Source organism: Paraglaciecola chathamensis S18K6, assembly GCA_000314955.1.
GTDB classification, from domain to species: domain Bacteria; phylum Pseudomonadota; class Gammaproteobacteria; order Enterobacterales; family Alteromonadaceae; genus Paraglaciecola; species Paraglaciecola chathamensis.
This window is the reverse complement of sequence record BAEM01000031.1, coordinates 1-57,671: the sequence shown is the minus strand read 5'-3', so window position 1 is coordinate 57,671 and position 57,671 is coordinate 1. Positions and strand designations below refer to the sequence as shown.

Annotated in this window: 46 protein-coding genes (1 of these 46 running past the window's edge); 23 read left to right on the top strand and 23 right to left on the bottom strand. The window is 45.2% G+C overall.

Annotated elements, in window-relative coordinates:
- Window positions 1-638 carry the 5' portion of an electron transfer flavoprotein subunit alpha/FixB family protein gene (locus GCHA_RS09580; protein ID WP_007987586.1) on the bottom strand. Its footprint begins 292 nt before the window's first position, so only the first 638 of its 930 coding nucleotides appear in the window; it begins with the start codon at window positions 636-638; the stop codon falls past the left edge of the window.
- 25 nt (window positions 639-663) lie between these two features.
- Window positions 664-1,413, bottom strand: coding sequence for an electron transfer flavoprotein subunit beta/FixA family protein (locus GCHA_RS09575; RefSeq protein ID WP_007987584.1), 750 nt, complete (start codon window positions 1,411-1,413; stop codon window positions 664-666).
- Between the two features lie 455 nt (window positions 1,414-1,868).
- Here GCHA_RS09575 and GCHA_RS09570 point away from each other — a divergent pair, with 455 nt between their 5' ends.
- From GCHA_RS09570 to galK, 7 genes are all read left to right on the top strand, one after another.
- The gene (locus tag GCHA_RS09570) at window positions 1,869-2,468 is read left to right on the top strand and encodes an anthranilate synthase component II (RefSeq protein ID WP_007987582.1); all 600 of its coding nucleotides are present in this window, start codon (window positions 1,869-1,871) and stop codon (window positions 2,466-2,468) included.
- Between the two features lie 79 nt (window positions 2,469-2,547).
- On the top strand, window positions 2,548-3,702 hold the full coding sequence (locus GCHA_RS09565) for an HDOD domain-containing protein (protein ID WP_007987580.1): 1,155 nt from the start codon (window positions 2,548-2,550) through the stop codon (window positions 3,700-3,702).
- Between the two features lie 269 nt (window positions 3,703-3,971).
- On the top strand, window positions 3,972-5,177 hold the full coding sequence (locus tag GCHA_RS09560) for an aspartate aminotransferase family protein (RefSeq protein ID WP_007987578.1): 1,206 nt from the start codon (window positions 3,972-3,974) through the stop codon (window positions 5,175-5,177).
- A gap of 21 nt (window positions 5,178-5,198) precedes the next feature.
- Complete coding sequence (astA, locus tag GCHA_RS09555; RefSeq protein WP_007987576.1) at window positions 5,199-6,257, top strand: arginine N-succinyltransferase; 1,059 nt, start codon at window positions 5,199-5,201, stop codon at window positions 6,255-6,257.
- A 3-nt stretch (window positions 6,258-6,260) separates the two neighbouring features.
- Window positions 6,261-7,733, top strand: coding sequence for a succinylglutamate-semialdehyde dehydrogenase (gene astD, locus GCHA_RS09550; RefSeq protein ID WP_007987574.1), 1,473 nt, complete (start codon window positions 6,261-6,263; stop codon window positions 7,731-7,733).
- A gap of 191 nt (window positions 7,734-7,924) precedes the next feature.
- Window positions 7,925-8,974, top strand: coding sequence for a UDP-glucose--hexose-1-phosphate uridylyltransferase (locus tag GCHA_RS09545; protein ID WP_007987572.1), 1,050 nt, complete (start codon window positions 7,925-7,927; stop codon window positions 8,972-8,974).
- Window positions 8,975-8,978: 4 nt separating this feature from the next.
- Window positions 8,979-10,148 carry a galactokinase gene (gene galK / locus GCHA_RS09540; protein ID WP_007987569.1) on the top strand — a complete coding sequence of 390 codons (1,170 nt, stop codon included), beginning with the start codon at window positions 8,979-8,981 and terminating at the stop codon, window positions 10,146-10,148.
- A gap of 106 nt (window positions 10,149-10,254) precedes the next feature.
- Here the strand turns inward: galK and GCHA_RS09535 are convergent, their stop codons facing one another.
- The 4 genes from GCHA_RS09535 to GCHA_RS09520 form a co-directional block, all read right to left on the bottom strand.
- On the bottom strand, window positions 10,255-11,121 hold the full coding sequence (locus GCHA_RS09535; RefSeq protein WP_007987567.1) for a DMT family transporter: 867 nt from the start codon (window positions 11,119-11,121) through the stop codon (window positions 10,255-10,257).
- Between the two features lie 4 nt (window positions 11,122-11,125).
- Complete coding sequence (gene mgtE, locus GCHA_RS09530; RefSeq protein WP_007987565.1) at window positions 11,126-12,484, bottom strand: magnesium transporter; 1,359 nt, start codon at window positions 12,482-12,484, stop codon at window positions 11,126-11,128.
- 258 nt (window positions 12,485-12,742) lie between these two features.
- Window positions 12,743-13,321, bottom strand: a complete 579-nt coding sequence (locus GCHA_RS09525; RefSeq protein WP_007987563.1) for a hypothetical protein — start codon at window positions 13,319-13,321, stop codon at window positions 12,743-12,745.
- A gap of 358 nt (window positions 13,322-13,679) precedes the next feature.
- Complete coding sequence (locus tag GCHA_RS09520) at window positions 13,680-16,295, bottom strand: S8 family serine peptidase (protein ID WP_193362823.1); 2,616 nt, start codon at window positions 16,293-16,295, stop codon at window positions 13,680-13,682.
- 400 nt (window positions 16,296-16,695) lie between these two features.
- On the opposite strand from GCHA_RS09520, the gene GCHA_RS09510 reads away from it, so the two are divergent.
- Window positions 16,696-17,904, top strand: coding sequence for an ammonium transporter (locus GCHA_RS09510; protein ID WP_007987557.1), 1,209 nt, complete (start codon window positions 16,696-16,698; stop codon window positions 17,902-17,904).
- Between the two features lie 77 nt (window positions 17,905-17,981).
- Here the strand turns inward: GCHA_RS09510 and GCHA_RS09505 are convergent, their stop codons facing one another.
- Window positions 17,982-18,890: a LysR family transcriptional regulator gene (locus GCHA_RS09505; RefSeq protein ID WP_007987555.1), complete on the bottom strand. Its 909-nt coding sequence runs from the start codon at window positions 18,888-18,890 to the stop codon at window positions 17,982-17,984.
- Window positions 18,891-19,020: 130 nt separating this feature from the next.
- Between GCHA_RS09505 and GCHA_RS09500 the strand changes: the two genes are divergently transcribed.
- The 10 genes from GCHA_RS09500 to GCHA_RS09455 all read left to right on the top strand — a co-directional run bounded on the left by GCHA_RS09500 (window position 19,021) and on the right by GCHA_RS09455 (window position 29,623).
- Window positions 19,021-20,241: an acyl-CoA dehydrogenase family protein gene (locus GCHA_RS09500; RefSeq protein WP_007987553.1), complete on the top strand. Its 1,221-nt coding sequence runs from the start codon at window positions 19,021-19,023 to the stop codon at window positions 20,239-20,241.
- 1 nt (window position 20,242) lies between these two features.
- Entirely contained in the window at window positions 20,243-21,340 is a 1,098-nt protein-coding gene (locus tag GCHA_RS09495) for a phosphotransferase family protein (RefSeq protein WP_007987552.1), read from the top strand.
- A 1-nt stretch (window position 21,341) separates the two neighbouring features.
- Window positions 21,342-22,046 (top strand): histidine phosphatase family protein, encoded by a 705-nt coding sequence (locus tag GCHA_RS09490; protein WP_007987550.1) that lies wholly within the window; start codon window positions 21,342-21,344, stop codon window positions 22,044-22,046.
- A 52-nt stretch (window positions 22,047-22,098) separates the two neighbouring features.
- Entirely contained in the window at window positions 22,099-22,848 is a 750-nt protein-coding gene (locus GCHA_RS09485) for an SDR family oxidoreductase (protein ID WP_007987548.1), read from the top strand.
- A gap of 113 nt (window positions 22,849-22,961) precedes the next feature.
- Entirely contained in the window at window positions 22,962-23,732 is a 771-nt protein-coding gene (locus GCHA_RS09480) for a transporter substrate-binding domain-containing protein (RefSeq protein WP_007987546.1), read from the top strand.
- 118 nt (window positions 23,733-23,850) lie between these two features.
- Complete coding sequence (locus GCHA_RS09475; protein WP_007987543.1) at window positions 23,851-24,726, top strand: bile acid:sodium symporter family protein; 876 nt, start codon at window positions 23,851-23,853, stop codon at window positions 24,724-24,726.
- A gap of 181 nt (window positions 24,727-24,907) precedes the next feature.
- Complete coding sequence (locus GCHA_RS09470; RefSeq protein ID WP_193362822.1) at window positions 24,908-26,101, top strand: benzoate/H(+) symporter BenE family transporter; 1,194 nt, start codon at window positions 24,908-24,910, stop codon at window positions 26,099-26,101.
- Between the two features lie 23 nt (window positions 26,102-26,124).
- Complete coding sequence (locus GCHA_RS09465) at window positions 26,125-26,766, top strand: GntR family transcriptional regulator (RefSeq protein ID WP_007987539.1); 642 nt, start codon at window positions 26,125-26,127, stop codon at window positions 26,764-26,766.
- 134 nt (window positions 26,767-26,900) lie between these two features.
- Window positions 26,901-28,943: a putative bifunctional diguanylate cyclase/phosphodiesterase gene (locus GCHA_RS09460; RefSeq protein WP_007987537.1), complete on the top strand. Its 2,043-nt coding sequence runs from the start codon at window positions 26,901-26,903 to the stop codon at window positions 28,941-28,943.
- Window positions 28,944-29,038: 95 nt separating this feature from the next.
- Window positions 29,039-29,623 (top strand): thymidine kinase, encoded by a 585-nt coding sequence (locus tag GCHA_RS09455; protein ID WP_007987535.1) that lies wholly within the window; start codon window positions 29,039-29,041, stop codon window positions 29,621-29,623.
- A 74-nt stretch (window positions 29,624-29,697) separates the two neighbouring features.
- On the opposite strand, the gene ilvN is transcribed toward GCHA_RS09455, so the two are convergent.
- The 10 genes from ilvN to GCHA_RS09405 all read right to left on the bottom strand — a co-directional run bounded on the left by ilvN (window position 29,698) and on the right by GCHA_RS09405 (window position 43,002).
- Window positions 29,698-30,195 (bottom strand): acetolactate synthase small subunit, encoded by a 498-nt coding sequence (ilvN, locus tag GCHA_RS09450; protein WP_007987533.1) that lies wholly within the window; start codon window positions 30,193-30,195, stop codon window positions 29,698-29,700.
- The gene (locus GCHA_RS09445; protein ID WP_007987531.1) at window positions 30,195-31,913 is read right to left on the bottom strand and encodes an acetolactate synthase 3 large subunit; all 1,719 of its coding nucleotides are present in this window, start codon (window positions 31,911-31,913) and stop codon (window positions 30,195-30,197) included. Before GCHA_RS09445 ends, ilvN begins: the two co-directional genes overlap by 1 nt.
- Window positions 31,914-32,133: 220 nt before the next feature.
- A complete protein-coding gene (locus GCHA_RS09440) occupies window positions 32,134-32,502 on the bottom strand; it encodes a MaoP family protein (RefSeq protein ID WP_008303298.1) in 369 nt (122 codons plus the stop codon).
- Between the two features lie 200 nt (window positions 32,503-32,702).
- Entirely contained in the window at window positions 32,703-33,194 is a 492-nt protein-coding gene (locus tag GCHA_RS09435) for a DUF4442 domain-containing protein (protein WP_007987527.1), read from the bottom strand.
- A gap of 222 nt (window positions 33,195-33,416) precedes the next feature.
- Window positions 33,417-33,716, bottom strand: a complete 300-nt coding sequence (locus GCHA_RS09430) for a DUF1244 domain-containing protein (protein WP_007987522.1) — start codon at window positions 33,714-33,716, stop codon at window positions 33,417-33,419.
- 34 nt (window positions 33,717-33,750) lie between these two features.
- Window positions 33,751-34,338, bottom strand: a complete 588-nt coding sequence (locus tag GCHA_RS09425; RefSeq protein ID WP_007987520.1) for a glutathione S-transferase family protein — start codon at window positions 34,336-34,338, stop codon at window positions 33,751-33,753.
- Between the two features lie 128 nt (window positions 34,339-34,466).
- Complete coding sequence (locus GCHA_RS09420; RefSeq protein ID WP_007987518.1) at window positions 34,467-37,604, bottom strand: efflux RND transporter permease subunit; 3,138 nt, start codon at window positions 37,602-37,604, stop codon at window positions 34,467-34,469.
- Window positions 37,604-38,716 (bottom strand): efflux RND transporter periplasmic adaptor subunit, encoded by a 1,113-nt coding sequence (locus GCHA_RS09415; protein ID WP_007987516.1) that lies wholly within the window; start codon window positions 38,714-38,716, stop codon window positions 37,604-37,606. Before GCHA_RS09415 ends, GCHA_RS09420 begins: the two co-directional genes overlap by 1 nt.
- Window positions 38,717-38,979: 263 nt before the next feature.
- A complete protein-coding gene (locus GCHA_RS09410; RefSeq protein ID WP_007987514.1) occupies window positions 38,980-41,001 on the bottom strand; it encodes a RecQ family ATP-dependent DNA helicase in 2,022 nt (673 codons plus the stop codon).
- Window positions 41,002-41,214: 213 nt separating this feature from the next.
- Complete coding sequence (locus tag GCHA_RS09405) at window positions 41,215-43,002, bottom strand: trans-sulfuration enzyme family protein (RefSeq protein ID WP_007987512.1); 1,788 nt, start codon at window positions 43,000-43,002, stop codon at window positions 41,215-41,217.
- A 271-nt stretch (window positions 43,003-43,273) separates the two neighbouring features.
- Between GCHA_RS09405 and GCHA_RS09400 the strand changes: the two genes are divergently transcribed.
- Entirely contained in the window at window positions 43,274-44,251 is a 978-nt protein-coding gene (locus GCHA_RS09400) for a GGDEF domain-containing protein (RefSeq protein ID WP_007987509.1), read from the top strand.
- Window positions 44,252-44,355: 104 nt separating this feature from the next.
- Window positions 44,356-44,736 (top strand): DUF2750 domain-containing protein, encoded by a 381-nt coding sequence (locus GCHA_RS09395; RefSeq protein WP_007987507.1) that lies wholly within the window; start codon window positions 44,356-44,358, stop codon window positions 44,734-44,736.
- A gap of 2 nt (window positions 44,737-44,738) precedes the next feature.
- On the opposite strand, the gene GCHA_RS09390 is transcribed toward GCHA_RS09395, so the two are convergent.
- The 3 genes from GCHA_RS09390 to GCHA_RS09380 all read right to left on the bottom strand — a co-directional run bounded on the left by GCHA_RS09390 (window position 44,739) and on the right by GCHA_RS09380 (window position 48,406).
- A complete protein-coding gene (locus GCHA_RS09390) occupies window positions 44,739-45,404 on the bottom strand; it encodes a UPF0149 family protein (RefSeq protein WP_007987504.1) in 666 nt (221 codons plus the stop codon).
- A 272-nt stretch (window positions 45,405-45,676) separates the two neighbouring features.
- Window positions 45,677-46,711, bottom strand: a complete 1,035-nt coding sequence (locus tag GCHA_RS09385; protein WP_007987500.1) for an alpha/beta fold hydrolase — start codon at window positions 46,709-46,711, stop codon at window positions 45,677-45,679.
- Between the two features lie 105 nt (window positions 46,712-46,816).
- The gene (locus GCHA_RS09380; RefSeq protein ID WP_013752866.1) at window positions 46,817-48,406 is read right to left on the bottom strand and encodes a cation:proton antiporter family protein; all 1,590 of its coding nucleotides are present in this window, start codon (window positions 48,404-48,406) and stop codon (window positions 46,817-46,819) included.
- 383 nt (window positions 48,407-48,789) lie between these two features.
- Between GCHA_RS09380 and GCHA_RS22580 the strand changes: the two genes are divergently transcribed.
- On the top strand, window positions 48,790-48,960 hold the full coding sequence (locus tag GCHA_RS22580; protein WP_007987496.1) for a DUF3545 family protein: 171 nt from the start codon (window positions 48,790-48,792) through the stop codon (window positions 48,958-48,960).
- A 72-nt stretch (window positions 48,961-49,032) separates the two neighbouring features.
- Here the strand turns inward: GCHA_RS22580 and GCHA_RS09375 are convergent, their stop codons facing one another.
- Both GCHA_RS09375 and bamJ read right to left on the bottom strand, forming a co-directional pair.
- Window positions 49,033-50,598: a SulP family inorganic anion transporter gene (locus tag GCHA_RS09375; protein WP_007987491.1), complete on the bottom strand. Its 1,566-nt coding sequence runs from the start codon at window positions 50,596-50,598 to the stop codon at window positions 49,033-49,035.
- A gap of 178 nt (window positions 50,599-50,776) precedes the next feature.
- Window positions 50,777-51,397, bottom strand: a complete 621-nt coding sequence (gene bamJ, locus GCHA_RS09370; RefSeq protein ID WP_007987490.1) for a BamJ family beta-barrel-assembly machinery protein — start codon at window positions 51,395-51,397, stop codon at window positions 50,777-50,779.
- A gap of 304 nt (window positions 51,398-51,701) precedes the next feature.
- On the opposite strand from bamJ, the gene ppc reads away from it, so the two are divergent.
- Together ppc and GCHA_RS09360 are read left to right on the top strand one after the other, a co-directional pair.
- Window positions 51,702-54,320, top strand: a complete 2,619-nt coding sequence (gene ppc / locus GCHA_RS09365) for a phosphoenolpyruvate carboxylase (protein WP_007987488.1) — start codon at window positions 51,702-51,704, stop codon at window positions 54,318-54,320.
- A 170-nt stretch (window positions 54,321-54,490) separates the two neighbouring features.
- Complete coding sequence (locus tag GCHA_RS09360) at window positions 54,491-55,120, top strand: YigZ family protein (protein WP_007987487.1); 630 nt, start codon at window positions 54,491-54,493, stop codon at window positions 55,118-55,120.
- A 26-nt stretch (window positions 55,121-55,146) separates the two neighbouring features.
- Here GCHA_RS09360 and GCHA_RS09355 read toward each other — a convergent pair whose 3' ends face one another.
- Entirely contained in the window at window positions 55,147-57,072 is a 1,926-nt protein-coding gene (locus GCHA_RS09355; protein WP_039992310.1) for a methyl-accepting chemotaxis protein, read from the bottom strand.
- Between the last annotated feature and the right edge of the window lie 599 nt (window positions 57,073-57,671).

The following is a 57,671-nucleotide window of genomic DNA, read 5'->3' as shown; positions in this document are numbered from 1 at the left end:
AGAATGTCGAAGTTCTCGCCATTGCCCATACCGCGACCACCGGATACCACAACAGAGGCAGCCGTTAGCTCAGGCCTATCAGATTTCGCCAACTCCTCGTTAATAAAACGTGAGGTTGCGCCATTATATTCATCACCCAAGGCTTCTACACTCGCCGAACCACCTTCAGGGCTAACTGCATCAAACCCAGTGCCACGAATAGTTAATAATTTGATGGTGTCATTAGAAGTAACAGTAGCAATAGCATTACCCGCATAAATAGGGCGTAAGAATGTCTGCTCAGAGACCACGCCTGTCACATCAGAAATTTGGTTCACGTCAAGCAAAGCAGCCACACGCGGCAAATAGTTTTTACCATTCGTTGTTGCTGGGGCAAGTACGTGGCTGTAACCAGTCGCAAGTCCTGTCACTAGCTTGGCGATATTCTCTGCCAGCTGATGTTCATAAGCCGCATTATCAGCGTGAAGTACTTTATCGACACCTGATATAACCGACGCAGCATCCACTGCGCTTTGGCAGTTATGCCCTGCCACCAGTAATACTATGTCACCACCGATTTGCTGCGCTGCAGCTAGGGTATTTAAGGTAACAGGCTTAAGTTCTTGGTTATCATGTTCAGCAACGACCAAAATTGTCATATTCATTTCTCCTATTACGTACTACTTAAAGTACCTTCGCTTCGTTTTTTAATTTTTCCACTAGCTCAGCCACCGACTCAACCTTGATCCCTGCTTGGCGTTGTGCCGGAGCACTTACGCTATCTAGGGTGATGTTATTTCTCACTTCGACGCCTAGGTCAGCGGGCGTTTTCACCTCTAGCGGCTTGCGCTTAGCTTTCATAATATTGGGTAACGATGCATAGCGAGGCTCGTTAAGACGCAAATCTGTGGTGATGATCGCAGGCATATTTAGCTCTAACGTTTGTAAACCACCGTCTATTTCGCGTGTGACCTGTACTTTGTCGCCGTCCACTTTAACCTCAGATGCGAACGTTGCTTGAGGTTGGTCAAGTAACGCCGCTAACATTTGACCCGTTTGGTTATTGTCAGAATCAATAGACTGCTTGCCTAGAATCACAAGCCCTGGCTGTTCTTCATCTACCACGGCTTTTAAAAGTTTGCTGATGCTAAGTGCGTCAGCTGCCGTATCAAGTTCAATCTGAATACCGCGATCAGCACCCAAAGCAAGCGCAGTTCTTATCTGCTCTTGACATGCTTTAGCGCCTATAGACACCACAACCACTTCGCTAGCGACACCCGACTCTTTCAGGCGTACCGCTTCTTCAACAGCAATTTCACAAAACGGATTCATGGCCATTTTGACGTTCGTTAAATCCACATCACTGTTATCCGCTTTAACGCGCACTTTAACGTTGTAATCAATGACTCGTTTTACCGCTACTAGTATCTTCATATTCGTCTCACTCTGTTTGTGACCAGTCAGGCTATGACTGGCGTGCATCACTCAGCACAATCTGAAATTAATATAGGGACCTTATGCACTAAGTGTGGCGTGCATTAGCTTATTCAACAAGATCGAAAAAAGTCTAACAATTAGCATAAAAGGACAAAACAATGCCGTCATTGATCAAGGTCTACTAGAGATGAGAGAGCAAAAACCGCCTTACAAGACAAGTTAAATAGGCCGTTACCAGATAAATCAGTTCGTCTTGGCTAAACTATCGTTTAACTTTAAAGGTCTCTGCCAAACTGTGCATCAGCGTTCTTGGTGTATAGCTAGCGGTACAGACTTAAATAATCTCAGAGCACATAAAGCCACAGCAAAACACAATAAAATGTTTTACAATCCGCCAAATTTTCAACCTGAGCCTTTGATACATCGGCTCACGCTATGGGCTATCAATTGCTTTGCTGCTGATCATCGATAACTACGACTCATTTACCCATAACCTTGCCCGCTATTTTGTAACACTCGGCCAAGCGGTGAAGGTGGTGCGCAATGATCAAGTAACCTGTGCACAAATTGCCGAGTTGGCACCAGATTACTTGGTTTTTTCCCCGGGGCCCTGTACCCCAAATGAGTCGGGCGTGACACTTGACGCTATTAAGCAATTTGCCGGTGTTATCCCTATGCTTGGCGTTTGCTTAGGCCATCAAGCGATTGCACAAGTATTTGGCGCAAGCATTGTGCGCGCTCGCAATATAAAACACGGTAAAACCTCTCACGTAACGCATAATCACAGTGATTTATTTCACCGTATTTCGACCCCCTTTATAGCCACGCGCTATCATTCCCTACTTGTTGATGAACAAAGCTTGCCTGACACGTTACAGGTAACCGCATGGTGTGAAGAATACCCTTCAGAGCGTGAAATAATGGCTATTGAGCATCGCTCGTTAGCAATATACGGCGTGCAATTTCATCCTGAGTCTTTGCTCAGTACTAGCGGTTTGCAAATATTGGCTAACTTTCTAACCGTTTCAGCAGATAAAATAATATTGGCCTAGAAAATTGGCGTAAAAGTAGGGCACAATCCACACTTAACCCTACATATAGATAATAAAATCAAGGTTTTCGAAACTGTTAATGACTTCACCAGCTACCAACACGCCCATCGTTGAGGCGCGCTTTAAGCAATTGTTTATCGATTTAAAAGCCGCTAAACAACAATTGGCTGATGAAAATTCGACCCGCGTCGCAAAAGAAGTGGTACCCACCCGTGAGTTGCTCGCTGTTGAAAAGCAGGCCAGAGAAGACAAAAAGTTATCTCAAGAAAAAGAAGATAACCGAGTCGAAAGTGTAGCGGCGAAATTGCATCAAGAGATTGAGTTAAAACTCAGCGAAGCACTGAGCGATCCAGAGTTTCTCATCACCAAAGTGCTGGCCATTGACATGGCGATCCCTAAAATTCTTGATTTACTGGCGGTAAAAGCGTGTACGGTCTCGCGCCTTGAAGTATTAGCCACCGAGGTTCCGTGGTTATATAAAGACCTGTTAAAGATGATAAATTCCGCCAAATACCGGCGGCGTGACAGCAAAGGGAAAATCATCAGCGCAGACACACTGCGTGTTGCGTTAACCTTTTTCGGTATCGACAATTTAAAAATGGTGGTGCCATTTTTGCTGATCCGTCGCCATTTACCACAAATTACTGACCCGTATCCGCATATAAAAAGACGAATATGGGAGCAATCAATTGCAACCGCCATGTCTAGTAAACGACTAGCACCTTTTTATCAACTAGACGAAAACCAAGCTTTTACCGCAGGCATGCTACAGAATTTAGGGCCGATCGCGGTGATTAAATTGTATTTTCGGTTGTTTGACCAAATTCAATTAAGTGCCCTTAAAGAGGCAGAAGATACGCTGAAGCATCAACGCCATAGTGCGTTAACAAAAGTTGAACCCTCCGGCGAGTTACTCCTTTCACTGCTTGATAAATACGCTACGAAAGCGACCGCGGACATTATTGACGGCCTAGGGTTCACTCGTTTGCCATTAAGTGGCGCCTTTGCGGAATTAGCACAAGCCGAGCCCCCAGCCACCCCTCTTCCCTTAGTGAAAGTACTTAAGCAAAGTAACGCCTATGGGAAGTACCGTATATTGAAATTTCATGAGCTCGTGAGCAATGATGAAGCGAAGGATTATTTACGCCAATTCGCCTTTCCTGTGGGCTCATTAGAATCGTTAAAAACTACAGATATGCGCTCAATTGGCTTAGAAACCGATAATTCAGAATAAAAGACCAAAAAAAATCTATAGATATTCATGCAAACCAACTTAGCCCCTAAGTTGGTTTAAAGGTCAATGTGTGTGGCGCAAAGTACATACACAAATAATAAAATTAGCCATCGGCTAGATTAAATACTTATTCACTATTCCTGCAAGTTCACTCAATCCCTTTAAAAATAAGGGGTTAGCTCAGTTGTCCATGCAGACAAGCTGCATTTAATCTGAAATAATAGTTGTCTATTTTATGCCCTAGGCGATTAAGTTTGGAGACAATCTACATGCAAGTGACCCGCGAATTATTTAACGAAGTAATGGTTCCTAATTACAATCCTGCCGAGATCATTCCGGTACGCGGTTTAGGTGCGCGAGTGTGGGATCAAGCAGGTAATGAATATATTGATTTCGCTGGCGGCATCGCAGTAAACGTTTTAGGACATTGTCATCCTGACTTAGTGGCCGTATTAAAAGAACAAGGCGAAAAGCTTTGGCATTTAAGTAACGTACTGACGAACGAACCGGTATTACGTTTAGCCAAAAAACTGACTGACGCCACCTTTGCTGAAAAAGTGTACTTTGCTAACTCAGGGGCTGAAGCAAATGAAGCCGCCTTGAAGCTAGCGCGTCGCTTCGCCCTTGATAATTACGGCCCAGAAAAAGACCAGATTATCTCGTTCAAGCAAGGCTTTCACGGACGTACATTCTTTACGGTTACCGTAGGCGGTCAAGCAGCTTACTCTGATGGTTTCGGCCCTAAACCAGGTGCCATTGAGCACGTTGATTACAACGATTTAAGTGCCCTTGAAGCGGTCATGTCTGAGCGTACGTGCGCTGTTATGATGGAGCCACTTCAAGGCGAAGGCGGTATCATCAGCCCGACGCAATCATTTGTGCAGGGTGTTCGTGACTTGTGCGATAAGCACAACGCTTTGCTTATTTTTGACGAAGTGCAATCAGGTGTTGGTCGTACCGGTGAACTATATGCCTATATGGGCTTAGGTGTTACACCTGACATTCTTACCTCTGCAAAAGCGCTAGGCGGTGGTTTCCCTATTGGCGCTATGCTTACTACAACGGCAATCGCAGCCCACTTGAAAGTAGGTACGCATGGCAGCACATACGGCGGTAACCCACTGGCGTGCGCCGTAGCTGAAAAAGTATTAGATATCGTCAATACCCCAGAAGTATTGAACGGTGTAAAACAAAAAGAGCAACAATTCCGCGAAGGCTTGAATGCCATTAACGCCAAATACAATGTGTTTGATGAAATTCGTGGCCAAGGTTTATTGTTGGGCTGTGCTTTGAATGAAAAATTCCAAGGCCGAGCGCGTGATTTCCTTGTGGCCAGTGCGAATGAAAAGCTCATGTGTTTGGTAGCCGGTGCAAACGTTGTGCGTTTCGCTCCTTCATTGATCCTGACCGATACCGATATTCAGGAAGGATTAGCCCGTTTCGAGCGTGCCGTGGCCGCTGTTGTAAACGCCTAACCCTATATTGAGATAGCGAACATGAATATTATTCGCCCTATTAAGCACAGCGATTATGCTGTGCTGCATGATATTGCCGTTGAATCTGGCATTGGTTTTACCTCATTGCCAGTGAATGAAACCTTATTGAAAAGTAAGATCTTAGATTCAGAAACGGCGTTTCAAGCAGACATCAGCCAACCTGGTAACGAAAGCTACTTGTTCGTAATGGAAGACACCAACACAGGACAAGTGGTAGGCACCAGTGGTATCGCTTCAAGCGTCGGTCTTGATGATGCATTTTATCATTACCATTTAAGCAAAGTGGTTCATGCTTCTCGCGAGCTCGATATCTACAACACAGCTGAGATACTGACCTTGTGTAACGACTACACTGGCGTCTCGGAGATTTGCACCCTATTTTTGCGTGAATCAGCAAGGCAAGGCAATAACGGACGATTCCTGTCCAAGGTGCGCTTCTTGTTTATGATGGAACACAAAGAACGATTTGCTGAAACCGTGATTGCTGAAATGCGTGGCATTAGTGATGAATCGGGAAAATCCCCGTTCTGGCAGTGGCTAGAAGAGCATTTCTTCTCGATGGACTTCCCTACAGCCGACTATTTAACCGGTATTGGACAGAAGCAATTTATTGCCGAATTGATGCCTAAGTACCCTATTTATGTCAGCTTACTCAGCAAAGAGGCTCAAGCTGTCATAGGTAAAGTGCACGATAAAACCAAGCCTGCATTAAGATTGCTAGAAAGCGAAGGTTTCAGCTGCCGAGGGTATGTTGATATTTTCGATGCAGGCCCCACTGTAGAAGCGAATCTAACACATATTCGAACGGCTCAAGCAAGTCGAAAACTAGCGGTTAAAATTGATGACTCGCTAGCAGGCAAATATAACGAGCACGGTTCACACTCAGAAACTGAATATTTTGTGATTAATACCAAAATTACTGATTTTAGAGCGATTGCAGCATCAATACATATCGATGAAGCAAACGAGCGGGCCATTATTTCACAGGCCGATGCAGATCATCTTGGCATTCAAGATGGTGAGTTTATTCGCTTCGCTCCGACAACATTTAAGGTGTAACGTATGACACAACAAACCCATTTTATTGCCGGCCAATGGCATGCAGGCCAAGGCCACGCTATTGAATCTATCGACCCTGCGAAGAAAAACCAAATTTGGCAAGCCAAATCAGCGTCAACTGAGCAGGTAAATCAAGCCGTTGCCAGCGCACGTGAAGCAACGGTTGCTTGGGCAGCGTTATCGTTCGAAGAGCGTCTCGCTTATGTTAAGCGTTTCGGCGAGCTATTAGCTGAAAACAAAGATATGTTAGCCCTAACCATCGCGCAAGAAACGGGTAAACCGTTATGGGAAACCGCTACCGAAGTGGGTGCCATGATGGGAAAAATAGGCATTTCAGAGCGAGCTTATCAAGAGCGTACCGGTTTAGTTGAAAACCCTATGCCAGTAGGTAAAGCATTTATACGCCATAAACCACACGGCGTTGTGGCAGTGTTCGGCCCGTACAACTTCCCGGGCCATTTACCGAATGGTCATATTGTACCTGCGTTATTAGCGGGTAACTGCATTGTATTTAAACCTAGTGACCTAACACCATTAGTCGCTGAAAAAACAGTTCAGCTTTGGGAAAAGGCCGGCTTGCCAACAGGTGTATTAAACCTAGTGCAAGGTGAAGTCGAAACAGGCAAAGCACTAGCTGCTCACCCAGATCTAGATGGTTTGTTTTTCACCGGCAGTTCACGTACCGGTAAAATTCTGCATGAACAGTATGCTGGGCATCCTGGCAAGATTTTAGCCCTAGAAATGGGTGGCAATAACCCGCTAATCGTCAAAGACGTGAGCGATATTGATGCCGCCGTACACGATATTATTCAATCCGCTTTCGTAACCTCTGGCCAGCGCTGTACTTGCGCACGTAAACTCTTTTTAGAGAACAATAGCCAAGGCGATGCTATTTTAGCTCGCTTGATTGAAGTGACTAAAAACATCAAAGTGGGCGATTACGATGCCGACGAGCAACCGTTCATGGGGGCGATGATTTCTAAAAATGCCGCCAATTCGATGGTCAACGCTCAACGCCAGTTATTGGATTTAGGCGCAACCTCTTTGGTTGAACTTAAGCATCTTGATACTGAATCAGGCTTTGTAAGTCCTGGTATTATTGATGTCACGGCCATGGTGGAAAAAATGCCTGACGAAGAGCATTTTGGCCCCTTGTTAAAAGTAGTACGCTTTGACGATTTCGATCGCGCAATCGCTCTAGGTAACAATACCAAATTCGGCCTATCTGCAGGTTTACTAAGCGATAGCGAAGACTTGTATCAACATTTTTACCAACGTATTCGTGCTGGAATAGTCAATTGGAACCGCCCTATCACTGGCGCCAGTGGCGCAGCCCCATTTGGTGGTGTAGGTGAAAGCGGTAACCACAGAGCAAGCGCGTATTATGCTGCTGATTACTGCGCTTACCCTGTTGCGTCAGTTGAGCTTGAAAAAGTCGCTTTACCGGGCACGTTGAACCCAGGATTGAAATTTTAATAGGTATTTAAGCCCGCTTATCCGTTTGTTTTATATATAAAATAGACATTTAAAAAGCCTGCATTGCAGGCTTTTTTGCATTCTAGGCTAACAAAATACCGATTTAGGGGTGACAGGACTCTGATTAGCACTTAAAATCCATTAGTAATATAATAGTATTAATTAACCGCTTATTAACATGGTGTGTCTAAATGTCTAAATTCGATCCCGTAGATCACTCTCATCGTCGCCGCAATCCACTGACTAACAATTGGGTGCTTGTGTCTCCGCACAGAGCTAAACGCCCTTGGCAAGGTCAGGTAGAAAAGCCACAACAAAATGACAGCGCAGCTCACGATCCTAGCTGTTATTTATGTGCTGGAAATACCCGCATAAACGGTGAAGTGAATCCACAGTACCAAGATACCTTTGTATTCACTAACGATTTCGCAGCACTAATGAATGACACACCCGCTTCTGAGCAAGAAAACGATGACTTGTTCACAGTAGAAGCTGCACGAGGCACCAGCCGCGTGATTTGTTTCTCACCGGCGCACAATAAATCACTACCAGAATTGTCGCTTCCTGCACTTGAGAATGTAGTACAAACTTGGCGAGACCAAGTCGCTGAGCTTTCCAAAGATTATGCTTGGGTTCAAGTGTTTGAAAACAAAGGCGCAGCCATGGGCTGTTCAAATCCACACCCTCACGGGCAAGTGTGGGCCAACGACTTTATTCCCAATGAAGTACGCAAGGCAGACGTAAACCAGCGTGCCTATTTCGATAAGCACGGCAGTTCATTGCTGCTCGACTACGCGCAAAAAGAAGCGGCCAGCGGCGAGCGAACCGTTGTCGAAACCGACCACTGGATTGCGGTAGTCCCTTATTGGGCGGCGTGGCCATTTGAAACCTTACTTATGCCTAAATTCAACTGCGCTCGTTTTGATGAAATGAATGACGCACAACAAGCCGATTTAGCCGTTGCCCTTAAAAAATTAACCAGTCGCTACGATAACTTGTTCCAGTGTTCTTTCCCCTACTCTATGGGTTGGCATGGTGCACCGCATAATACAGACGAAACAGCGCATTGGCAGTTGCATGCTCATTTCTACCCGCCACTATTACGTTCAGCGACGGTACGTAAATTTATGGTGGGATATGAAATGATGGCTGAACCGCAACGGGATTTAACGCCTGAGCAAGCTGCGCAAAAATTACAAGCGCTGAGCGACGTACATTACAACGAATCGAATGGAGCCTAGAGCAATGAAAATCATCTCTCAACAAGCCATTGACGATCTAAATGCCACCTATCAACAGGTTTTTAAAGCGGCTCCTGAACGCCACTTTCAAGCCCCTGGACGGGTAAATTTGATCGGTGAACACACAGACTACAACGATGGTTTCGTTTTGCCTTGTGCTATCAACTACCAAACCTTGGTTGCCGTTACCCCACGAGAAGACGACCTCGTGCGCGTTGTGGCCGCTGATTACAACAACGAGCAGGATGAGTTTTCACTAAGCGATACCATTGAGCCACACCCGACTCAGCTATGGAGTAACTATATTCGTGGCGTGATTAAACACCTACAAATGCGCGGTCTGCAGTTCAAAGGTGTTGATATGGTGGTAACGGGTAACGTACCTCAAGGCGCAGGCCTTAGTTCTTCTGCGTCACTTGAAGTCGCTATTGGTGAAACGTTCCGCCAATTGTTCGACCTACCACTAACATCAGCCGACGTGGCCCTAAACGGTCAAGAAGCCGAGAATCAATTCGTCGGCTGTAACTGCGGTATTATGGATCAAATGGTCAGTGCATGTGGTGCACAAAATAACGCACTACTGCTTGACTGTCGCTCTTTAGAAACCCAACTTATTTCTATGCCTACAGAGCTAGATGTGGTGATAATCAACTCTAACGTTAAGCGTGGGTTAGTTGACAGTGAGTACAACACGCGTCGTGAGCAATGCGAGGAAGCAGCAAGTATTTTAGGAATAAAAGCGCTACGCGATATTAGCCTAACAGACCTGCAAGCACAGAAAGACAAGTTACCGGAAGTGGTTTATCGCCGCGCTCATCATGTGGTGTCTGACAGCGAACGTACGCTGCAAGCCGCCGATGCGTTACGTACCGGTGATGCAAAAACCCTATCAGCCTTAATGGCTGAATCTCATGCGTCTATGCGTGACGATTTTGAAATTACCGTTAAACCCATCGATTTTATCGTCGAAACCCTCGCTGACTATCTAGGCGAGCATGGTGGAGTACGCATGACTGGTGGCGGTTTCGGTGGCTGTATTGTGGCGCTTATGCCGCGTGAAATGGTCGCCGGTGCTCAGCAACTGATTGCCGATCGCTATCAATCAGAAACAGGTTATCAAGAAACGTTTTATGTGTGCTGCGCAAGTGACGGCGCGGGCGAAGTGCGCTTTTAAACATTAGGCGATTGGCGCTTTAGTCATTTGCCTACTGGTGAGTATTGAAAGGTAGCGGTTATTTTGCATAGCTGACTACCTTTTTTATGCCTAATATTATAGCGCATTAGATTTTGCGCTTTTTTCCCACAATGACTAACAACATGCCGCCTAAAATCGCGAACGAAGAAAACATCAGATGTGAGGTGATGGGCTCTGCGACTATGATCACCCCACCAAACGCAGCGATAATCGGTACGCTAAGCTGACATACCGCCGCTACGCTACTATCTAACTTGGGCAACACTTGATACCAAATCGCGTATCCCACCCCCGACGCCAACACGCCAGAGGCCAACGCATAAGCCACCCCTTCAAAGGTCAGATTTGCACTAGGCACAAACGCCAGCATTAAGAGTAGCCCGAAGGGCAAGCAGCGAATAAAGTTTGCCCCTGTCGTTTCAAGTGCATTACTGCTCTTGGCTCCGGCCAAGCTGTACATGCCCCAGGCAACCCCAGCTAACGCCATGACCAATAAACCAACCACACTGGGTGAGGACAATTCGGGTAACACAAAATAGCCAAAACCAAACAGAGATATCACGACTCCAGCACTCGCTACTGAATTCATACGATGACCAGATAGTCTGGCCACCAGCAGCATAGTAAATTGTACTGCGGCAAATAAAATCAGCGCTCCCGTGGCCGTAGGCAAAGTCACATAGGCATAAGAAAACCCTGCCGCGTAAGCAAATAAATAGCCTGCTTGTCGCCAACTTCCATAACTATTTAAGGTTTTGATACTGGTTACACTAGCCGGTGATTTGACCAGCATAATCAGGCCGAGTACCAGAGCTGCCGATGCTAATCGAATTCCTGTGAAACTCATGGGATCCATATTCTGCTCGTCCAATGCGAGACGGCAAAACACAGAGTTAGCCGCAAAAGCCACCAAAGTGATAAACGTTAAAGACACGATAGTAAACACAGACATATTTTTATAATAACAACCAGGTTGCGGTACCTAAAAAGGCAAAAATTCCTACCACGTCGGTAATAGTGGTCAGAATCACACTACCAGCAAGTGCAGGGTCGATATTCATTTTTTTCATCAGTACCGGCAGCATAGCGCCAGCTAACCCCGCGGCTACCATGTTGACCATCATGGCAAAAGCAATCACTCCGCCGAGCATGACATCTTGTTTCCACATGGCAATCACGGATGCAATCAAAACGGCCCAAATCACCCCGTTGAAAAAGCCGATGGCCAATTCCTTGCCAATTAACCAGCGAGCATTACTGCCGCTCACATGACCTAGTGCCATACCGCGTATCACCAAGGTCAAGGTTTGGTTCCCTGCCGCGCCGCCCATACTAGGCACAATGGTATTTAAAATCGCTAACACAGCAAGCTGACTCAGCGTTGCTTCGAACATATCGCTCACTGCAGCTGCCATTAGTGCGGTAAGTAAATTCACACCCAACCATACAGACCGCTTCTTGGTACTTTTAATGACAGGCGCAAAGGTATCCTCTTCATCGTCTAGACCGGCCATGCTCATCATTGAGTGCTCAGCCCCTTCGCGAATAATATCTACCACGTCATCTATGGTAATACGTCCTACCAGGCGATTTCCCTTATCGACCACTGGGGCTGACAACCAATCATAACGCTCGAATAAGCTTGCTACTTCGTTCTCGTGCATATCTACAGGCACTGCGACTGAGTCTTGGGTCATCAACTTTTCGACTTTCACCGCCGGGCGAGCGGTCAGTAGCTCAGTTACCGGCACACTACCGATAAGCTCATCACTGCGATTTACCACATAAAAGGTATCTGTACCCTTCGGAATATTACCTTTTAGACGCAAGTACCGCAGGATCACGTCAACGGTCACTTCTGGGCGCAGGGTGATGGTGTCGGTGTTCATAATGAAACCGGCAGTATCTTCACCATAGGAAAGGGCTTGCTCTGCACGCTGCCTATCCTGCTCATCCATAGAGCTAAGCGCATCTTGTGAAACGGCTTCAGGCAGGCCAGATAAGGTTTCCACCAAATCATCTGTGTCCATGTCTTCTAGGGCGTCTGCTAGAATTTCCGGGACCATTTGGCGGATAATACCGTTGCGTACATCTTCAGACAGATCTTCGAGAACATCACTGTACTGATCAGGTTCGATCAACTGCCATATTTCAGAGCGCGTGCGACTGCGACTAGACTCCAACAGTAATGCCACATCACAAGGAGGCATAGTGCTGAGCCTCTCTCGCACTTGCACAATCATGCCGTCGTTTAAAGCCTCGTTAATTTCTTCGAACTGATTGCTAAGTTTTTTTGCTTCTTGAGAATCAGGCATACAATTATTTACCTAGATAACGTGGGCTTAACATCTTGATTTAAGGCTTATATTCTAAAGGATGCGTAGCCTGATAGCAGTATTAAAATTGTCCTTTTTTGATTTAACTGCAAGACGCTTCAGTCACTAATCTTCCACACACCATCAACAGTCTCTGTCGCGGTGCTGCAAAGTTACCGAAAGATCATCTATTCACAACTGAAATGTAAATTGGGGTTAGGGCTAAGATTAGGGCAAGGGGTAAGAACAGTAAGCTCCTTACAAGTGATAAATATTTAGAGGCGTGGTTACCTGCCACTGCCCTTTTCCTGCGCTGAACTTCACGACAACCGCTAGGCCATGATTTGGCTCATCAAGATGCTGATATGCCACTGCGGCTTTTGCTCGACAGCGCTGATATGCATATGAAAATGCGCGAAGCTCTAGTGAATGCACCAGAGCAAGGTAATTGGGTATTAGCCAAGCAAAAGCACCAATAAGCCAAGCGTCTTGGTTGAGTTTTTTATCAAGCCCCAGAGGATACTGGCCAGCAAGTTCACACTTACCATTGGATACCGTTAAGCTAAATTGTGCCGGCTGAGTATGACTAGCCATGCCCTCTATGCCCTCTATGAGCATTTCAAGATGCGTTTCAATGCGCGCCAGTAAGCGCTCTGTTTCTTCACGCATATAGTAATCTAAACCAGTAATCGCTTGGTATCGCTCGCTTGGCGCATTAACCGTTAGCTGCGGCAGTAGCTGTGCTAAGACTGCAGCCGTACCCACCTTGGGTTTTGCCGAATGCGTAACGCGCTGGCGATGCGTTTCAGTCAGTTGTATATGAGTAAAACCTATCATGTAGACACCTTGTACTTAATCGAACCGGGTTGGAATGAGATAAGAAAGCTTCCACCTCTTACTCATCCACACCTCAGCAGACACTGTGCCAACAGTTTAAATAACTTAATAATCAATAAGTTAAAAGGACATTAGGCTGAAAAAAGTACAGTAAATATAAAGCGTCATTTTTCTGACTGACGCGCGGCAGTGCATTGCATTGCAATTAAGTTTGCTCACTACTTGAACTGAGAGGACAAACGCTGCGTCATTTACACGCTACGGCATTTTCACCCTAGGCAATAAAAAGCCGAGCTAGATAGAATCTAAACTCGGCTTTACAAGCCCCATCATGGTTGAGGCATTCGTGCTTAGCTACCTATGGACGCTCTATTACTAGTCTGAAATAGACCAAGTTGTCTAGGTCGTTGTCCCCCGACCAAATCCAGTTAGCACCGTTGGCGCCATTTAAACGATTCACTCGCCAGCGCCATGGCTGCGCACCGTACGCGCCATAAGCAGTAGCGTTGCCCCACGTACTGTCGTCGAAATCTTGGTTATTCCACCCCTCACTCGTTTGGGTTGAAATTTTCCAATTGCTGTCACTGACGATAATCCCCTGCTCAGTTTCAATCTTGGCAATGAGCGCTGCTACGCCGTCTACATCTTGCGCTTTTACCGCCAGCACATTGCGACCAGAAACCAACTCCACTGTATAAGATTTTGCGTACTGCCAATTGGTGGAAGAGCCTAAAAACACGCCGTTAAAGTAGGTATCTTCAAAATTATCAACCGAAATAGTAATAGTCGCTATTTCTGAAGTAACCGCAGCCGGCTCGATAGATAGCGTCAATACTTGTTGAGCGTGTGCTCCCGCGGAATCCTTGGCTTCAACAGTAAAGGAAAACTCCCCTGCTGTACTTGGCGTACCAGCTAATTGGCCGCTTTGCGCGTTAAGTTCAAGACCACTAGGTAAACTACCGCTTACAACTGTCCAAGTAAAAGACTCACTACCACCACTGGCGAATAGTGTTGCTGAATAAGCTTCATTTACCTGCCCCTGGGCAAGGTTCGCGGTATTAATAACGACAGGTTCAGAAGCAGGCGCATCAGCTGCTTTTATGTGATAGCGGAAGTAAACCGTATTGTCGTCATAGCGTTCATCTGACCAAAGCCATTGTGCTTGGCTGGTGCTTGGCCACCATTTTACGTTTTTATACCATGGCCATACTCCGTAATAACCATAGGTACTGGCTGCTTGCCACTGACTGTCATCGAATTCAGTTTGTTGCCAGCCATCGACAAATTCAGTAGAGACTTTCCAATTTTCATCGCTATAAAATGCTTGTCCTTCTAGTTCAAGCTCGGCGATTAGCGCCGCTAACCCGTCAACGTCCATCGCTTTGACCGCCAAAACATTGTTTTTCTGGGTCACGTTGACGTTATATAATTTGCTACTCTTCCAATTATCAGAACCACCCAAAAGTACGCCGTTAAAATACATCTCCTCTGCGTTATCAACGCTTATACGGATGCTCAGTTGTTGGTCTATTTCAGGCTCTGGCATTAAGTTTTCAGCAGCCGCCCCGAGGGCGATCCGGCCAAAAGTTAGCGAGCCAGAATCAATCGCTTTCGCTGTGTTTAATAGCGCGCTGAGGATTTGTGTTTTGTCAGGTGTATTTTCAAGAGAAGCCAGCGCAGCAAATGCACCCGCCACATGAGGGGCAGCCATAGATGTGCCCTGAGCTGATGAGTAGGTCCCGCCAGGAACAGAAGATTGAATACTGGTGCCAGGGGCAAGCAAGGTCAGAAAGTCCGCTTTATTGGTAAACCAAGCAACGCCATCATTGTCAGTTGTAGCTCCAACGCTAATGGCATGACTTACGCAACCAGGGGCACTGATTTTATTGCTGTAGCCATTGTTACCAGAGGCGATGACCACCGCAATACCAGCGTCATTTAACTTACTCACAGCGCTGGCATAACTGCTATTAGCTGAATCACAAGCCTCATGGCTAAGGTATCCGCCGGAACCTAGGCTTAAATTGACTGAGGGAATAGAATAGGTGTTGCGTAAAGCGTAAACTCGCTCTAATCCTTGAATGACGTCCGAGTCATAGGCCCCTAAACAAGGTGGGCTGCCGCTACAGTAGTTGCTGTCTAAAATTTTTGAGAACACTTGAATAGCGATAATGTCGGCATCTTTAGCCACGCCATGCAGATTTTCGTTTTGGCCCGCAGCGATTCCCGCGACATGAGTTCCATGATAGCAACCACTGAAATCACAAGCCTTTGCTGCGCCCTCACCAATTTCATCATTGCTACCACTAGGACAAACGGATGCAGAAAACCCAGAGCTACGATTAGTTGAGAAGCACGCCTCGGACACCACCTTACCCGCTAAAAACGGATGATCTGACTCAACCCCTGAATCAAGCACAGCTAATGTTTGCCCAGCACCTGTCGCCCCTATGGCATAGGCCTCTTCAGTCCCGATAATATCTGTACTTTGCAGTAAAGATGGCTGACGAATTTCGTCAACCTGAATGCTTTTAACCAGCGACGATTTCTCCAGCACTGATAACGCACCTAAATCAATTTCATACACCACCATAGGCAAGTGGGTAAAGTTATGCTTAAGCACAGCACCTGATTGTTGCAAGCTTGAGTGTAAGTCCGCTTGCGCGTTCGCAATTGCTTGAAGCGTGCTTTGCGACGCGGTTGCTGCTCCATCGGCCGCCGCACCATCATCAGACTGCGCCACCGAAGCAAGGCTATTAATATTCGTTTTTAATTCAACAATGACACGCAACGAGTTATTTTTTTGTAGTTGCTCTACCAACAACTGTCGTTGCTTGCTACTGAGCACTGTGTTCTGTGGGGCTACCTCGGTTAGCTCAATCGCTGCACTAACCACTGCACTATTGGCAGCGATGAGCATACATAAGCAACCCACAAGGTAACCTGTGAATCGATTCAAAAGATCATTTTTCATGATTTGTCTCGCAAAGCAGTAAACACTTATCTTACGCTATAGGTGTTGTTAAGATCGGGGATGTAAGGTATCGATATTCAGACTATCGAATAACATCCTATTGGGGCTGTCCATGGCACAATTCATGTCTGACTTAAGTAATACACAGAGCAACGAATTCACAACTAGTCTTTAGTTTTAAACACAATGTTAAATATGCATGAGCTATGTGCTTTAGTTCTATATGTGGCATGCACACTTTTCATTACGCAGGGTATGATTCTGACACAGCAAGGCATAGAGGGATATAATAGGCTGACTTTAACGAGCAAAAACACACTTAAAATAGCCGTTAAGGATAAAGAAACGCGTTTAAAATTTACCTTTATGTAACATTAACCGACACACAGAGATATAACACATGCAAGATGTCACAAGCGCCACCGAGCTATTGGTGCAAAGTTCAAATACGTATTTTTTACTCATTGGTGCAATCATGGTTTTTGCCATGCACGCAGGCTTTGCTTTTTTGGAAGTGGGTACGGTACGCCACAAAAATCAGGTTAACGCATTAGTTAAAATTATCACCGATTTCGGTGTTTCTTGTGTCGCTTACTTTTTTATTGGCTATTGGGTGGCTTACGATACGACTTTTTACAGTAGCGCCAGCGAACTGACCGCAAATAATGGCTATGACTTGGTTAAGTTCTTTTTCTTAATGACGTTTGCTGCCGCAATTCCTGCCATTATTTCAGGCGGTATTGCTGAACGCGCCAAGTTCAATCCTTTCTTGTTGGCTTCAGCGATCATCGTTGCCTTGGTATATCCCTTCTTCGAAGGCATAGTATGGAACGGCAATTACGGTATACAAGACTGGATAGAGCAAACCACTGGCGCGCCATTTCACGACTTTGCCGGCTCAGTGGTTGTGCACGGTGTTGGCGGCTGGCTGGCATTAGTAGCAGTCTTCTTCTTGGGCTTGCGTAATGGCAGAGTTAAAGACAAAAAGCTGATCGCATTTGCCCCGTCTAACATTCCCTTTTTAGCCTTGGGTACGTGGATCCTGTGCATAGGCTGGTTTGGTTTCAATGTTATGTCTGCCCAAACCCTAGACGGCATCAGTGGCTTGGTTGCTATGAATTCTTTAATGGCGATGGCAGGGGGAATTATTTCCTCTTGGTTGTTCGGCAAGAATGACCCGGGTTTTGTTCACAATGGCCCTTTAGCTGGGCTTGTGGCTATTTGCGCAGGCTCAGACGTGGTGCATCCCATAGGTGCGCTAGTGATAGGTGTTGTCGCAGGCTGGTTGTTTGTTACTTTATTCACCTTTATTCAGCGCAGCAAAAAGCTCGATGATGTATTGGGCGTATGGCCATTACATGGCCTGTGCGGCGCATGGGGCGGTATTGCTGCTGGTATTTGCGGTAGCGAAAGCATGGGCGGCCTAGGTGGCGTCAATTTAGTCGCTCAGATCATTGGTACACTAGGCGGTATTTTAGTGGCTATTATCGGCGGCGTTATTGTTTATGGCGCGATTCAAATGGTGGTGGGGTTACGCTTAACCGAAGAAGAAGAATACAACGGCGCTGACTTAACCATTCATCGTATCGGCTCAACTAACGACGATTAACCAGTACACAAAAGCAGCCTCGCCCTTATACCAATTCAATAAATAATTAAAAAGGGCGAGGTATTTATTTTTACTGCCTATCCCACAAATATCCCGTCAAATAAAGCTCTTAACCAAGTTAATGCTGAGTCTTGTTCGGTGTTTTTATGCCAATACATGTGAGTAGAAATGGGCGCGATACTAATGGGTAAATCAAAAAGTGCCACATCATCCTGACGTAAATGCTCTGCCAACCTGCGCGGAACCGTTAGTAGGTTATCGGAATTAGCCGCCATACTTTTTGCCGAATAGTAGTTTTGACAGCGGATCACCACCTTACGAGACAACCCTTGCTGCTGAAACAATAGGTCTTCTACCGATGCCCCACTCGAGCGGTTTGATACTCCAATGTGCCCAGCGGCAAAATAGGCTTCTTTACTCATGTTCTCAGTAAGTGGATGTTCGCTACGCATCAATACACAGAAGTCATCATCAATTAACTTTTGATGCAGCACAGGTGACTTTATCGGTAATGCCACATCTAACGCTAAATCCATGTGCCCGGCGCTTAAGTCTCGCGTCAAGGTCACTCGGTCTACTTTTACGCTGGAAAACGTCACGTTCGGTGCAAGCGATGCTAATCGAGTCGTTAACGCGGGCAAAATGCTCGGCTCTAGCGCGTAATGCATACCAATTCTGAAATGATGTTCACTGGTTAAGGGTTGAAACTCCCCCCAGTGCTGCATGATTTGCCGTAAGCGCGTGAGATTATCAATGATCAGAGGGGCCATTCTCTGGCAAGCGGGTGTGGGTAACATGCGATTGTTACTGCGCTGAAATAAAGGGTCGCCAAGGCACTCTCGCAGGCGCTTAATTGAGTGACTGACCGCTGATGGCGTGATGTGCAGGGCATCCGCTGTGCGTGTCATATTCTGCTCTACATATAAACTTTCAAACACTTTAAGCAAGTTTAAATCGAGTTTTTTAAGGGCGTGCATGTCTGCCATAGTGAGCCTCAACTACAATGAATATTATTCATAGTATACCTGTAGTATTTTTCATTTCATTCAATTTAAAAAAGGCGCTATGCTGGCTCTACATTAACGTAAAAATACTAACGTATAGCAGGGGAAAATCATGGATTTTGCACATAGCGAGAAAACACAAGATTACATCGCACGCGTCAAAGCATTTATGGATGAACACGTGTACCCAGTGGAAGAGCAAATCTATCGTGAAACCGAGGAGCTAAACCCAACTGGCGACTGGACCAAGTGGCAAATGCATCCCATGATTGAACCGCTAAAGAAGAAAGCTCAAGAAGCAGGATTGTGGAACCTGTTCCTACCGGACGACAAATTGGGCAAAGGCTTAACGACACTAGAATACGCCCCCCTTGCCGAGGAAATGGGTCGTGTTTTATTTGCATCTGAGATATTTAACTGTAATGCCCCAGATACCGGCAACATGGAAGTGCTTTATCATTTCGGTAACCAGCAACAGCAAGACAAATGGCTAAAACCTTTACTGGCTGGCGAAATACGCTCTGTATTCGGTATGACCGAGCCCGACGTGGCCTCATCGGATGCCACTAACATGCAGGCTACCGTTGAAGTCGACGGCGATGAGCTAGTACTTAATGGCAAAAAGTGGTGGTCAACCGGATTAGGTCACCCAAATGCCAAAGTCACGATTTTCATGGCGTTATCAAATCCTGAAAATGACAAGCATAGCCAACACAGCATGGTCATTGTGCCCCTTGATACCCCAGGCATTGAGATCAAGCGCATGCTTAGTGCTTACGGTGATTTCGACGCGCCATCAGGCCATGGTGAAATGCATTTTACTAACGTACGTGTTCCCAAAGAAAACCTACTGGTAGGTTTGGGTAAGGGCTTTGCTATCGCTCAGGGCCGCTTAGGGCCAGGACGTATTCATCACTGCATGCGCTCAATTGGCGGTGCAGAAAAAGCATTAGAACTCGCTATGAAACGCAGCTTAAGCCGCACCGCATTTGGTAAACCGTTAATCAAACTTGGTGGCAATGGCGAGCGTATAGCCCAGGCGCGTATCGCAATTCATCAGGCCCGCTTAATGACGTTACACGCAGCATGGAAAATTGACGAAGTTGGGGTGAAGAATGCCATGACTGAAATTTCTGCTATTAAAGTCGCTGTTCCCAAAATGCTGCAAGACGTAGTGGATATGGCAGTGCAACTTCATGGTGGTGCGGGCATGAGCAGTGACTTCCCATTAGCACGCTTTGCTGCAGGCGCCAGAGCCCTGCGCTTGGCTGATGGCCCAGATGAAGTGCATATGGGAATGGTGACCCGCTTAGAACTGAAGAAATACAGTTAATATGAGCACAACTGCAAGCGCACAGGGCGCAATCGATCAGGCCGGCTCAGTGCGCCAAGGGGAGGAGCTCAATCTTGAGACGCTCAATCCTTGGCTTACCAAGCACATCAGCGGGTTGACTGGCCAGCCGAAGGTCACCCAGTATGCTGGAGGTGCGTCTAATTGGACGTACTGCTTGGCTTACAGTAACCCTAGTGGAATCGATACCGAAGTTATCTTACGCAGAGGGCCTGCAGGAACAAAAGCCAAAGGTGCTCACGATATGGGGCGAGAATATCGCCTGCAAGCAGCCCTGAAGCCGGTCTACCATTACGTTCCTGAAATGCTCGCTCATTGTGAGGATGAATCGGTTATTGGTGCTGAATTTTACGTCATGCAGAAATTCAATGGCATCATACCGCGCAAGAATCTGCCGCGAAATTTTTCGTTAAATGTGGCTGATACCCGCCAATTGTGTGAAAACGCCCTTGATAGCCTTATTGAGTTGCACAAAGTCGATTATCAAGCAGCGCAACTCTCACATATTGCCAAAGGTAGCGGTTACACCAAGCGGCAAATAGATGGCTGGATAGGCCGCTATCAAAAAGCCCGTACCTGGAATGTCCCTAAAGCAAATTATGTGAGTGACTGGCTTAGAGATAACATGCCGGCGGCTGAACATATTTGTTTGACCCACAACGATTTTCGTTTTGATAATCTGGTGTTAGATGCCCAGTCTCCTACCGAGATTATTGGTGTACTGGACTGGGAACTTGCTACGTTAGGCGACCCACTCATGGATCTGGGAAATAGTTTAGCCTACTGGGTACAAGCAGATGATGACAAACTCGCTAAGTCGACTCGTCGCCAACCGACCCATTTACCGGGCATGTTTACCCGCCGTGAAGTGATCGATTATTACCTCGATAAAACCGGCTTTAACGTCGATAACTTTGCGTTTTATGAAGTGTATGGCTTGTATAGGCTCGCCGCGATCGCTCAGCAAATTTATTATCGCTATCATCACAAGCAAACGAATAACCCTGCGTTTAAAAATATTTGGTTCTTTGTGCATTACCTCATGTGGCAATGCCGCAAAGCGATAAAAGGAAAGCGCTAGCATGACCTGTATTTATCTTATTCGCCACGGGCAAGCGTCATTTGGCAAAGACGATTACGATTGTTTATCTTCCTTAGGTGAGCAGCAAGCCACTCACTTGGGTGCCGATTTAAAGCGCAGAGGCGTCAGATTCGACAAAGTATTTCGTGGCAGTATGTTACGCCACCAGCAAACCGCTAAAGGCTGTTTGCACGCTATGGGTGCTGATGAGTCGATTATCGAAAACACAATCGTTGACGCCAACTGGAACGAGTATGACCACCAAGATATTTTAGCCCAGCTCAACCCCGGCTTTGCAACGCCTGCGGGTGTAAAGCAGCATTTGATGCAGCATAAAAATCCTAACATGGCACTGCAAAATGTGATTGAAGAAGCCTTTTCTCGCTGGATGAGCAACGACTTTGCCCAGCAATACACAGAATCGTGGATGGCGTACCAAAATCGTATTGAGCTGGCGATTCAAAATGTTATTGATCACAATGAAGATGCTAAACATATAGCCGTATTTAGCTCAGGAGGACCGATTGCAGTACTGAGTCAGACGCTGTTAAACATACCTGCGAGCAATTTAATGAAGGTTAACTGGACTTTGGTAAACGCCGGCGTCACAAAAATTATTCACTCAAAAAAAGGCCTAGTGTTATCTAGCCTTAATGATCATTCTGCATTTGAAGGTAATCACCGCCATCTCATTACATACAAATAATGAGCCCAAGCAGAAAGCTAAAACAAACCAGTACATAAAGAGAGACGCCACCATGACAAGAAAAAACATCGTAATCACTGGCGCAAGCTCAGGCTTAGGAAAAGGCATGGCTATTGAGTTTGCCAAGATGGGCCGTAACTTGGGGTTATGCGCCAGACGGGTCGAGCGCTTAGAAGAATTAAAAGCTGAATTACTCGCTATCAATCCGAATATTGAGGTATTTATTCGCCCGTTAGACGTGGACGACCACCCACAGGTGTTTGAGGTAATCAAAGCCTTTGCCGCAGATATGGGCGGGCTTGACCGCGTTATCGTTAATGCCGGCATGGGTAAAGGCGCGTCGGTAGGCACGGGGTATTTTCACGCCAACAAACAAACCGCCGTGACCAATTTTGTGTCAGCTCTGGCGCAGTGTGAAGCCAGTATGGAAATTTTCCGCGAACAAAATGCTGGGCATCTGGTGACCATCTCTTCAGTTAGTGCGGTGCGCGGCGCGCGACGGGCAATGACCGTATATGCGGCCACCAAAGCAGCGCTGACTTCGATGACAGAAGGCATCCGTATTGATGTGATGAAGACCCCTATTAAGGTGACCACCATTCACCCAGGCTTCATTCAAAGCGAAATCAACGAAAAGGTAAAAACAGTGCCGTTTATTGTTGATACCGAAACAGGATGCAAGGCTATGGTTAAGGCCATTGAAAAAGAGGTAGATAGTAGCTTTGTACCCACATGGCCTTGGGCTTTATTCCGCTATATTGCGCGAATTGCCCCCCTTAGTTTACTGGCTAAAATGAGCTAGCTTGGCGTGCCACCTAGTGCTGGTGTGAATAGCATTGGTGGCAATTTCCACGAAATGGCTATTTTCAACTATGCTAAAACACATCATGAATTTGCAGTAGAGTGATATTAAGCATGCACAATACCCGCTGGTGGTTGATTTGGTTATCTGTTTTAGGAATAAGTTGGGCGAATGCCAGCCCGCAAAAAACCTTTGTTGTAGGCTGCCAAGACATTGATTATTTCCCCCATTACAATTTCAGTCTAAAAGAAGACAAAGGTTATGCGTGGGCTGTACTAGAGGCGTTTTCACAGGCTAGTGGGCATCAGTTCGAGTATCGCTCTTATCCTATCAAACGTTTACAGCGAGCACTGGCTCAGGATTCTATCGATTTTGCTTACCCCGATAACGCAGATTGGCGTTCCATTCACGACAAAATTGATTCTCGTAAAACCCTAAGTAAGCCGTTAATCAGCGCCATTAGCGCGACCATGGTTTTGACAGAGCGCGAATATTACAGCATGAAGCAGTTCCGGTCTTTAGGCGTGCCCCACGGGTTTACCCCTGTTCATTGGCTTGAGCGCATCGCCAAGAATCGCTTAAATGTGCTTGAGGTGAACTCTCCGAATGCTGCCATCAATTTAGTGCTTAAAAACAGAGTTGACGGTGCAGACGTTGAATATAACGTTGCACAATACCTATTAGCGACACCTGAGAAAAAACAAAAAGTGACGATAGCTAAAAATATACCTCACGGGCCAGTGACCTTTCATTTGTCCACCATAGAGCAGAAAGACATTATTCATCAATTGAACGAATTCATCGTAGCGAACCAAGCGCTGCTTACTCGGCTGCGTCACTATTATCAATTATTAGAACCACAAGACTTACGAGACCTCCCATGACAAATACACTGTAATCTACCTACCACTGCAAGCCTGAAGGCAGAGGATATGCCTTCCACCTTATGTTATATCCCTAACTGGCAATTAATGCCTATTAACCTAGTGAACAATAATAATAATGACCGAATCATTCTTAACCCAGTACATAGCACCATTTGTTCTAGCCCTCATCATGTTTGGTATGGGACTGAGCTTAACCAAAAATGACTTTCAGCAGCTATGGCGTGCGCCCTTACCTATTTTGGTTGGGCTGTTTGGGCAACTTCTATTACTGCCAATATTGGCTTATTGCTTGGCCATTGCGTTCGATTTAGCCCCAAATCTAGCCATAGGGATCATGATACTCGCGGCTTGTCCTGGTGGCACAAGCTCTAACATTATCAGCCAGATCGCGAAAGCAAACTTGGCGCTTTCGGTTAGCCTAACGGCCATTAGTTCGCTGATCTGCGTGATTACGACACCGTTGATTATCCAATTTGCCATTAGTCAGTTTGGTCAACACGAAGCTCAGTCATTCTCTTTGCTTAGCACCACACTCGGGCTAATTTTTATTACCTTAATTCCTGTGCTCATCGGTATTATTATTCGGCATTATTTTGCTGAGAAAGCTATTCGTTGCGAACCCTTTTTCCGCCATCTAGCGACGGCATTTCTGGTGCTGATGATCGTGGCTATTACGATCCAGGAAAAAGACACACTTGCTTCATCTTTCTCTGCTGTATTCTCAAGTGCATTAACCTTAAACCTGTTAGCCATTATGCTAGGCATCGGCCTCGGTGCGTTATTCAGGTTTTCAGCCAGAGATAACATCACCTTGGGAATAGAAGTAGGCGTGCAAAATTCAGCTATGGCTATACTAATTGCAGTCACCTTTTTACAACGAGCCGACTTTGCTGTAGCGCCTGGGGTGTATGGGGTCACTATGTATATTGGGGCCTTCATGCTTGTACTGTTAGCGAAAAAGTTTCGCTCATCAGCCAGCGCTAACGCTTAACATGCGTTCTGGCGCTGATGCTGTGCGCTGCGTCGGCGCTACTTATGCACTATTTGTCATAAATCATCCGCGATAAACCTGACCTTACATTCGCCTTTGTTTGCATTAATCCCGCGCTAATGGTTTACATCTCTCGATGGTGAGTGTTAAATTTGTATACAAATTCTATAAAGTATACAAAATGAAAAAGCTTATTCAGGATATGAGTCTTTCCGCCATCAGTGCCGGATTTATCGCCGTATTGGTCGGGTTCGCCAGCGCCGTGGCTATTGTATTCCAAGCGGCTCAAGCTGCTGGAGCAAGCCATGAGATGATTGTCAGCTGGGTTTGGGCGTTGGGGATTGGTATGGGCGCAGGGTGCTTAGGGTTGTCTTGGTATTACCGGCGTCCCATTATCATTGTTTGGTCGACACCAGGCGCTGCCTTACTGGCCACCAGCTTAGCCGGTGTTAGCATTGAACAGGCCATCGGTATATTTTTATTTGTCGCTGTTTTAACCTTGATCACGGGTATTTCAGGCTGGTTCGATACTTTAACAAAACGTATTCCATTGCCATTAGCCAGTGCGATGCTAGCGGGAATTTTACTGCAATTCGGACTCTCTATTTTCGAATCGTTTGCTATTGCGCCTATGCTCGTCGGTGTTATGTTGCTGAGTTATTTTATCAGCAAACGACTCATTCCTCGTTTCTGTATATTATTGGTATTAATCACCGGCACAACTTACGCGTGGCTTACAGGTATGTTTGACTTAACCGCCATTGAAATAACCACCGCGACGCCTGTTTGGGTATCTCCAACGTTTGATTTATCGTTACTTATTGGCGTAGGTTTACCCTTATTTATCGTCACAATGACATCGCAAAACTTACCGGGTATGGCAGTGCTTAAATCCAGTGGTTATGCGCAACAACCTATATCACCGATTATTACCACCAGCGGTGCATTAAATTTAATACTTGCCCCTTTTGGTGGGTTTAGCTTTAATTTAGCCGCAATCACCGCAGCCATATGCACCAGTGACGAGGCCCATAGCGATCCTGCTAAGCGCTATATCGCTGGCGTATCTGCAGGGGTATTCAATATTATTGCCGGACTTGGTGCGACCGTGGTGGTCAGTTTATTTGCGGCGTTCCCTGCAGCATTAATTGCCACACTTGCTGGTCTGGCGCTGCTAGGTACCATAGGGGCTAGCCTATTTAGTTCAGTGCACGACCCACAATATCGAGACGCTGCCATTGTTACATTTTTAGTGACTGCATCGGGTGTATCCTTGTTTGATGTTTCTTCAGCGTTTTGGGGGTTAATTATAGGTATGCTGACACTGCTGTTTAGCGCCAAACGCCAACCCATGCCTAACGCTAATCAACAATAACGGACTGTACAAAGCGAGCGCCCATGCATAACCAAAAAACTCACACGCTTTATCAACAGCTTAAACAGGACATAGTGCAAGGTAAGTTGCCGGAAAAGCAGGCTCTGAAACAAGCTCAGCTCGCAGAGCGCTATGGCGTGAGCCGTATCCCCATACGGGATGCCCTACAACGGCTCAAGAATGAAGGCTGGCTGGTAGCGCATGGAAAATCCAGCGTGATGTTGCGCCCGTTAAACGCAGATGACGCTCAAGATTTATATTTAATGCGCATGCATCTTGAACCTATGTTGTTAGCTCACGCGGCACCGAATATCAATTTTGAAACACTGGGCAAAGCCCGTGACATACTGCTTCAGCTGAAAGCTATTTCCCCTGACGATATACTGTTAAACGGTGAACTCAATTGGCAATTTCATCGCTGTTTGTACGTACCAGCGAACCGTGCAGCTCTGTTTGACACCGTCGCTCACTTGCATTTGTTATGTGCCAGATATATCGGTTTTCATGAAACGGAACTCGCTTACTTTGACCGCAGCCAAGATGAGCATGATGCTTTGCTCAACGCATTATCTGCGGACCAACACGAAAAAGCTGGGGCCATACTAAGTCAGCATATTCAAGTCGCGGGTGAACAGTTGGTCAAATATCTTATACAAAGGTATTAAACCAGCTGTTACTTTTTTCATCAATTTACGGTAAATTGTTCGTCTAATAGCAATAAATTTACGTTGAGGTTTGCTTCTTACGGTGCGTTAGGCAGACTAAAAACAAAAAATTAATTCACCGTTCTAGGATGAGAGTGACGAATACTTCGGCCGATTTACGTGCACTAAATAGTCAGGATGCTGCTAAATTACTTTACAGTAATATAGGTGCCGCCTGTTTGATAACTCTCGCTTCAAGTAGTGTGTTAGCGTTTGGCTTTGCTAATCCCGAGATTCATTTGATTAAGCAAGCATGGTGGTTGTGCATGCTAGTGGTGTCAACGCTGCGCTTTGTAGACGGACTTTATTGGCGAAGAGTAATAAAACCCCAGCAAGATTTTGACGGTGATGCAGCACAAGTACGCTTCGGTATCGGCTGTATTGCCACTGCAATTTTATGGACCACCCTACCTATACTCACTTTTTCCTATGTTAACTTGCTTGAGTTCTCTGTCATGATCATCGTTTTATCTTCGATGGCCGCTGGAGGACAATCTGTTTTAGCGGCCAATGCGCGGATCTCAATCTCGTATGCACTGATACTCCTAGTGCCTATTTCTATCTTGGGCGTTATATCTGAAGAAGACTATCGAGTTATGCTCGGGGGCTTAGGTTTAGTCTTCAGTATTGGGTTGGTGTTTACCTATTCTAAAGCCGTCCAGTTCACTCATGACTCCATCAATACAAGAAATATGAACATGGCGATGAGTGAGCAACTTCGTCAGGAAAAACAACAATTAGACAAGGTCAATCAAGAGCTCAGTGATGCTTACGACAAGCTTAATGTTGTAAATAATACCCTTGAAGAACAAGTCAGCAAGCGAACTGAAAAAATAGCGCAACTGTCTTATCTAGACCCTCTAACCCAGTTAATGAACCGCAAAGCGTTTACCCAATCCTTAAGTAAATTAGCCGCAAGAGCAGAACAAAGTAACAGCGAATTAGCCTTGCTGTTTATCGATCTCGATGGCTTTAAAAAAATCAATGACACCATGGGCCACCAAGTCGGTGACAGTGTTTTACAAGAAGTAACGCGCCGGATCAGCGCGTTCTCTGACGACAACAAAATCGGACGCTGGACGGGAGATGAATTTTTAGTCGCCCTGCCCTACAGTGACGCACCAACCGCTAAAGCGATTGCTAGTGCCATCATAACCAGTATTTCGCAAGCAATTTCAGTGAACAACAATAGCGTGCATTTAGGGGCAACCGTGGGCATTGCGATGTGCCCAGAGCACAGCACAGAAGCTACCGAGTTAATTCAGTTTGCCGACTTGGTTATGAGTGAGCAAAAGGTCACGCCAGATCGCACGCCTGTGATATTCAGCAATGAATTACAACAAAGAGTAATTGACACGCAAACCATACTAGAAGGGTTGCAACAAGCCACCGTGCGGCGTCAACTTTACTTATGTTACCAACCCATCGTTTCAGCGAAAGACACTTCATCTTGCGCGTTTGAGGCGCTGTTACGCTGGGATTTCGATGGTCGTTTTATCGGCCCCGACCAATTTATCCCGTTGGCTGAAAAATCAGGCTTAATTAAAGAAATGGGGGCTTGGGTGCTCAACAGAGCCTGCATGGACGCCAGTCAGTGGCAATATGCCCATGACGCAGCAGTATCAGTGAATGTATCTATTATTCAGCTAATGGATGACAGCTTTATTCGAGCGCTAGACAATGCGCTGCGCAGTAGCGGGCTAGCCCCAGAGCGACTGCATCTTGAGATCACTGAATCTATTTTTGTCGATAACAAAATTAAAATCAAACAACAGCTCGAAGCAATTCAGGCCCGCAAAGTTCATGTGTCTATTGATGACTTTGGTACGGGTTATTCATCTCTTTCTCAATTACAGACATTGTCTGTTAATCAGGTCAAAATCGATAAATCTTTCATCGACAATATGCACAACAACGGCGAAGCCATTATCCGCGCAACCTTGTTCATTGCCAGTGAGCTTAACTGTAAAACCGTCGCCGAAGGAGTTGAAACCCTCGAGCAAGCCCTGGCCCTAAAAGCCATGGGAGTGGATTACCTGCAAGGTTTTTATTTTGCAAAACCAATGCGCAATGAACAGCTAATCGAATGGCAAAACCCAATAACCGATACCACAGCGTCATCTGCACAAGCAAAATAGCTTTTCAGTAGCTTACATTAACCTTGATATCCGCTAACATAGCCTGACAATAATAACGTACAGCAAGCACACTGCTTATCAGGATCCCTCGTTTCATGGCCCAGCTCTACTTTTACTACTCTGCAATGAATGCAGGTAAATCCACATCTTTGCTTCAATCGGCTTATAACTACAAAGAGCGTGGCATGCGCGCTGCAATTTTTACCGCCGCCTTAGACGACCGCTTCGGTATTGGCAAAGTGGCTTCGCGCATTGGTTTAGAAGCCAGTGCCCACCTTTTTAACGGCACCAGCGACTTGCATGAGCAAATATCGACTTTACACAGGGACAAGAAATTAGATTGTGTTTTTATCGACGAAGCCCAATTTTTAAATAAACAGCAAGTACAGCAACTCGTATCTGTGGTCGATGATTTGGATATTCCCGTATTGGCTTATGGTCTGAGAACTGACTTTGTAGGAGAAACCTTTGAAGGCAGCCGCTATTTAATGGCTTGGGCCGACAAACTCATTGAGCTAAAAACGATTTGTCATTGCGGGCGCAAGGCGACCTTTGTGGTGCGCTTGGATGAGCACGGCAATGCAGCGAAAGAAGGCGCACAGGTAGAGGTAGGCGGGAACGACAGATATGAATCTATGTGTCGCAAGCACTTCAAAGAACTGGTGTGGGATCAAGCATAAGTCTGTTAAACAACCCTAGGTACAAAAACAAAAAAAGGCTCATATTTGAGCCTTTTTGCATTCTATCATTCCACTTATGGGCGCAGTGCTTTATCACCGCGAGCTAAACCACATATACCCGTGCGAGACGCCTCGATGATTTCAGTACTCTGTGCAAGTACATTAGCAAAGGCATCTAGCTTGTCACTCGTACCTGTAACTTGAATGGTATAGTTGTTTAAGTCGACATCAATGATCTGCGCGCGGAAAATATCCACATTGCGGTTTACTTCTGCACGCACGAGTTCACTGCGGGTAGCGACCTTTATCAACATAAGTTCCCGCTCAACATGACTACCATTTGTGAGGTCAGTTACTTTAAGCACATCAATCAGCTTATTCACCTGCTTAGTGATCTGCTCAATCACTTTGTCATCTGCTTGCGTCGTGATGGTCAGTCGAGACAAACTTTTGTCATCGGTTGCTGCAACGCACAAGGAGTCAACATTATAACCACGCTGAGAAAACACACCCACAATACGTGATAAAGCACCTGGGGCGTTTTCCATTAAAACTGAAATAATACGTTTCATTATGTACGCTCCGTTTTGCTTAATCTCATATCATCCATAGCGCCAAATTTAATCTGCATTGGATATACATGTTCGTTTTGATCAATGGCGATATCCATAAAGACCAAACGATCTTTCTCTGCAAAACAACGCTCCATAGCGGCATCTAATTCATCAGGGTGCTCAACACGAATACCGATATGACCGTATGCTTCGGCAAGTTTAACGAAGTCAGGCATTGAATCCATGTAAGAGCTTGAGTAGCGGCTCTTATAGTTCATGTCTTGCCATTGGCGAACCATGCCGAGTGCGCGGTTATTCAATGAAATAATTTTAATCGGTAACTTATATTGCAAGCACGTCGACAACTCTTGGATATTCATCTGAATACTGCCGTCTCCAGTAATAACCACTGAAGTCGCATCACGGTGAGCCATTTGTACACCCATAGCAGCAGGCAAGCCAAAGCCCATGGTGCCCAAGCCGCCTGAGTTGATCCAGCGACGAGGTTTGGCAAACGGATAATACAAGGCAGCAAACATCTGGTGTTGACCTACATCTGAGCTCACGTAAGCGTCACCATTGGTGTGCTTGTAAACCGATTGGATCACTTCTTGTGGCTTGATGAGTTTGTCGTCTTTCTTGAAATCTAAACAGCTGCGTCCACGCCACTGTTCAATTTGCTCCCACCAATCAGCCAGTTTCTCTTTTTGCTTAGCGGTATCAATATCGCCCATTTGCGCAAGTAATTGCTTGGCGACTTGATCGACACTGCCCACAACAGGCACATGAACTGCGACTGTTTTAGAGATAGAAGCAGGGTCAATATCCACATGAATAATGGTCGCGTGAGGACAAAACTTCTCAACATTATTGGTAACACGGTCATCGAAACGTGCTCCTAACGCCAAAATACAATCCGCGTTATGCATCGCTTTATTTGATTCTAATGTACCGTGCATACCCAACATGCCTAGGCTTTGCTCATGCACACCAGAAAACGCGCCTAGCCCCATCAAAGTAGAGGTAACAGGTAGGTTTAGTTTCTCAGCTATTTCAGTGACCAACTCACTCGCTTGTGCAGCAATGGCACCGCCGCCTACATATAAAATAGGACGCTTAGCTTCGAGCAATACTTTAGACGCTTTTTTAATTTGTTTACTGTGCCCTTTCAACGTTGGATTGTAAGAGCGCATAGTCACATCTTCAGGGAACTGATAAGGGTGCTCTTCAAGCACATTGACTATGTCTTTTGGTAAGTCCACCACCACAGGGCCAGGACGTCCTGTGTTAGCAATGTAATAGGCTTTAGCAATAGCTTCAGGAATATCAACAGCGCGCTTAACGAGGAAACTGTGTTTGACCACAGGGCGCGAACAACCGACCATATCGGTTTCTTGGAAAGCGTCTTCGCCAATGTGCATTGAAGGCACCTGACCAGACAAAATAACCATTGGAATAGAATCCATATACGCAGTGGCAATACCCGTTAGCGTATTGGTAGCACCAGGGCCAGACGTGACCAGCACAGTGCCTGTAATACCTGTAGAACGAGCATAACCATCCGCCATGTGCGCAGCACCCTGCTCGTGGCGAACCAATACGTGTTCTACATCTTCTTGCGCGTACAATGCATCATATATATCTAAAACGGCTCCACCGGGATAACCGAATACGTGCTTAACCCCAAGGTCTTTTAGGGTTCGCACAACCATTGCGGCGCCTGACATCATTTCCATCGGCTACTCTCCTAAAAAGTTGTTAAAAAAAAGGTTTCGGCACAATATCGCTACCAAACGAACGAAAACTATACTTGAGCGAAGAGGAAGATTAAACAGGAAATGCAATAAAAGTGAGATATATATCCCAATATAGCAATATATTAGGATATATCTTTCGATTTACAGGGTATGTCTCATAGAAATAGGATGATTTTACGAATTTCAGACTGAAATAAGGTTAATCATCCAGTTCAATTTCTAAGTCACTATCTTCAGACATGTCATCGTCATTGCTCTGAGATGACGGCCTACTACCGTAAATATTACCAAGTTTAGGCCGATGTATGCGCTTATCATACTTAGACCATGCTTTTTCAGCGGTCGTACTGGGGTCTTTCTCACCCTTAGCCACGGCTAAAAATGAGATATCTTCTTCACATTCAGGTTCAATTCGGCCATCAAGCAAGGCAGTAATTAAACAACCATATTGGCTCAGTGCTTTACTTTCAGAAATTGAAAAGTCACCTGAACGTGAAAAACCATAAGGATAGTTTTTAGGATCGCTAAAAACACGTTGAAACATCGATGCTCTTGAAAGTTGTGCCATGATGGCATCCCCAATTTAAATTAAGTGAAAGACTAAATTGTTTGGCTAGTGCCAACCTGCTTTATAATTTAAATCCGAAATCTGTCAATATTTTTCCCAAGTTTTTATATACGATTTTTTTCCGAAAAATAACCTTTCAAATACTATTGTTTCTATGGAATTTTTATGACAATAAATTAAGCATAACCGTCGGGGTAAATTTACGCCCTTTTCGGTACCCATGCCCAGATCATTTCACACACAACAGGTTCAATGCCGGTTTCATCTGTCACCTTAACTTGCACATTGATTTCCCCTTTCTCTTGTTCGCAAAGTAACTTAATTTGCTCGTCTGTTAGCACAGCGACGGCCTTCATGTCTCCCGTGGCACGCTTGACGTAATTTAGGTTCATACACTTAATCAGCGGGAGTTTATCCCCAGGCAAATTAATCCCCACAATAAAGCCAGTGGCTGACTCTGCTAATAAGGCCATCGCCGCCGCATGCACACTGCCGATGTGGTTTTGGACTTTCTTGCGATTCTTCATTCGGTATTCGACCTGTTGGCCATTCGTTGCCACAACATCGATACTGGTGGTGCCAGCAAGTTTCACCTTGTGACGAAAGACTTTTGTCATTAAGAATGCGCTGATCGGCGCGGGGTACTGATTTACTTTTTCAACGAACTTTTTAAGGGGATTAGAAGCTGACATGTTGTCACCTATTATCTGGTTAGACCAGATGACAGTGTGCCAACAAGATTTACAAGTTACAAACAATTAATAAATGTAGTGGCTAACGTTAATGCGTGCGCTGATGACGACTTAATGAGTACTTTAATAGGCGCTTTAACAAAGATAAGCAAAAATAGTTGGGGCGAGACAGCAACACGCTGCCTAAGCAATGCTTAGGCAGCGGTCGCGCTAGTCGGCTATTTAGCCGCAGGGATTCTGACGTTTTTCAAATGCCTCTAGCTGTTCAGGTGTGGCGGGCGTTTGATACTTTGCTTTCCATTCAGCGAACGGCATGCCGTAAATGGCTTCTCTTGCTTGGTCGTAATCTATCTCAACGCCTTGCTCTTTTGCACCGGCCATATACCATTTCGACAGACAATTACGGCAAAAATCAGCCAAGATCATCAAGTCGATATTTTGTACGTCTTTGTTCTCATCCAAATGCTTTACAAGTTGACGAAATGCGGCGGCTTGCGCTTGTGTTTGCTGTTCTGGTGTCATGGTTTACCTTTATTATTCATCGCATAATTTAAGACTACATTCTGGGGTCAGTTGCCGTGACTTCAATGCGTTGGATGTTTTCTTGATGAAAATTAAGCAACGCGCTTAAGCCTTTTAAATTGTGCAGATTTCTAAACTCTATCCAATCGATCAAGCTGAATAAGCAGATAGCCGGGTAGTGCCAACTATCAAACAACCCCTCCTGTACTTGTGCATCCAATTCAGCAAGAACGTTATTCACACGCTCTTTTTGTAGTTTAAAAAATAATTTATCGGTGTCGGCAACCACATCTGACTGAGACAACTGGAACATTTGCACTAAGCTGTCGTTCACCGCATCAATAAGTGTAAGTTGGTTTTCCTGAGGCCAACTTAGCGTAGGAAAGTCATGCTGTTGACAAAGATAACGGTATATCACGCGTGAATCATAGATAAAGGCACTTTTACCTTGGTCTATATACTCTAACGCCGGTACTTTCATCGCCGGGTTTTTGCTAATTAAGATTTCACGACCAGCCTGCTCATATATGTTCATATTCACAAATTCATGCTCAATGTTTGCCAGCCAGATACGTAAACGGCGCACATAAGGAGAAGTAGTGGAGCCATATAGCTTGTACATATAAATACCCTTACAGAATAAATTGATGACTAAATAATAGCGGAAAAGAAGATTGAACTTTAGTCTAATGCGAAAGTAAAAAGTTCCTAGCTGGCCACGCTTCGAAATTAAAGCATGGCCTTTAGCAATTAATTGTATTTAACGCCAGTCAATGTATCAACTGTCTGCTTAGACGGCGCTTTGCGCAGCTCTCTACCGGCTTTCAACGCTAATAAACTCGGTGTTAATACCAAGGTTAACAAGGTAGCAAATGCCAAGCCCCCCGCAACGGCGGTGGCCAATTGTGACCACCATTGGGTTGATGGCCCGCCGATATCCACATTGCGGCCAATAAAATCGATATTGATCTCAGCAACCATCGGCAGTAACCCTAATATTGTGGTTACCGTGGTCATCAGTACAGGACGTAGACGTTGGGCGCCGGTACGTAAAATAGCATCGCTTGCGCTATACCCCTCTTTGCGTAAAATGTTGTAGGTGTCAATTAACACGATATTGTTGTTAACCACTATCCCCGCTAACGCGATAACCCCAATGCCTGACATAACAACCCCAAACGGCTTTTGGAAAATTGCCAAACCTAAAAATACCCCTACGGTAGAAAACAGCACGGCACTTAAAATTAGAAATGCCTGATAGAAGCTATTAAATTGCGTGACGAGAATAATTGCCATCACAAATAACGCCACCATAAATGCGTTCATCAAAAAACCTTGGGATTCTGCTTGTTCTTCATTTTGACCTTTTACCGACAGAGTCACTCTGGGATCTAGATTTAACTCAGGTAACTGCGCTTGTAGTTTGGGTAACTCGATGCTTAACAACTCACCCGGTGCCATATTGGCTTCAACGGTTATCACCCGCTCGCTATCAACATGACGAATTAAGTCAGTTTTGGGCTGGGCTTTTCGTTCTACAAAATTGCCAATCGGCACCATGCCGGTTGCGGTTTTCATGCGCAGCTCATCAAGTTTACCGATAAAGCGAGAATCAATGGGATAACGTACTCGAATATCAAGCTCATCGTCCACATCATCAGGACGGTATTCACCAATCTTTAAACCGTTCGTCACGAATTGTACTGTACTACCAACTAATGTGGCATCTGCTCCAAAACGAGCGGCATCACTACGATCAACGCGCAATTGCCATTCGATACCAGGCTGGGACGCCGTATCACTGATAGAAGTAAATTTCTCATTTTCATCTAGGGCGTGGCGTACTGTTAGTGCAGCTTCATTAAGTAATTCTGGATAACGAGACGATAACTGAATCTGTAAGTCTTTACCTGATTGTGGCCCATTTTGATCAGGGGTTATTTCAATGTCTAAGCCCGGCATATCAGCTAAACGTTCTTGGGTTTCTTTGAGCACCTCATCTGAATGAGGGCGTAAGTGCCAATCGACTAAATTTAAACGTAAGTAACCGATTTGATCTTGCCCACCCGTGCGCGCATAAAGCGTTTCGATGGCGTCCATATCAATAAGCTTTTCTTCCACTTCTTGAACAATGGCGTCTTTTTCGTAAATCGACATCTCACCCGATGAGCGTACCGTCACGTTAACGCCACTGCTGTCGACTTTAGGGAAAAACTCCAATCCCAGCCCAGAGGAAAAGTACGCAAAAAATGACAGCCCAGCGACCACAAAAGCAATCATTAGTACCTTCCAAGGATTGCTGATCGCTTTGGCTAAAACGCGTACATAACGTCCTGTAAATCCACTTAATTTGGTTAAATCACCATTTTCAGCGATCAGCATTTGCTCTTTTGCCTTTGCTGAAATGGTTTGTGGTTTACCAAATACAGCTCCAAGGGTTGGCACAAATACTAAGGCCATTAATAATGATGCTGACAGCACAGCAATAAGGGTGAAAGGTAAATACTTCATGAACTCGCCCATCATGCCAGGCCAGAACATCAAAGGGGCAAACGCTGCAAGAGTGGTAGCCGTTGATGCGATAATGGGCCAAGCCATGCGCTGCGCTGCTTTTAAATAAGCCTGTTGCTTGGTTGCGCCCTCGCCCATACACCTGTCAGCGTATTCAGTGACCACAATGGCTCCGTCTACCAACATACCCACGGCCATGATTAAGGAGAACAAGACAACCGTATTCAGGGTATAGCCAAACATGGCGATAATAAGAATACCTGTCAGAAAAGAGCCTGGGATCGACACCCCAACTAAAATGGCGGTACGCAGGCCTAAAATCGCCACAATCACCACGGCGACTAAAATAACCGCACTCGACACGTTATTTTGCAAATCGCCTAGCATCATATTGACATCAACACTTTGATCGCCTGTGTAACTTACATACACGCTACTGGGCCACATCGCGGTTTGCTGAGCGCCTTCAATCAGCTCTTTTACATGAGCAACGGTTTCAAGCAGGTTTTCACCTGGGCGTTTTTTCACTTCCAATGAAACAGAATTATCACCATTTAAGCGGGCAAAACTTGATGGGTCTTTATAAGAACGACGAACCTGCGCCACATCCTGAAAGGTAATAACGCGCTCACCTTCTACTTTTACCGGTTGTTCCATTACGTCTTTAACTGATTCAAATACCGAAGGTACCTTAACCGCAAAACTCCCCTTGCCGTTGTCCATGGTGCCTGCTGGTACAAGGCGGTTATTGCGCGATAGCAAGTTAAGAATATCGTTTTGGTCAAGCCCGTAGGATTCCATTAATAAGGGGTCGACAACAATTTCAACTATGTCTTCACGATCGCCACCAATATCCACTTCCAGCACTTCGCTTAGACTCTCTAACCGATTTTGCAATTCTCTGGCGACGGTCACTAACGCACGCACAGCCACAGGACCAGACAACACCACGGTGATCGCCGCTTGCTGCCCAGCCATGGTCACTTCATGAATAGTCGGTTCTTCAGTTTCTGAGGGTAACTTTGCCCGCGCTACCGTTACTTTATCCCGCACGTCGGCTAACGCATCTTTCGAATTAAGGCCGGCTATAAACTCAAGCGTGATGCTCGCAAAGCCTTCTCCGGCGGTGGCTTTCATTTCTTTTAAGCCATCAATAGAGCGAAGCTCTCGCTCCATCGGCTTAACCAACATGCGCTCAGCATCTTCTGGAGAAATCCCATCGTGCACTATCGATACGTAAATAAAGGGGATCGGTACGTCAGGATTGGCTTCTTTAGGAATAGTGGCATAGGTTACTGCGCCTGCAACAATGAGCAACACAAACATCATCAGTACGGTGCGGCTATGGGTCAGCGCCGCAGCAATAATATTATTCATTATTTTGCCTGCTCAATGAGGTCGTTTTCGATGTAGGTTACTTTGACTTTGTCACCGTCACGCACAAAACCGTGGCCTAGGGTGATCACATCGGTGACTTCCCCCATGCCACCAAGCCACACTCCTTGACTGTCGCTTTTTACAATATCAATAGGGACAAATTTAACATGTTCATTGACAACGGTTTTTACCCCCAAGTTACCCGCTTCATCAAGCGCCATCACTGAAGGTGTAATACGCACAGCCAAAGTGGTTTTAAGGGGAATAGACAGCTCAGTGCTCATACCCGCAAGAAAAACATTCTGTGGATTTTCAAGAGCAACCTCTACATTGAAGGTATTTGTGCCCATGTCGGATACACTGGAAATGTAACGTATGGTACCTGTGACTGTATCTCCAGAGACCATACGAGCTGATGCTTGCTGACCTAAAGTGAGTGCACGCACATCGCTTTCGGTAACATCCGCGCTAATGATAAGTGGGTTTAGATCCACCAGCATAGCCACTTCATCGCCGTCTTTTAGCAAATCCCCCAGCTCAACAAAGCGCTCATTGACTATGCCATCAAAAGGCGCTCTCAAAGTCGATTTTGACAAAGCCAATTCCAACGTACTGACCTCAGATGCAGCAGTTTCTAAATTAGCTTGGGCTTGAGCCAGATTGACTTTTGACTGATAGCCTTTTTGCCCAAGAGACTTAGCACCTTCTAACTCGATTTTACGCTGAGATAAGGTCGACTTCGCAGATTTCAGTCGATTGAGCAGATCACTGGTTTCGATATCGACTAGAGGCTCACCTTGTTTGATGGACTGACCTTCTTGCACATAGATTTTTTCGACTAAGCCGTTCACTTCACTGCGCAACGTTACTTCTCGGTTCGGTTCGGTGCGGCCGTACAAGTTAATTTCTCTGGCGACCGACTGAGCGTTTACTCGCTCAGCTCGCACACTGACTAAACTTGGCGCCCTGTGCTTCGCTTCTTTACGCGCTTGAGCATTGTCTGTTTGTTCTGCGAACAGCATGCCGGATGCAACCCAAAGCGTGAGTAATATAAGAATAACAAGCGCTATCCAATAAGGTTGTAAACGAAGGGTTTGCATCAACTTTGACATGAAATTTCCTATACGACGAACGCTTGAGCTGTGTGTTTTTGCATTAGCATACAACTACGGGGTTATTAGTGAAGCAGATAAATGTTACCAAAATGTAAATATATAGTTTTTATGGCCAATTCAGTAACAAGTTATGTCTTTTTTATGATTTTACACTCATATTATCGACAAATCGTACATTTACGCCACACAAAAGGTAAAAAATAGCACTGCGCTGAATCGCCACAGACAAAGACATGGTTTAACAACATAATGCGAGTGAATTACTTTGCTAAGATTTTTCTTACTATGGTTTTAACTGCCAAGTAACGGTTTTTTTCGCACAGCGCGTAGCCCCTTACCTGTCGTATTTTTAAGCGTGTGAATAAAGGCATTGTCATGCCCGTTAGAAAACGGCAGTAGGTGTCTTCACCAAGTTGATACTCAACTTTTTCCGCGATGTGCGCGGCTAACGCTTGCATCGCTTCGGCCACCGCAAGTTCATCTATATCAGTAACCTCTTTGGTGACCTGAAAATGCGCTACTTGCCCACGGCATACGCTACAGTGCCCACATTGTATTGGTGCATTTTGATCATCGAAATAGCGCGACAAACTGTGACTCAGGCATTTATCTAGCTGAAAAAAGCGCACTAACATCGCGATACGCTGCAACTCTTTTTGTTCCTTTTCGCTGAAATAACCATGTAGTGTTTCGGCTAAATCAGATTGATCTATCGCCGTACTATTGACTTGATATACCTCGGTCATTTGCTTGGTTTGTAGCTCAATAAGTTGATGCTGTTCAAGGTATTCTAATGCCGCAACCACGCGAGAGCGCTCAGCTCCTGTTTGCTCAAATAAGGTGTCGAAGTTCAAACTGCCCCACACCTTCTTAAAGTCGGTGTGCTCGAATACGCTGTTTAAAAAAGCTTGACGCTTTTCATCAAAGCGCCCCAATACATCGGCTTTATCTTGTAAGAACTTGAAGCGTACGTCAGCAAAGTAAGTATATTGCGGGCGAACAATCCCCATAAGTTCTAGCTGAACTAAAAGCGTTTTTAGCGGTAATTGTCGAATATTACTTTGGGTTGAAAGGCCGTGAATTTGTACTTCCCATTGGCCGTCAAAGCTAATATCAGCAGCGGTCTTACTCAAAGGTTGTGTGTTACGGCTTTGAATACCTTGGCGAATGTCGTCTAATACAATTTGGATCCCTTGTAATTCAGGCGTGTCGCCATAAACAAAATTCTCTACTGTGTTCAGGCCATCCAAATTGCCCAGTGTGATGCAACGCGAAGGTTGACCATCTCGACCTGCTCGACCAATTTCTTGGCTGTAATTCTCGATTGATTTAGGTAAATCATAATGCACCACAAAACGAATATCTGACTTGTCGATCCCCATACCAAATGCAATCGTAGCCACCACCACTTGGGTGCGACCGAGCATAAAATCTTGCTGCACCTGCTGACGAACCTCATCGCCTAACCCGGCATGATACGCTTTGGCCGACACACCAGAGGCCGCCAAGCCCACGGCGACTTGCTCTGCAGTATGTTGCAAGGTGACATAAACAATACCGCAACCTTGTTGCTGTTCAATGAGCTGTAAAAGGGTTGAGGCTTTTTGCTGTTCTTGAGTAGGGATAACGTTGAGATCTAAGTTTTCACGATAAAAGCCTGTTTGCACTATGTGCTCGGGTGCGATGGCAAAGCGCTTGGCCATATCAAGTTTGACTTTTTTCGTCGCCGTGGCTGTTAACAGCAAGACCAAAGGGATATTCAGTTGCGCTTTATAATCCGGTAGTTTTAAGTAATCGGGTCGAAAATTATGCCCCCATTCAGAAATACAGTGCGCTTCATCAATGACCAGCATCGATACTGAGACGCTGTCGATAAACTGGCGGAAACGCTCATTCTTAAAGCGCTCCACCGATACCATTAAAATCTTGATTTCACCGCTTTTTACCCGCTCCATGGTATTGCGCTGCTCATCTGGACTTAATGTTGAGTCAATACTACCGGCTGGGATCCCTTTGGTTTGCAAAAACGCTAACTGGTCTTTCATAAGGGCCAATAATGGCGATACCACTAACGTCAAATGAGGTAAGTGTACCGCGCAAAATTGGTAACATAAGGATTTACCTGAGCCGGTGGGAAATATTGCAAGAGATGAATGGCCACTCAGTAGCTGCGAAACAACCTGTTGCTGGCCTGTGCGAAACTGATTAAAGCCAAATATACTGGCAAGGCTATCGTGCTGTGCTTGCGTATTATCCGCGATATGCTGAGGGCTATTTGACATGGCGTATTCCTTTTGCCTTCGAAAACTCCAATGCAGTATGAACGTGAGTCTGATTTCTTTGACCTAGTTGGAAAAGAAACCCATGACGTCTACAAACCATAAAAAGGAAACGAGCGACAGTATAATTGTGATAACAGCCGCTCAGTATAGGTAAAGATTGGGTAGATTTCAGCTCAGTTTCTGCAAAGCCTCGTTCGTCTACCCCTAGGGGGATCAGTCAATCCACTGCTGCATGTTTCCTAATGAGGCCAGTTGTTGCTTCATCACCCGTGTCGCCACATCTTGATACAAGTAATCTACCTGATCAGGAGACATAAACTGCTCACTAAACCCAGGAAATACGGGGTCGATGTGCAATCGCGCGCTGTTAATCAAATGACCGATTAATGCTTTCACGTTATCTGTCCCCATAGCAACTCGCATGGTGGTCAGATAAATTCCGCCTTTTTCTTGCGTATCCGTATCTAGCTCTGAATGAGACGTCAGCGCAGGGCATAAAATTATCGTGTTGCTTTGACCAATACTGACTTGATGGCTAAATGCAGGCTCAAGGGCGTCGAAAAAACGTACGAAGGTATCTCGGTCAATATCCGCTCGCTGCATATCCATAGTAAACAGCGGGCAACACCAACCGTTGCGCATTTGACTAGCACGTAGCTCACTATTGGCGTGCCCCTCAACCGCATGACAATTTACGTTCAAAGCTGGGTGTGAAGCCATAAAATGACTGAAAACAGAGGTGTTGATCACTTTGTGCAGCATGCGCATTTCTAAGGTTTTCATACCATTTAATACATCAAACGCTTTTTCAGAATCTAAAAATGCGCCCTTTATGTAGTACACGTCCCAAAACATGGTTTTTGACCAGTGATAACCATTCACGTTATCGCCCTTTGCTTGAAACATGCGATATCCCTGCCCTATTACCACCCCAGCCGTGGTTGCCCCACTGCCGCAAATATCCTTGGTATAGCTGTGAACAACATAGTCCGGGCGCTCTTGTTCATCTTCTCTTTGCAATGGTTGGTGTAAAACAGGGGTGGCAAGGGTCGAGTCAAGCATCACTAAGTGCCCCTCACGGTGACTGACTTTACTAATACCGGCGATATCAAGTACATAGCCATGAGGGTTACACGGAGATTCGAGATAAACATGCAACGATTGACTCGCTAAACGTTCGGCATGCTTGCTTTTCACCTGTGCTAGAAATGCAGTAAATTCTGCCGTTGAGTAACCATCGAACCATTCCAATTGAATATCGAGTCTATTTTCACGGGCAAAATAATCATGCAGTAATTGGTAAACGCCGCCATACACATTACGCGATACAATCAGCACATCTTGATGGCTCAATACATTTGATAGCAAAGCATCAATGGCGGCCATGCCTGAATTAAAGTTCCAGGCTAAGTAATCTTGAGCGTAAGGGCCAGCCTCTAGATCAACTATGGCATTCGCCAGGGAAATATTAGTCGGGTTAAGTAAACGCGAATAGATTTGATGGGTAGACTCTTTTCCTTGAAAGGCATCATCAACCCATTCTGTGCAGGCGTATACATAAGTTGCTGTGCGCACCACCACAGGCGTAGCAGAAAACAGTGCGGTGACATTATCAAATAAGGGGTAATGATGTTTCGATAACCCAGCGCCCACTTGATTGCTCATGCTCTGATAGGTCGCTCTGAATGGATTTTGCAGCGTATCGAGGATTTTGGCTATTTGGAAAGAGAGGAATTTTTTAGCATTGAAATATGCCACTTTATCCTGGTGTTTTAGCCCTGCTAATGTGTCGTTTGTGACCTTCCAAAGCTGATTAACATCAGCTTGAGCATGATACAAATGACGCGTCACCTGAAATAGCGCTTTTCCATATTCACTTTGTATATCGATACCAAAATGGCTTAGCTGCTCTTGGCTTAGTTCATCGATACTGCTCGCAGTGGTGCTATTACGTTTCGGTGAAAGGAATTTCGCATCGTCGATCATTTGGTTGTTTTGCATGGCTAAGTCGTATCCTTATTTAGTGATATAAAACAAAGATAAACCAAATATAAAAAGATAATAACAACCATAAACCAAATTATATTTTGAATTATCATTAATTTTGGAACGAAAACGTTACTAATTGGTGAGTCGCCCGAATTAGTTTGTTTTTCCACCAGTAAAAAAATGCCGCATTACGTCGTCTAGCACTAGCATTACCATCGAAGCTCATTAGTATAGGGATATGGCGATAAAACAGTTTAATCGTTTAAAAGGAAGTTAGAGCGCGATGAAATACCAGAAACGCTCCTCAGAAGAACAGATAGTGATGTCAATCAGTGCCGCCGGTGCACTGTGTATCCTGCCCTTCTTGATTATTCGGATTTATAATCAAGATTGGTATATAGCCTTATTAAATTTTACCACCATTGCGATTACCAGCGGATTATTCGCCTATGTCTATCTGACTAAACGTACTCTGTTGGCTCGTTGGCTGTTGTCGATAACTTGCATGTTCATTGCTTCAGGTACCATTTGGTTAAAAGGCCCAGATCAAATCGTTTGGACCTACCCAGCGATTATCTGCCTGTTTTTTATTCTCCCTCCGAATATTGCTGCATTGTTGAGCGCTTTTACCGTTACCTTAATTGGTTTTCTGTTGTTTTCAGAGATAAGCCTGTTAGATAACGTACGCTTTTATTTCTCTAGCTTAATTACCTTTATATTTAGCTATGCGTTTTCAGATCGCATGCTGTACCAGCAGGCACAGCTATTGATTCTATCCTACAAAGATCCATTAACGGGTGCGGGAAACCGCAGAGCAATGGAAGAGCAATTAATTTCAACCGTACAATTGCAACGTCAGCAACCCCCGCAAAGTAAAGCCTGCCTATTGCTGATCGATTTAGATGAGTTCAAGAAGATTAACACCCAACAAGGCCATGCCTGCGGCGATAACATTTTGGTTCAAACCGCAGCCTTGATAGAGCACCTATTGTCATCTGAGCAGCACCTTTTTCGCTTTGGCGGGGAAGAATTTGTGGTGTTAGCGAATAATGATTTGGAACAGACAATTAACCTTGCAGAAAATATTCGCGAAACCATAAACGATTTTCAATTCGAGAAGGGCATTCACCTTACCGTATCGATAGGTTTAGCCGAATATCAATTTGATGAAACCAGTTTTGAATGGTTAGGCCGAGCAGACACCGCTATGCACCAAGCAAAGGCGGCAGGGCGAGACTTATGCTGTTTGGCGGCTTCATAAGCAATTGCCAGCATTACTGGTTTTAAGGCGCCCGTTGAAAGCCATTGGTATAGTACCCACCTTCAGTTAAGATCAGCCATTATTATGTATAAAAGGTATCTCTTATGAGTCTTAGTCAAGATAACATCGACAAAATTGAACGTTACACCCCAGAAGAGCGCCTGCGCTATTTAGTAAAAGAAGTCGTTAGTCACCAACAAATCTGGATCCTCACCGATGAAGACGGCTGCGTCATGCTTAACAGCGAAGATGAAGACTGCGCTCCAGTTTGGCCAAATCAAGAATTTGCTCAATCTTGGGCAACGGGCGAGTGGCAAGACTGTGAGCCTAAAGCGATCTCTCTTGAAAAGTGGTACGCAAGCTGGACACAAGGGCTGGAAGAGGATGATGTCTTTATTGCGGTATTTCCAAATCAAGATGAAGAAGGTTTAATCATTTCCCCACAGGAACTCGATTACGAGCTAAAGCAGCAAGCTAAAAAATAAGCCTATTTGCGGGGCTGGCTGAAGGTTTCAAACTGATTTGGCAAGTACTCCACCAACTTACCCGACAGTCCGACATAGGTTTTCAAAGCTGGCTGTAAAGACAAAAACACAGTGGGGAGTAACAATACAAATTGCTCTTCATTTTGACGCTTTTTGGCTTGCTCATAGGCTAAAGGCAAATCCGCAAACGTACTTAGCATGGTTAAACAGTGGGTCAAATCTTTAGCCGCTGCTTGCATAGCATCCGGGCTCTTTTTCTGCATTTTGTGCCAAGCGTTATTCCACACGCTTTCAAGCTGGCTATGTCCTGCTAGTACACCACTGCACCATCTCGATAGCGCCAAGTCACTGCTTTGCACACATTGTGCATTTTCCGGCAATACATATGCGCTATCTAACGTCACCTGCTCGTCGCGCATTAAACGTAACTGATGTTGTAGCAAGCTCATAAGCAAATCCGTAAGCTTATCCGCGGTCTGGGTATCCGGCACCTGCCCGTGCTGGCGAAAAATCCATGGCAACCACACTTCAGGCATGGGTATTTCAGGGGCCGATGCCACGGCAAAAACTAATCCTTTTAAATAATCCACCGAAAACAAAGCATGAGATAACGCTTCGCTTTGGCAAAGTGATTTTAGTTCTTGTTCTCTGATAAAAGGAATGGTCATAGATGCATTGCCACTTGATTCGTTAACTAGATTATCCGGATTTAGCCAGCACGGCGCAACGCCGTTATTTGCGCCCGAAAACGAGCAAGAAAGCTTGTCACAGGAAAATACAAAGTATCTGTACTTGTACCCGCCTGCCTCAACGCTTATTCGTAGTAGCGTTAATAGGCCATAAACGCAAAGCCCCACGCTAAGCAGGGCTAAATAGTATGAGAGCGCCTTTAATTGACAAGCATTCCCGCTGTTTTAATGTAGAGTTGCCGAATAAAGCTTTATTGTAGTGCTTGTGTTAACACCGCTTTAAAACGATCGAAGTCTTCAACTTGCGGTAAATGTCCTAGGCCAGATAATTGGTATAGCTTGCCGTCCTGTAAGGTGTGCACCACGCGTTCGCCGAGCTTATCATAACGGCCCAATTCATACGTATTTCCCGCTTTTTGCCAATTGCGCCCTGGGGCGGTTCGATCACGAGTGCCCAGAATCAACCGTGTGGGCACTTTTATATGACTAAACTCATCAATGACAGGCTGAGTAAATATCATGTCATAGGTTAGCGCGTTTACTTGAGCAATGGTGTCTTTGTCAGGTCCTTGTACTTGCCCAATCATAAAGTACGTTAGCTCTGCATACCTTTGATTCCATTGACCGGCATAGTAGTTTTTCTGCTGATACGCTTGAATTGATTTGGCGGTTTTCTTTAATTCTTGCTGATAAAAGAAATCAACATCCTTATATTGGCTGTATAGTAAATAGTTCTCTAAACCAATGGGATTAACCAACAACAGCTTTGAGGTACTTTCTGGATAAAGTAATGCGAAGCGACTGGCTAACATGCCGCCCATTGAATGCCCTAATATGATGCTCTTTTTAATATCCAGCGAGGACATCAATGCTTTTGTATGACTGGCCAGTGCCGCAAACGAGTATTGATACTCGGTGGGCTTGGCTGATTTACCAAAACCTATCTGGTCAGGTATCAACACACCATAACCTTGCTGATGCAAATAGCTTGCGGTTTGTTGCCAATAGGCGCCATTAAAGTTTTTACCATGGAGCAATACCACTACGGGTTTAGCATCTGTGCTGGGTAAATACATATAGGCCATATCGAGTGACTGACCTTGAGATTCAACGGTGAAATATTCAACGCCAAAGGGATAGCTAAAGTCACTTAACGTGGCGTCGTATTTCAAAGAGGCAGTATCCGCCCCATTCACAACGCTTGATTCTGCTACCTGACTGTCATTGGGTGCAGCTGACACTGATATACTCATGACTAGCGCAGTTAAAAGTCCTAGCAATCTCATTCTACCTCCTTAAATAAAGTATGTTTAACGGGGCTAAAACATAAATGCTAGCACAGGCAAGTCCCAGGGCAGCTGATGAATAGGTAAAAGAGTGTGTATCAGGCGTTATGCGGTCACTTGATATTTCCCCTCTGCACTTAGCATACGCAGGCTTTCTTCTGCCAAGCCAGCGCCTGCTTCGGTGAACATGTTAAACACATAATCGGTTCCCGTTGACATCAGCTTTTCTACTTCATCGTCATAACGGGCGATAGCAGCTATTTTACCTTGATATTGGGCAACACGAAGCTGTTGCGTGATATGAGCTGTGTCATCAACAGACGGCAATGCCAGCAAAATCAGTTTGATATCTGTAGTATCAACATTCTCCCACATGTCGGCATCTTCCCCGTCACCCACAATCACCTTTAAACCATCTTCTTGTAGCTTGCGTACACGTTGTGGGTCTGCATCTACACCGCACAGCTCATCACCTAGAGAGGGTAGTAAAGCACCAAAGGCACCTCTTCCAACCCGCCCCATACCGATTAGCAGAACGCTTGCACCGTCGGGTTGCTGATATATGTCTTCTTTCAAACGCACATTACTTTCATACTGACGTAACGATTCTTTAAGTTTCAAATATTGGCTATGTGCAGTCTTGTAACGCAAGCTGGTGAATACAAAAGAAAACGATACCGCAAGCGCAACAATCACTAACCATTGCGCACTCAGCCAACCAGAGCCTACTGCCAAGGCTGCCACAATTAGCCCAAACTCACTGAAGTTACTTAGCACCAAACCGGACAAATAAGCGGTTCGGGCGCGCAATTTGAATTGCACAAAGGTGGCAAAAAACAGCAGGAACTTTAATGGCACTAACACACATAGCAGTAACGCTATCATCACCATTTCCATATCTGGCAATGCGATTAGTCCAATAGATAAGAAAAAGCCCACTAAGAATAAGTCTTTAAAACTCAAAAGTGATTTATTCAATTCAGCGGCTTTTGCATGAGGTGCGATAAGCATGCCTAAAATAAGCGCGCCTAAATCCCCCTTAACACCAACAAGATCAAAGACATAATAGCCCCCTAACGCGAACAGAAACCCAGTTAGCGGTAGCAATTCGCCGTGGCCGGCGCTGTTGATGATTCGATAGAGTATGGGCCGGGCGAACCACAAGGCAAATAAGGCAAGCGCCCACAGGGTTGGCGTTTTTCCTGCGGCGATGACCAAAAACAATACCGCGAAGATATCCTGCATAACCAGCACACCTATGGCTATTTTGCCATGGCGGGTTTTCATTTCTCCGCTTTCTTCGAGGATTTTTACCACGCATACCGTGCTGGAAAAGCTCAAAGCAAACGCCAGCAACGCTGCCTGCTGTAATGTCATGTCAGCAAAATACGATAATCCGAGATACGTTAAACCATAAATTACGCCTGTAACCAGTAATACCCAAATCAGCATATGTTGGGCACTAGCGACCCACACCTCAGGCTTAAGTAAATCCCGTACATTGAGCTTTAGACCTATGGTAAACAACATCAAGGTGATACCAAGATCAGCAAGTGCTTGCAGGTTGTCAGAATTTTCAAAACCGAAATAGTTTAGCGAAAAGCCTGCGCCAAGAAAGCCAATCAGCGGCGGTAGCCCCAACTGCTTCATACTTAAGCCGCCGACAAAGGCGAATAAAAGCCACATTATTTCCATATACGATACTACGATTGCTGTATTTTGCCCGTAGCATGGCAACTTTGAATGATTAATCAAGAGGCAAATTAAACGCGCGAAACAGAAATTGCATTTGAGAAAAGCAAAATGAACCTTATGTGTACAAAAAACAATCAACCACTAAAATGAGATCTATTCTTTTTATGATGAAATAATATACAAAACTAAGCTGCAACCCTCTTGATTGCTCACTTTAGCGCCTTTCACTGTCAAAAAAACTTCACCAAACGTTAATATAAAGTTAAGAAATGTATTCTATTTTACTCCTGCCTATGGTAAATATTATTTGAGTTTTTCACTTAACCAATAATGGAAAGCTCAACGATTTCAATGCTATACAATAAGTAATAATGGAGATCTCAATGGATACATCTGAATTATTAACTGTAATTGATACCGAATCCCGCCCAACTAAAACGAAAACAACAAAAAGAAAGTGGAGAGAGATTGAAGCCATTCACGATCGCTATAAGTTGCGACAAGAATTGCGTGAGCTAGGAATGACCCAAGCCGATGAATTAGAGATGTTTTAAACGCTTATAAAAAAACCGCTGAAGCCATCTTCAGCGGTTTTTTCGTTGTACGCTAGAAATCTACTGTCTGGGTTAACCCAGTTTGTCTGTAGCAATTTTATAGCGCGGATCTTCATTCAGATTCATTTCAACATAACCCTGAGCTTTGTTCATCAATGCTCGGCATTCTGCTGATATATGCCTGATATGTAACTTCTTACCCTGTTGCTGGTATTTGTCTGCTAAAGAATCAATAGCATCTACGCCTGATGAGTCCCATACACGCGATTCATTAAAATCAATCACCACATCTTGAGGGTCATTTTGTGGGTCGAACAAGTCTTTGAAGTAAGAAACAGAACCAAAAAACAGCGGCCCCTGCAGCTCGTATACTTTCCAGCCATCATCATCAGTATGGGTTTTAGCCGAAATATGCTTAGCGTGTTTCCAAGCGAATACTAATGCTGACACTATAACCCCGACGACGACTGCAATGGCCAAATCAGCGATAACGGTTACCGCAGTTACGAGAAACAGTACGAATGCATCCTCTTTATTGACACCGCGAATAATGCGGAACGAAGCCCACTCAAAGGTACCAATAACAACGATAAACATCACACCAACCAACGCTGCCAATGGGATCATTTCAATTAATGGAGCGGCAAACAGGATAAAGCCAAGCAATACCAATGCCGCTGTTATACCAGACAAACGCCCACGACCACCTGAGTTAATGTTGATCATGCTTTGTCCAATCATGGCGCAACCGCCCATACCACCAAATACACCGTTCACGGTATTGGCAACGCCTTGACCTACGCATTCACGATTACCACTACCACGGGTATCGGTCATTTCATCAATAAGTGACAAGGTTAATAGTGATTCAATTAGACCAACTAAAGCCAGAATGACTGAGGTAGGTAAAATGATATATAGGGTTTGAAGATTAAATGGCACCATTGGAATAGCAAAGGACGGTAGTTCACCTGCAAGGGTCGCACTGGCTTTTTGCTCTTCAGGTAACATGTCACGTACGAAATCGATAACCGTGCGTGCTTCTAAATCTAAGCCATGTACTAAAAGCGTCACGGTGACTATAGCCACTAATGAGGCAGGCACTGCTTTGGTCAATTTAGGCAATAAGAAGATAATAGCCATAGTCAGTCCTACAAGGCCCAACATGTAATACAGTGCACTACCCTGCATCCATTCTAGTTCACCTAGGCTGTTGGTTATTTTGAACTGTCCGAGCTGAGCAAGGAAAATAACGATCGCTAACCCGTTTACAAAACCGAGCATAACGGGATACGGTACCAAACGAATGAATTTTCCTAGCTTAAATACCCCTGCTAGAATTTGCAGTAAACCTGCTAACAACACAGCAGCAAATAAATATTGCACACCATGTTGTGCTACCAATGCCACCATGACAACAGCCATAGCGCCAGTGGCACCTGAAATCATACCGGGACGCCCGCCTATTGCAGACGTTATCAAGCCCATCATAAAGGCCGCATACAAGCCAACCATCGGCTCTACACCCGCGACGAATGCAAACGCGACCGCTTCAGGCACAAGTGCTAACGCAACCGTGATACCAGATAGCACATCGTTTTTGACATTGCTGCCACGATCGCCAGTTATATCAATCATTCATTTTCCTCAATTATCAAAGAACACTTCTAATATTCGATTATTTTACCAGCAAAAAGCCGCTAGGTGTTTTAACAGTTTGTTAAACACGCAAATTTTCATGCCATTTTGACTAGGTTGTGATAATTAGACACAAAAAAAGCCGGCGAACCGGCTTTTTAAATCGTCAAACATGACGTTATGCGATGATATCAAGTAACTCGACATCGAAAACAAGCGTACTAAATGGAGCGATTGCGCCGCCAGCACCTTGTTCGCCATAAGCCAGATCATGTGGAACAAATAAACGTAACTTAGCACCAACTTGCATAAGCTGAAGTGCTTCAGTCCAACCTTTAATGACACCACCAACAGGGAATTCAGCTGGCTGACCGCGATCATAAGAGCTGTCGAAAACAGTTCCGTCTAGTAAAGTGCCGTGATAATGAACACGTACAGTAGACGCAGCAGTCGGCGTTTCACCGTTACCCGCGTTAATCACTTCGTACTGTAAACCACTTTCAGTTACCGTCACTTCGTCACGCTTAGCGTTGTCTGACAAGAATGCTTCGCCCGCTTCTTGTGCTTCAGCGAACTGCGCGTTTTTAGCAGCTTGCATGCGCTGATGAATTTCATTGAACGCTTCGCGAAGTGCATCATTCGTAACTTGAGCTGGTTGCAAGTTAAAGGCATCTGCTAGGCCTTCTTGAACGGCTGAGATATCCAAGCCGTCGAATGGATTTGAACGAAGTTGCTCACCCATTTGCAGACCAATACCGTAGCTGGCTTGTAACTCAATCGTTGAAAATTTATCTGACACAATGACTCCTAGAAATTTGAATAACAGCGTAAAATCACACTGCTTCATAAAAATTGGTCGACAGGGTATCACAAAGCACACGCTGATTTAAAAAAGCGTCTGTAGTTAGTTTTATCCGTAAGCAATAATGAAAACTTTCAAGTGCAAATACACCTACCACTGCCGCTAACTTTAAGGTAAAAGTATGCATCTTGTTGCTAAGTTACCACTTTTGGTTTTTAGACAATTCACCATTTTAACAGTATGGTAACGGGCTGTTCTTAGCATTAATCATTAATCTTCTATAATTCCAGCGGAGGCACCAGTGCCAAAAATTCTAGACTCACAACTCAAAGAAACGGTACGTAACCTAGGTTCAACGTTAGGGGACATGATCAGAGCCCAGTTAGGGGATGAGTGGCTGCAGCGAATAGAAGCCATCAGATTAGACGGTCGTGAATCATACAAAGGTGATACAGACTGTTCAGATAAACTGAAAGCCCTTTTCAGCGAACTTGAAGACGAACAACTACTTGTTGTTGGCCGTGCATTCTCTCAGTTTTTAAATTTAGCCAATATTGCAGAGCAAGAGTTTAATAGTGCTAATCACGATCAAGATTCCATTCAAGAATTGTTCAATCATTTGGACAAAGACAATGTATCGGCTGAAACCTTCGAAAAAGCAGTTAATCAACTTAGCATCGAATTGGTATTAACGGCTCACCCTACCGAAGTGACACGTCGTACCTTGATCCATAAACACAGTGAATTAGCGCAGTGTTTACGTCAAATACACCAAACTAGCTTAACTGACATCGAGCGAGATAAAATTCGCACACGTATTTCTGACTTAGTGGCCCAAGCTTGGCACACTGAAGAAATCCGTACCGTACGCCCGACTCCCGTTGATGAAGCGCGCTGGGGCTTCTCAGTGATTGAAAACTCACTGTGGGAAGCCGTACCTGATTTCGTACGCGAGTTAAGCACTAAATTCGAAGCAAAATATGACCTTGCCCTACCGCTAGATGCAGCACCAGTAAAGTTAAGCTCCTGGATGGGTGGAGACCGAGACGGTAACCCTTTTGTTACGTCAAAAGTTACCCAGCAAGTATTGCTGTTAGCTCGTAAACGCGCAGCTAAACTTTTCGCCCAAGACGTGGATATGCTGCAAGTTGAGCTGTCTATGAGCGATTGTGATGACACAATTCGCGCTAAGGTCGGTGACGAACTTGAACCGTATCGCGCGTTGCTACGCCCACTTTTGAATAAACTCACTAACACTAAAAACGGTATTGCTGAGTTTCTAAACGGTGAAGCCGTTGACGACAGCGAATGGATTAGCAGCAAAGACGAATTACTTACGCCCTTGATGCTGTGCTACAACTCGTTGCAAGCCTGTGGCATGAGCGTCATCGCCGATGGCCGTTTATTAGACACCATTCGCCGAGTACATTGTTTTGGTGTACATCTGCTTAAATTAGATATTCGCCAAGACTCTGAACGTCATGCTGATGTATTCAGCGAGCTAACGCGTCACTTAGGCATGGGTGACTACGCCAATTGGAGTGAAGAAGACAAACAAGCTTTCTTATTGAAAGAGCTAAGCTCGAAGCGCCCATTGTTCCCGTCGAAATGGCAGCCTTCTGCTGACGTACAAGAAGTCATTGATACATGTAAAGTGGTCGCGCAACATAGCGAAGAAGGCTTTGGGATTTATATCATCTCCATGGCAAGTTTGCCCTCTGACGTGCTCAGCGTACATTTATTATTGCGTGAATTTGGCGTGACCTGGCCTATGCCGGTGGCACCTCTGTTCGAAACGTTAGACGACTTGAACGCTGCTTCAAGCGTTATTGATGCCCTAATGAACATCGACTGGTATCGTGGATATATTCAAGGCCACCAATACGTGATGATCGGTTATTCTGATTCAGCAAAAGATGCGGGTGCCATGGCAGCTGGTTGGGCTCAATACGAGTCTCAAGAAGCCCTTGTTGCAATTGCTGAGAAATTCGGTGTTGAATTAACCTTGTTCCATGGCCGTGGCGGTACGATTGGTCGCGGTGGCTTACCTGCTCATGCTGCGATTCTTTCTCAGCCTCCGGGGTCACTATCAGGTGGTTTCCGCGTAACAGAGCAAGGCGAAACCATTCGCTACAAATTCGGTATGCCGCAACTTGCACAGCGTAGCCTGTCTTTGTATGCAAGTGCAATATTAGAAGCGTTAATTTCTCCGCCGCCGGCACCAAAACAAGAATGGCGTGACTTGATCACTGAAGTAGCAGCTAACGCCCGTGATAATTACCGCAACACGGTAAGACACGATGAAAGTTTTGTGCCTTATTTTAGGGTTGCGACCCCTGAGCAAGAGTTAGGTAAACTGCCACTAGGTAGTCGCCCAGCTAAACGTAAGCCCAGTGGTGGCATTGAAAGTTTACGTGCGATCCCATGGATTTTTGCTTGGGCGCAAACACGCTTAGTATTACCTTCATGGTTAGGCGCAATGAAAGCAGTACAAACGGCTATCGATGCCGGTCATCGCCCTCTTATCGACGACATGCTAGCGAATTGGCCTTTCTTCCATTCGCGCTTTTCGATGTTAGACATGGTATTTGGCAAAGCGGATCCTCGTATCAGTGCTGAATACGACAAACGTTTGGTACCAGAAGAATTGCGTCATTTAGGTGATGCTCTACGTGATGAACTGAATATGAGCATGAGCCTGTTGCTGGATGTACTTCAACAAAAAGAAGTCATGGAGTCAGATCCTAAAGGCAATGAGTCAATGAACATCCGTGCGGGTTACTTACAACCACTGCACTTCTTACAAATAGAATTGCTAGAGCGGATTCGTGCCAAAGGTGATGAAGCCGACCCGACCCTAGAACGTGCCATGATGGTCACCATTGCAGGTATCGCCGTGGGTATGAGGAATACGGGGTAGTACTCTACCGGGTAGCGTCTACGGGGTAGTACTCTACCGGGTAGCGCCTACTCACTAGATTAAAGCTCGTTTGTTCAAATAAAAACTGTCTCAGGCAAACACCTGAGACAGTTTTTTGCATTTTACGTATAATTTTCATTAGTTCATTTTTCTGCCAAACGATAGAGTTTATGCCTATTACGCCCCCGTATTTAATTCCTAGTGCCACAGTTACCTTTGAAGAGGAAATAAAACGTAGCCGCTTTATAACCTGCTTAGCACATACGCCTAGTGCTGAAAAAGCCAAAGCCTTTGTTCAGCAAATGAAAGACACCCACTCACAAGCACGTCATCACTGCTGGGGATTTGTTGCTGGCGCACCAAGTGATTCTATGCAACTGGGCTTTAGTGATGATGGCGAGCCAAGTGGAACCGCAGGCAAACCTATTCTCGCCCAGTTACAGGGCAGTAATATCGGTGAGATTTGTGCCGTGGTAGTACGCTATTCAGGCGGCATCAAGCTGGGAACAGGAGGATTAGTTAAAGCTTATGGCGGTGGCGTTAAACAAGCTCTGCCCCTTGTGAAGACTAAAACTCGCGTCGCCATGGACAAAGTCAGCCTTGAGTACAATTATGCCTTACAGGGCGTTATAGACGATTTAACCCGCGAGTTTGCGCTTAAAGTAGAGGTGTCTGATTTTGGTGAAAAAGCCAAGATAACCGCATCAATCGAAGCGATTCACCTGACCTCTTTATTACACAAAGCCAGTTTGTACGATGCAGATAAATTAACTGTTCAACGTATCCCCCTAGGAGACTAGTCTTACCCATCGCTTAGGGGAAAACATTATCTTTTGTCTTTATTAAACTGATGGGTCAGGGCATCAAGTTGTTGTGCAAGCGCGTTCAGCCCACCAGACTCATCGGCCATCTGAGCAATTTTATGCATGTTTTGTTGGGAACGATTTCGAATATCTTGCATATTACGATTAATCAATTCAATGCTGACAGACTGTTCTTCTGTTGCTGCAGCCACTGAACGATTCGCGTGAGTAATATCGTTGAAGTGAGCGCTATTAGCCTCAAGCACTTGATGTGCAGTGCCAATAGAACTCGCTGTGATTTGCGACTGTTCAATGATAGATGAAATTTCTTTGGTTGCAGATGCCGAGGTTACCTTGAGCTCTTGCATAATGGCCTGCACTTCATGGGTAGAATCCGCAGTACGCTTTGCTAATGTGCGAACCTCATCAGCAACAACGGCAAAACCCCTGCCTTGTTCACCAGCTCTGGCCGCTTCAATAGCCGCATTAAGTGCTAACAAGTTTGTTTGATCAGAAATTGCCTGAATATTTTCCAGTACGTTGGCAATTGTATCTGTGTTATTGCTAAGAGAGCGAATGACCTCAGCCACATCATTAATTTTACTCACCAAGCCATTAATATCTTGCTGAGTGTTGGTAATCACCTGAGATATTTGCGCACCCTCTGAATTGATTTGCACGGCTACCAAGGTCGCTGACTCCGCGCTTTTTGCTACTTCGCTGACAGCACTGCTTACTTGGCTCAAATTCATAGAGATATCTTGGGTATGCTCATCGCTATGTTGGGCACTTTCTAGGGTCTCTCCCGCTATATTTTGTAACGAACGAGCAACGTCCTTGAGTGCCACACTATTTTGCACCACCTCAGTAAAGGTTTGATCTAATTGATTTACAAACTGATTGTAACCTTTAGCGACATCTGCCACTTCCTTTTGACCATGCTCTGGCAACCGATAAGTAAGATCAGCATTCCCAGAACCCAAGCGCATAAACACTTGTGCCAAACGACTTATAGGTTGAGTAATACTGCTAGCAACAAACCAAGCTGCAACGCAGGCCAAAACGGCGATCAACAAAGCCCAAAGTGTAATGTGCCAAGTAGCACTGCGCAACGAAGCGAACATTTCATCATAGGGCACTTGGGCAACAACAAACCAATTCATACTAGGTATAAAACTCGAGGCCACAATAAAATCGGAATCGTCTTTATTAATAACTGCTAAATTAAAGTCGTTTTCATTCAGTAAATTAGTAACGTTATTGACACCATAAAGGCTTGCTAGATCCGCTTGGTTAATTAAGCCTGCATCTGTGTGTAAACGTACTTTACCCTGACCATCAACCAAATACACAAAACCAGATTGCTCTAACTGAAAACTCGCCAGCAAATCCACCACGTCCTTGAACGATTTTGCCGTTCCTGACAGTCCGCGTCCATTGCGTTGCTGATAGTTAACAAAAAGATCCGTTTTACCTGTATTTGGATCTCTGTAAACACTGACCATAGTGGGTTGCTTACTTTGGGTATAATCAAAAAACCAACCATCGGCTGCATCGTCTTTTAAGGTTCGCAGAAAGCCATCTTGGTTCCAGTAGCGATTCGTTTGCTTATCGGCAAAAGAAGCAGCACTTAGGCCGTGTTTGCTTACGGCATTTTTCAACACTTGAATAAATGTTTTCTCGCCTTGCTCTGACTGGCCTTGGGCATTCCATTGCAAAATAAATGGATCAGTAGCGATTTGCGTGGCGATAAGCTGCATTGCGATAATTTTGCTGTCAATTTGATTACCGATACGCTTAACGACGTTTGGTAGCTCGGTACTTAGCACGCGTGATTCAACGGCGCTTCTCGCTGTCATCATGCTTATCCCACCGACGAGCACCGAAGTTAATAGCACGAAGAGAGTAAGCGTGAGCATTATTTTTTGTTTAATAGATAACTGTTTCATTTGTGTTCTTACGAGAGTGGGAAAGTTAAGCAAAGCTAATTTTGTATCGGCAAGGGAGCCAAATGCATGACGTCATTCTACACTATTGAACTAAATTAACCGGAATTCAGGTGAAATTTATCGGCAAGTAATTGACCATTTGGTGCAACAGTAAAAAGACTAAAAAAAGATGAAACCGGAATCTTTCTGGTGCACCGCACCAGCCGGTTGAACGACCGACAGGCGACCACCATGGATGGTTGAAGGTAGAATAACGCAGGAGTAGTTATCGAGATGTCGGGCTGGACTCCATCACTAGGGATGGGTTCACCCTCGACATTTAACTTTCTTACAGGCACAAAAAAGGGTGAAGCCGGAATCTTTCTGGCGCACGGCGCCAGCCGGTTGAACGACCGACAAGGGTGAAGTCAGTTTGTTTAGGCGCACTGCGCCGCCTGACTGAACGGGCACACATGGATGTGTGCACTGGACCGAGCTACCATGGATGGGTTCGACCTCTAAACTCACCTTTATTGCAGGCATAAAAAAAGGCCACCGAAGTGACCTTTCTTTCAAATCAATTTGCTAGCAATTAAGCAATGATTTTTGCAACAACACCA

Excerpts from the sequence above, each read along its gene's own strand:
- GCHA_RS09575 (WP_007987584.1), bottom strand. The coding sequence starts at position 1,413 with ATGAAGATACTAGTAGCGGTAAAACGAGTCATTGATTACAACGTTAAA.
- GCHA_RS09565 (WP_007987580.1), top strand. The coding sequence starts at position 2,548 with ATGACTTCACCAGCTACCAACACGCCCATCGTTGAGGCGCGCTTTAAG.
- GCHA_RS09560 (WP_007987578.1), top strand. The coding sequence starts at position 3,972 with ATGCAAGTGACCCGCGAATTATTTAACGAAGTAATGGTTCCTAATTAC.
- astA (WP_007987576.1), top strand. The coding sequence starts at position 5,199 with ATGAATATTATTCGCCCTATTAAGCACAGCGATTATGCTGTGCTGCAT.
- astD (WP_007987574.1), top strand. The coding sequence starts at position 6,261 with ATGACACAACAAACCCATTTTATTGCCGGCCAATGGCATGCAGGCCAA.
- GCHA_RS09545 (WP_007987572.1), top strand. The coding sequence starts at position 7,925 with ATGTCTAAATTCGATCCCGTAGATCACTCTCATCGTCGCCGCAATCCA.
- galK (WP_007987569.1), top strand. The coding sequence starts at position 8,979 with ATGAAAATCATCTCTCAACAAGCCATTGACGATCTAAATGCCACCTAT.
- GCHA_RS09535 (WP_007987567.1), bottom strand. The coding sequence starts at position 11,121 with ATGTCTGTGTTTACTATCGTGTCTTTAACGTTTATCACTTTGGTGGCT.
- mgtE (WP_007987565.1), bottom strand. The coding sequence starts at position 12,484 with ATGCCTGATTCTCAAGAAGCAAAAAAACTTAGCAATCAGTTCGAAGAA.
- GCHA_RS09525 (WP_007987563.1), bottom strand. The coding sequence starts at position 13,321 with ATGATAGGTTTTACTCATATACAACTGACTGAAACGCATCGCCAGCGC.
- GCHA_RS09520 (WP_193362823.1), bottom strand. The coding sequence starts at position 16,295 with ATGAAAAATGATCTTTTGAATCGATTCACAGGTTACCTTGTGGGTTGC.
- GCHA_RS09510 (WP_007987557.1), top strand. The coding sequence starts at position 16,696 with ATGCAAGATGTCACAAGCGCCACCGAGCTATTGGTGCAAAGTTCAAAT.
- GCHA_RS09505 (WP_007987555.1), bottom strand. The coding sequence starts at position 18,890 with ATGGCAGACATGCACGCCCTTAAAAAACTCGATTTAAACTTGCTTAAA.
- GCHA_RS09500 (WP_007987553.1), top strand. The coding sequence starts at position 19,021 with ATGGATTTTGCACATAGCGAGAAAACACAAGATTACATCGCACGCGTC.
- GCHA_RS09495 (WP_007987552.1), top strand. The coding sequence starts at position 20,243 with ATGAGCACAACTGCAAGCGCACAGGGCGCAATCGATCAGGCCGGCTCA.
- GCHA_RS09490 (WP_007987550.1), top strand. The coding sequence starts at position 21,342 with ATGACCTGTATTTATCTTATTCGCCACGGGCAAGCGTCATTTGGCAAA.
- GCHA_RS09485 (WP_007987548.1), top strand. The coding sequence starts at position 22,099 with ATGACAAGAAAAAACATCGTAATCACTGGCGCAAGCTCAGGCTTAGGA.
- GCHA_RS09480 (WP_007987546.1), top strand. The coding sequence starts at position 22,962 with ATGCACAATACCCGCTGGTGGTTGATTTGGTTATCTGTTTTAGGAATA.
- GCHA_RS09475 (WP_007987543.1), top strand. The coding sequence starts at position 23,851 with ATGACCGAATCATTCTTAACCCAGTACATAGCACCATTTGTTCTAGCC.
- GCHA_RS09470 (WP_193362822.1), top strand. The coding sequence starts at position 24,908 with ATGAAAAAGCTTATTCAGGATATGAGTCTTTCCGCCATCAGTGCCGGA.
- GCHA_RS09465 (WP_007987539.1), top strand. The coding sequence starts at position 26,125 with ATGCATAACCAAAAAACTCACACGCTTTATCAACAGCTTAAACAGGAC.
- GCHA_RS09455 (WP_007987535.1), top strand. The coding sequence starts at position 29,039 with ATGGCCCAGCTCTACTTTTACTACTCTGCAATGAATGCAGGTAAATCC.
- ilvN (WP_007987533.1), bottom strand. The coding sequence starts at position 30,195 with ATGAAACGTATTATTTCAGTTTTAATGGAAAACGCCCCAGGTGCTTTA.
- GCHA_RS09445 (WP_007987531.1), bottom strand. The coding sequence starts at position 31,913 with ATGGAAATGATGTCAGGCGCCGCAATGGTTGTGCGAACCCTAAAAGAC.
- GCHA_RS09440 (WP_008303298.1), bottom strand. The coding sequence starts at position 32,502 with ATGGCACAACTTTCAAGAGCATCGATGTTTCAACGTGTTTTTAGCGAT.
- GCHA_RS09435 (WP_007987527.1), bottom strand. The coding sequence starts at position 33,194 with ATGTCAGCTTCTAATCCCCTTAAAAAGTTCGTTGAAAAAGTAAATCAG.
- GCHA_RS09430 (WP_007987522.1), bottom strand. The coding sequence starts at position 33,716 with ATGACACCAGAACAGCAAACACAAGCGCAAGCCGCCGCATTTCGTCAA.
- GCHA_RS09425 (WP_007987520.1), bottom strand. The coding sequence starts at position 34,338 with ATGTACAAGCTATATGGCTCCACTACTTCTCCTTATGTGCGCCGTTTA.
- GCHA_RS09420 (WP_007987518.1), bottom strand. The coding sequence starts at position 37,604 with ATGAATAATATTATTGCTGCGGCGCTGACCCATAGCCGCACCGTACTG.
- GCHA_RS09415 (WP_007987516.1), bottom strand. The coding sequence starts at position 38,716 with ATGTCAAAGTTGATGCAAACCCTTCGTTTACAACCTTATTGGATAGCG.
- GCHA_RS09410 (WP_007987514.1), bottom strand. The coding sequence starts at position 41,001 with ATGTCAAATAGCCCTCAGCATATCGCGGATAATACGCAAGCACAGCAC.
- GCHA_RS09405 (WP_007987512.1), bottom strand. The coding sequence starts at position 43,002 with ATGCAAAACAACCAAATGATCGACGATGCGAAATTCCTTTCACCGAAA.
- GCHA_RS09400 (WP_007987509.1), top strand. The coding sequence starts at position 43,274 with ATGAAATACCAGAAACGCTCCTCAGAAGAACAGATAGTGATGTCAATC.
- GCHA_RS09395 (WP_007987507.1), top strand. The coding sequence starts at position 44,356 with ATGAGTCTTAGTCAAGATAACATCGACAAAATTGAACGTTACACCCCA.
- GCHA_RS09390 (WP_007987504.1), bottom strand. The coding sequence starts at position 45,404 with ATGACCATTCCTTTTATCAGAGAACAAGAACTAAAATCACTTTGCCAA.
- GCHA_RS09385 (WP_007987500.1), bottom strand. The coding sequence starts at position 46,711 with ATGAGATTGCTAGGACTTTTAACTGCGCTAGTCATGAGTATATCAGTG.
- GCHA_RS09380 (WP_013752866.1), bottom strand. The coding sequence starts at position 48,406 with ATGGAAATAATGTGGCTTTTATTCGCCTTTGTCGGCGGCTTAAGTATG.
- GCHA_RS22580 (WP_007987496.1), top strand. The coding sequence starts at position 48,790 with ATGGATACATCTGAATTATTAACTGTAATTGATACCGAATCCCGCCCA.
- GCHA_RS09375 (WP_007987491.1), bottom strand. The coding sequence starts at position 50,598 with ATGATTGATATAACTGGCGATCGTGGCAGCAATGTCAAAAACGATGTG.
- GCHA_RS09360 (WP_007987487.1), top strand. The coding sequence starts at position 54,491 with ATGCCTATTACGCCCCCGTATTTAATTCCTAGTGCCACAGTTACCTTT.
- GCHA_RS09355 (WP_039992310.1), bottom strand. The coding sequence starts at position 57,072 with ATGAAACAGTTATCTATTAAACAAAAAATAATGCTCACGCTTACTCTC.